The organism is Serratia nevei (genome assembly GCF_037948395.1).
Classification (GTDB): domain Bacteria; phylum Pseudomonadota; class Gammaproteobacteria; order Enterobacterales; family Enterobacteriaceae; genus Serratia; species Serratia nevei.
In genome coordinates this window covers 1540744-1597667 of the sequence record NZ_CP149940.1, presented here as the reverse complement: position 1 = coordinate 1597667, position 56924 = coordinate 1540744, and the positions used below count along the sequence as shown (strand labels likewise).

Here is a 56924-nt window from a genome sequence, read left to right as displayed (position 1 = left end):
GACGAGACGATAATGATCCCCTTGCCCTTCTTCGCCAGTTCGGTCATCAGCTGATAAATCTCGAACTTGGCGCCCACGTCGATGCCGCGCGTCGGTTCATCCAGCATCAGGATCTCCGGCTGCGTCAGTAACCAACGGCCGATGATCACCTTCTGCTGATTGCCGCCGGACAGCGAGCCGATATGGGTGTGATGCCCCGGCGTTTTCACCCGCATGGCGTCGATCACCCACTGGGTGTCGCTCTTCATCCGCGCGTTATCCAGCAGGCCGAGCTTGTTTTTATAATTGCGGATATTGGAGATCAGCGAGTTGAAGCCCACGTCGAGGTAGGCATAAATCCCGGTGGATCGGCGTTCTTCGGTCACCAGCGCAAAACCGTGGTTGATGGCTTCGTTGGCGCTGTGGTTGTCAATCGCCTTGCCGTGCAGCTTGATAGTGCCCGCCACCTTTTCGCGAATGCCGAACAGCGTCTCGACGATATCGGTTCGCTTGGCACCCACCAGCCCGGCGATGCCGAGGATCTCGCCTTGGTGCAGATCGAAGGACACATCGCGAATCGAGGGCTGGCGCAGCGACGTCAGGTTCTTCACCTCGAGGATCACCTCACCTGGCGTGTTCTGCCTGTCGGGGAAGCGCTGGCTGAGCGAACGGCCGACCATCATGGCGATGATCTTGTCCATATCCAGCCCTTCCAGCGGCTGGGTGGCGATCCACTGCCCGTCACGCAGCACCGTTATCTCGTCGCACAGCTGGAAGATCTCTTCCATCTTGTGCGAGATATAGACGATGCCGCAGCCGCGCTCTTTCAGCTTGCGGATGATGGTGAACAGGTGATTGACCTCTTTTTCCGTCAGCGAGGAGGTCGGTTCATCCATGATGACGATTTTGGCGTCGTAGGAGAACGCCTTGGCGATCTCGATCATCTGCATCTGCGATACTGACAGGTTGCCCACCTTTTCGCGCGGGTTGATGTCGATATCCAGCTCGTCGAAGATCGCCTGGGTGTCTTTGAGCATTTTTTCCTGATCGACGAACAGGCCTTTGGTCGGGTAGCGCCCCAGCCACATGTTGTCCATCACGGTGCGCTGCAGCACCAGGTTCAGCTCCTGGTGCACCATGGAAACGCCGTGCTCCAGCGCTTCTTTCGAACTCTTGAAATCGATCTCCCGGCCCTGAAACACAATGCTGCCGCTGTCTTTTTTGTAAATGCCGAACAGGCATTTCAGCAACGTCGATTTCCCCGCGCCGTTCTCCCCCATCAGGGCGTGAATCGAGTGCGGGCGGACGCGTAAATTGACATTGTCCAAGGCTTTGACGCCGGGAAATGACTTACAGATATCCGTCATTTCCAGCAGAAATTCGCGTGAGCTATCGGCCATAAATACACCTGGCTTAACGATCTTGCAGTCGTAAACATCCCCGCCGGCGGTATTCCTGGTGTTGGCGCCGCCGGCGGGGTCTTAGCGGGATCTCAATTCTTATTTAACAAACTGAGACAGGTTGTCTTTATCTACGCCGACGTAAGGAATACGCACGACTTTATTTTCGATTTTATATTGGGTGCCTTCAGTGGCCGGTTTGCCCGCCGCCAGGTTCTTCGCCAGCTCGAAGGTGGCTTTCGCCTGGTTGTCGGCGTCGTTCAGCACCGTGCCCGCCATCGCGCCGGATTTCACCAGCGCCAGCGCTTCAGGCAACGCATCGACGCCAAACACCGGGATACTGGTCTTGTTGTGCGCTTTCAGCGCTTCCACCGCGCCCATTGCCATGGCGTCGTTGTTGGCGATCACCACTTCGATCTTGTTGGCGTTCGGGCCGGAGAGCCAGGCGTCCATCTTGTCCTTCGCCTGCGCGGTATCCCACATCGCGGTATCCATCTGCAGCTGCTGGGTCTTGATGCCTTTTTCGTTCAGCGTTTTCACCACGTAGGTGGTGCGCGCTTCGGCATCCGGGTGGCCCGGTTCGCCCTTCAGCAGCACATACTGGATCTGGCCGTCTTTGTTCAGATCCCAGGCCGGATTGGCTTTCCAGTGTTTGGCGATCAGCTCGCCCTGGATCACGCCGGATTCTTTGGAATCGGTGCCGACGTAATACGCCTTGTCGTAGCTGTCCAACGCCTTGCGGGAAGGTTCTTTGTTGTAGAACACCACCGGGATATCGTTTGCGCGCGCCTTATCGATAACCACCGGCGCCGCGGCCGGGTCGACCAGGTTGATCGCCAGCGCTTTCACGCCCTTGGCCAGCAGCACGTCGATCTGATCGTTCTGCTTGGACTGGTCGTTCTGCGAGTCATTCATCAGCAGGGTGACGTCCGGTGAAGCCTTGGCGTCTTTCTCAATAGCCTTGCGCACCACCGACATGAAGTTGTCGTCGTACTTGTAAATCGTGACGCCAATACGGGTGTCAGCATGGGCTGCGGCGCCAAACATCATGGCTGCGGCCATGGCGGCCAGGGTGAAAACCTTCTTATTCATTGTCAGTCTCCGGTTCTGTGTAGGGTATTACTCGTCTTTGAGCCAATGGTCACCGGCAGTGCGCACACCCCAGGCCAGGCGATTTCCACTCAACACCTGTCGTCCGTGGATCTTGTTATTTCCGAGAAATGCTGTGTCAGCGCGAGGTAAAGGTTGCAGCGGCAAGGGCCTTTGCGCCGGAAAACGCCTAGAGCATAGACGGCGCGATGTTAATATTCTGTGAATTTTCTCACAGATTGAAAACGGTTACACAAGATTAAATCGTCAGAGAGTGACCGTCGCCTCACTTTGCCAGGGGGCGACAGAATGGCGCCGTACCAGCGTCGGCATGAACAGATGAGCGGCCTGCGGCTCCGCCAGGCCTGCTGCGCCCTGCAACGCCAGCTCGGTCGCCAGCGTGGCCATCGAGACGATCGGATAGCGCACCGTGGTGAGCTTGGGGCTGGTGTAACGTGCGATGGGGATGTCGTCGAAGCCGATCAGCGAGAAATGCTGCGGCACTGTGATACCGTTTTCTTTCAGCACCGCCATGGCGCCGGCGGCCATGGCGTCGTTGTAGGCGAACACCGCGCTCAGCTGCAAGTTACGCCCCAGCAGTTCCACCATCGCCGCCTCGCCGCCCTGCAGATCCGGCGAACCGTAGGCGCGCCAGTTGTCGGGCGTGGCCAGCCCGGCGGCGGCCATCGCCTGCGCATAGCCCTGCTGGCGCAGCGGCCCGTCTTCGATCGGGTGATTGGAGCCCAGATAACCGATGCGCCGATGGCCCTGCGACAGCAAAAGACGCATCGCCATTTCCGCGCCGCAGACGTTATCCAGCCCGACGCAGCGCGGCTCATAGCCGGGGATAATCCGGTTGATCAGCACCATGCCCGGCACCTGCTCCAGAAAGCCGATCAGCTCGGCGTCGCTCAGGGCTTTGGCATGGACAATCAGGGCATTACAGCGCTGGCGGATCAGCACTTCGATCGCGTGGCGCTCTTTGTCCGCCTGATGATAGCTGTTGCCGATCAGCAGGTATTTGTGGTGTTTCTGCGCCACCGTGTCTACCGCTTTCACCAGCGCGCCGAAGAACGGGTCGGAGACGTCCATCACCACCACGCCCAGGGTATCGCTGCTTTGGGTCGCCAGCGCCTGCGCGTTGGCGTTGGGGCGATAGCCCAGCTCCGCCACCGCCTGCAGCACCTGCTCACGCGTCTCCTTGCTGGTCAGCGCACTGTGGTTCAGCACGCGGGAGACGGTCGCCACGGAGACCCCGGCGCGTTTCGCCACGTCGCGAATGGTGATCGGATGAACTGGAGGCATGCGGGATCCTGAAATCGGGGTAGTGGCCGGTGGCGCTATCCTACCCCGATTGACCCGCTGCTCGCGTGAATTACGTCACAGGAAAGAAAACGTTTACATACATTTTTTTAACCTGCCGGCTGGCGCTCACTTCTGCGTTTTGGGTTCCGCTGCGCCGGCGGCCAGCTGCGTCAGCTTGCGCCACAGCCATTCCATCGGCCCCTGAGCGAAGTAACGCAGCCACAGTGCGGAAAACGCCAGGTTGGCCAGCCAGACCAGCGGCACGAACGCCAACAGCTGCAGCCGGTCGAACTGCGCATAGAGACCGAAGCGATAAAACAGCGTGGTGCAGATCAGCGTTTGCAGCAGGTAGTTGCTCAGCGCCATGCGCCCCACCAGACTCAGCCAGTGGGCGATGCGCATGCGCGACAGCGCGGGCCAGAAACCGTAGCACAGCGCCAGATAGCCCATGGCCTGCAGCGGGGCGCCCAGCTCACGCGGCACCTGCAGCAGGAAACCGCTCCAGCGATAGTCCCAGTGGACCTGCCATTGCAGCGCCACCGCCGGCAGCTGGATCAGCACCGAAAGCGGCAGCAGCCACGCCGCCTGCCGCAGGTAATAACCGGAGGAATAACTGCCGCGCAGCCAGCCGCTGCGCATCAGCCCGGCGCCGAACAGCATCAGCCCCGCCAGCTCCCAGCCATACTGCGCGCCGATGGCCAACAGGCTGGACGAGAGCAGATCGGCGCGGCTGCGCCAGGCTTCGAAACCGCCCTGCAGCTTCCAGAACTTCTCGTACTGCAGCTCCGCCACGCCCGGCTGCCAGAAGCTGCCCGGCTCACCGTGCGAAACGAAGCCGAGCAGCAGCAGCACCGCTACGCCGATCAGATAGAGCACCACGCCGGTTTTCAGCAGCTGGAAGGTTTCTTTGGCTTCGCGGATCATGCGCCAGCACACCAGGCCGATCAGCCCATAGGCCAGCAGAATATCGCCGTCCCACAGGAAGATGGCGTGCGCGAGGCCAAACAGCACCAGCCACGACAGCCGCGCGCGGATCCAGCTTTTGCCGCGCCGCAACAGCATTTGCAGCCCGGCACCGAACAGCAGCGCGAACATCGCCAGGAACTTCGCCTGGGCGAAGAGATCGAGCAGTGCCCAGGTCCAGGCGTCGCGCGACGACGGCATGCCCAGATAGGCCGGGTTGAGATAGGCGGCCTTCGGCAAGCCGAAGGCGCTGATGTTCAGCAATAAAATGCCGAGAATGGCGATGCCGCGCACGCAGTCCAGCGTGGCGATGCGCGGCAGAGGGTGACTGTTCATTTTTTATCGCTGTCTTCCGCTCATGAAAAAGGCGCCCGCAGGCGCCTGTTGTCGTCGTGCGGGTCGCCCCGCAACGCCATCACCCCTGGTGATGACGCACCGCGCGCAGGAACTCCTGGCGGGTATTCTGGCTGGACTTGAACAGCCCCCCCAGCGAGGTGGTGGTGGTGGCGCTGGTCGCGTCGCGGATGCCGCGCGCCTTGACACAATAATGGACCGCATCGATCGATACCGCCACGTTATTGGTGCCGAGCAGCGTCTGCAGCGCCACGAGGATCTGCTGGGTCAGGCGCTCTTGCACCTGCGGACGCTGGGAGAAGAACTGCACGATGCGGTTAATCTTCGACAGGCCGATCACCGAGTCTTTCGGGATATAGGCCACGGTGGCCTTGCCGTCGATGGTCACGAAGTGGTGCTCGCAGGTGCTGGTCAGCGTAATATCGCGCACCGTCACCATCTCATCCACCTTCATCTTGTTCTCGATGACGGTGATTTTCGGGAAGTTGGCGTAGTCCAGCCCGGAGAAGATCTCGTCGACATACATTTTGGCGATGCGATGCGGCGTCTCCGCCAGGCTGTCGTCGGACAGATCGAGATTCAGCAGTTGCATGATTTCGGTCATGTGCTCTTTGATGCGGCGCTTGCGCGTTTCGCGATCCAGCACTTCCCCGCGCAGCGGCGTTTCCAGACCACGCTCTTCCAGCGCCGCATGCACCAGCGCGGCTTCTTTACTTAATGATGTCATGTACTTGTTCTCCTGCGGACGGAACCCGCCGGCGGCCTGGTAGGGCGTGCGGCCGGCGAATTGCTTGCTCTCGTGACGGCAGAGTTTTCGTGATGGATAACGTGAACCCGGTCAAGATTTTGCCCCCACTGTAGATGAGAGCGCGGCGATTATCCAGTGATAGTGCTTCATCCGCAGGTGAAATATTCGCATTTAGCACAATCAGGCCGGCTGCGGGATTCCACGCTTTTTGTATGGATTTTAATCAGCGCATCGCCGTTTTTTGCGCCAGCCGCCGCGCCGGGGTATTCACCACCAGCGCACCGGCCACCAACAGCGCCGCCACCGCCACGTACAACGCCGGCTCCAGCCGATGGGTCATGGCGGTCGACAGCGCCGACAGCATCGGCCCAACCAGCTGGCCGATCGCATAACCGGTGGTCAGCAACCCGGCCATGTAACGCGCATGGCGCGGCGCCAGTTCACGGCCGTGCTGAAGGGCGAGCTGCACCACGCAGAGAAAACCGCCGCCGGTCAGCAACGCCCCGAGTGCCAGGCCGGCCACGCCTGGCACCACTTCGGCGCTCAGCACGCCCAGCGCCTGTATCCACAGCGTGATCGCCAGCCGGGTCTGGGTGGTCAGCCTGTGGCGAGTCAAAATGCCGATAACGATCCCCAACACCGCCGCGCCACCGAACACCGGCCAGACGAACTGCGCGAACAGGCTGCCGGGAAAACGTGCCGCCGCCATCTGCGACAAGAACGTCGCCGGCAGGATATAGCCGAACCCGGCCAGGCTGTAGCTCCACACCAGGCGTTTGAGCGCCGGCGTCAGCAGCAGCGGCTCCGGGGCCACGTCCGGGCGATGCAGCTCGCCGCTGCGCGGCAGAAAGGCGCTAATTCCTCCGACCAACACCAGCGCCAGCCCGCCATACACCAGCCAGGCCTGCGCTGCCGTCAGCCCCAGCGTGTTGATGCCCACCGCCAGCATGCCGCTGAGGAAGATACCGACGCCTGGCCCGGCGAACACCGCCGCGCTCAGCGCCGGCCGGCCGTAGTGCGCCAACCGCTCGTTGGTCCAGGCCGCCACCAGCACCATCGCCCAACCGCTGGCCCAGCCGATGACGAAGCGCAGCGCACCGTGCGTCCATTCATCCTGCGCCAGCGCCGACAGCAGCGTCAGCGCCATCGCGCCCCATACGCCCAACCACAGGCGCCGCTCGACGTGGCGCGTGGCGCGCATCGCGTCGTAGGCGCCGCACAGGTAGCCCAAATAGTTGATCGCCGCCACCAGCCCGGCGCCGGTGAGGCTGAACTGGTGCTCCGCGATCATCAGCGGCACCTGGGGAGTGAAAGCGAAGCGGCCAATGCCCATCGCGACGATCAGCGCGGCAAAACCGCTCAAGGCAATACGTAAAGCCATACCGGCATCCAAAAGGTTAAAAGAAAGTTGCCAGTATCATGCCGCAGTATTAAACTCACAAAAACTGAATAATAGTTATCAAGTTCATCACGAAACGAGAATATTATGGATCTGACCCAGCTTCGCATGTTCTGCTGCGTGGCGGAAACCGGCTCGGTCGCCCGCGCCGCCGAGCAGCTGCACCGCGTGCCGTCGAATTTGACCACCCGGCTGCGCCAGCTCGAGCAGGAGCTGGGCGCCGATCTGTTTATCCGCGAAAAACAGCGCCTGCGCCTGTCGCCGATGGGCCATAACTTTCTGTGCTACGCCAACCGCATCCTGGCGCTGAGCGATGAGGCGATGAGCATCACCCACGCCGGCGAACCGGCGGGCAACTTCGCCCTCGGCTCGATGGAGAGCACCGCCGCTACCCGCCTGCCCTCGCTGCTGGCGGCTTACCACCAGCGCTTCTCGCAGGTTTCGCTGTCGCTGACCACCGGCACCTCCGGCGAAATCGCCGATCGGGTGCGCGCCGGCACGCTGGCCGCGGCGCTGGTCGACGGCCCGGTACCCTATGACGAGCTGAACGGCTGCATCGCCTATCCTGAACATATGGTGGTGATCTCCTGTCTCGATCACGCGCCGATCCACAGCGCCAAAGACGCCAATGGCGAGACGCTGTTCGCCTTTCGCGCCAGCTGCTCCTACCGCCTGCGGCTGGAGGCCTGGTTCAAGCGCGAAGGCGCGCGGCCGGGGCAAATTATGGAGATCCAGTCCTATCACGCCATGCTGGCCTGCGTCGCCAGCGGCGCCGGGCTGGCGATGATCCCGCATTCGGTGCTGAGCCTGCTGCCGGGCCATGAGCGGGTTCGGGTTCATACCCTGCCGCCGGACGTGGCCGACACCGCCACCTGGTTGCTGTGGCGCCGCGACGCGTTCGGGCCGAACGTGCGCGCGCTGAAAGAGTTGATTATTGAACAGACGGAAACCGCCGCTGTTGATGAAAGCACCCCCAACGATTTATCAGACGTTGTCGATATCGCCTGATTTAAAAAGAAAACCACTGAGGAGACTATGATGGAGATGATCAAAACCCGCGCCGCCGTTGCCTGGGGCCCGAACCAGCCGCTGAAGATCGAAGAAGTCGAGCTGATGCCACCGCAAAAAGGCGAAGTGCTGGTGCGGATCGTCGCCACCGGCGTTTGTCACACCGATGCCTACACCCTGTCCGGCAAAGATCCGGAAGGCGTGTTCCCGGCGATCCTCGGCCACGAGGGCGGCGGCGTGGTGGAAGCGGTCGGTGAAGGCGTCACCAGCGTGGCGGTCGGCGATCACGTGATCCCGCTCTACACCCCGGAGTGCGGCGAGTGCAAATTCTGTAAATCCGGCAAGACCAACCTGTGCCAGGCAATCCGCGCCACCCAGGGCAAAGGGCTGATGCCGGACGGCACCACCCGCTTCTTCAAGGACGGCAAGCCGATCTTCCACTACATGGGCACGTCCACCTTCTCCGAGTACACCGTGGTGCCGGAAATCTCACTGGCGAAAATCAACAAGGAAGCGCCGCTGGAAGAAGTGTGCCTGCTGGGCTGCGGCGTGACCACCGGCATGGGCGCGGTGATGAACACCGCCAAAGTGCAACCGGGCGACACCGTGGCGATCTTTGGCCTGGGCGGCATCGGCCTGTCGGCGATCATCGGCGCGCAGATGGCCGGCGCGGGCCGCATCATCGGCATCGACATCAACACCAGCAAGTTCGATCTGGCCCGCAAGCTGGGCGCCACCGATCTGATCAACCCGAAAGACTATGACAAGTCGATTCAGGAAGTGATCGTCGAGCTGACCGACGGCGGCGTCGATTTCTCCTTCGAGTGCATCGGCAACGTGAACGTGATGCGTTCCGCGCTGGAGTGCTGCCACAAGGGCTGGGGCGAATCGGTGATCATCGGCGTCGCAGGCGCCGGCGAAGAGATCTCGACCCGTCCGTTCCAACTGGTCACCGGCCGCGTCTGGCGCGGTTCGGCGTTCGGCGGCGTCAAGGGCCGTTCGCAGCTGCCGGGCATCGTCGAGCGCTATCTGGACGGCGAATTCGCGCTGAACGACTTTATCACCCACACCATGGGGCTGGAGCAGATCAACGAAGCGTTCGATTTGATGCACGAAGGCAAATCGATCCGTTCCGTCATCCACTTCGACCAATAAGCCAGGAGGCAGAGATGACGTTGTCATTGGAACTTCTCGAAGAGCACCGCATGTTCGGCGGCTGGCAGCAGCGCTATCGCCACGCGGCGCAGAGCCTGAATTGCAACATGACATTCAGCATCTACCTGCCGCCGCCGCGCGATGACAACCCGCCGCCGGTGCTGTACTGGCTGTCGGGGCTGACCTGCAACGACGAGAACTTCACGTTGAAAGCCGGCGCGCAGCGCATCGCCGCCGAGCTGGGCCTGGTGCTGGTGATGCCGGACACCAGCCCACGCGGCGACGAGGTGCCGAACGACGAAGGCTACGATCTGGGCCAGGGCGCCGGGTTCTACCTGAACGCCACCCAGGCGCCGTGGGATCGCCACTTCCGCATGTACGACTACATCAGCGCCGAACTGCCGGCGCTGATCGAACAGCACTTCAGCGTCAGCGATCGTCAGTCGATCTTCGGCCACTCGATGGGCGGCCACGGCGCGCTGATGATGGCGTTTCGCAATCCGCAGCGCTTCCGCTCGGTATCGGCGTTCGCACCGATCGTTAACCCGTGCCAGGTGCCGTGGGGCCGCAAGGCGTTCACCGCCTATCTGGGCAGCGACGAAAGCCAGTGGCTGCAGTACGACAGCTGCCATCTGCTGGCCAGCGGCGCGGAGAAAATGCCGGTGCTGATCGATCAGGGCGACGACGACCAGTTCCTGGCCGACCAGCTGCAGCCGGCACGGTTGGCGGAGCTGGCGCGCCAGCGCGACTGGCCGCTGACGCTGCGCATTCAGCCGGGGTACGATCACAGCTACTTCACCATCGCCACCTTCGTGGAAGATCACCTGCGCTTCCACGCCGAGCACCTGTTCCGCTGATAAAAAAATCCGGGCGGTTAAACCGCCCGGATTTCTTCAAAAGCCATCATTGCCATATCCATACCTCATCCCTGTAATATACGCGGGTCAAATTTTCATCAATTATACTCGTAAACAGGGGTATGCCAATTCAGCGATACCCTCACCCCTTCAGTTTCGGATCCAACGCGTCGCGCAATCCGTCGCCCAACAGGTTGAAGGCCAGCACGGTGATGAATATCGCCAGGCTGGGGAAGATCGCCACGTGCGGCGCGATCACCATATCGGCGCGCGCCTCGTTGAGCATCGCTCCCCACTCCGGCGTCGGCGGCTGGGCGCCCAGGCCCAGAAACGACAGGCTGGCGGCGGTGATGATTGAGGTGCCGATGCGCAGGGTGAAATAGACCACGATCGAAGACAGGGTGCCCGGCAGGATGTGCCGCAGGATGATGGTCCAGTCCGAGGCGCCGATGCTGCGCGCCGATTCGATATAGGTCAGGTGCTTCAGCACCAGCGTATTGCCGCGCACCAGGCGGGCGAAGGCCGGAATGCTGAAGATCGCCACCGCGACGATCACATTGGCCATGCCGCTGCCCATGATCGCCACCACGCCGATCGCCAGCAGAATGCCGGGAAACGCAAACAGCACGTCGCAGACGCGCATGGTGAGGCGATCCCACCAGCCCTCATAGTAGCCGGCCAGCAACCCCAGCAGGGTGCCGATCGCCCCGCCCGCCAGCACCGAGAACACCCCGGCCGCCAGCGAAATGCGCGTGCCCATCAGGATGCGGCTGAAGATATCGCGCCCGAGGGAGTCGACGCCCAGCCAGTGCATCAGCGAAGGCCCTTCGTTCAGCCGGTCGTAATCGAAATAGTTTTCCGCATCGAACGGTGCCAGATAAGGCGCCAGCAGCGCCGCCGCAATCAGCAGCAGCACCAACAGGCCGGCGACCAGCGCCGCCCGCTGGCGACGAAAACGCCGCCAAAACTCGCGCCACGGCGTGCGTACCGCGTTGGAGTCGATAAGCGGCATCGCCTTCAGTGCGGCGTTGCGCCGCCAATGCTTAATCATGCCGCGTCCTCATTGATAACGAATCGCCGGGTTGATCGCCGCGTACAGCATATCCACCAGCAGGTTGATCAGGATGAACTCCAGCGAGAACAGCAGCACCTCAGCCTGGATCACCGGGTAATCGCGCATCTCCACCGAGTCCACCAGCAACCGCCCCAACCCCGGCCAGTTGAACACCTTCTCCACCACGATCGAACCGCCGAGCAGGAAGCCGAACTGCAACCCCATCATGGTCACCACCGGGATCATCGCGTTGCGCAGGCCGTGTTTCATCACCACCACGCTTTCCCGCACGCCCTTGGCGCGCGCGGTGCGCATGTAGTCCTCCTGCAGCACCTCGACGAACGAAGCGCGGGTGAAGCGCGCCATCACCGCCGCCACCGCCGCCCCCAGGGTGATCGAAGGCAGAATGTAGTGCCGCCAGCTGTCGGCGCCCACCGTCGGCAGCCACCCCAGCTCGACCGAGAACACCTGCATCAGCAGCATGCCGAGCGCAAAGGCCGGGAACGAGATCCCCGACACCGCCAGCGTCATGCCGAGGCGATCCGGCCAGCGGTTGCGCCACACCGCCGAAACCACGCCGATCGCCAGGCCGAACGCCACCGCCCACAGCATGCTGGTGACGGTCAGCCAGAAGGTCGGCATAAAGCGCGAGGCGATCTCTTCGCTCACCGGGCGTTTGGACACCATCGAGATGCCGAAGTCGCCCCGCAGCGCGTTAACGAAGAAGTGCGCGAACTGCTGCGGCAGCGGCTTATCCAGCCCCAAATCCTTGCGCACCAGCTGCACCACCGCCTCGTCGGCCTCCGGCCCCGCCGCCAGCCGCGCCGGATCGCCCGGCAACAGGTGAACGAACAGGAACACCAGCACCGCCACGATCAGCAGCGTCGGGATCAGGCCCAGCAGTCGTTTCAGAAAATAATTGAGCATCTCATTCCTTCCCCCGCCCGCCGCCGCTTGGCCACGGGCGGGGATGGGCGCCTTATTTCAGATCGGCGTTATCAAAGTTGAACGAGGTATCCGGCATCACGTAGAAGCCGCTCAGCTGTTTGCTGTTGGCCGACAACAGACGTTCGGTCGCCAGGAAGATCCAGGGCGCGTCGGCCCAGATGCGATCCTGCGCGTCCTGATACAGTTTCTGCTTCTCGGCGCGATCGGTGGTCGCCAGCGCGTCGGTCAGATCCTTGTCCACCTGCGGGTTGCTGTAGAACGCGGTGTTGAACTGCTTCGGCGGCGCCGCCTGGGTAGAGAACAGCGGCGACAGCGCCCAGTCCGCTTCCCCGGTCGAGGCCGACCAGCCGGTGTAGAACAGCCGCACCCCGGTGTCCTTCACCCCGACGCTCTCCACCTGCGCCGCACGCTGCCCGGCATCCATCGCCGTCACCGTCACTTTCACCCCCACCTGCGCCAGCTGCTGTTGGGTGAACTGCAGCACCTTCTGCGCGGTGCTGTGGTTGTGGGAAGACCACAGCGTGGTGGTGAAGCCGTTCGGGTAGCCGGCCTCTTTCAGCAGCTCGCGCGCCTTGGCCGGATCGTACGGCCACGGCTTATAGCGGGCGGCGAAGTCAATGGCCGGCGGCACCGGGCCTTCCGCCGGCACCGCGTAACCGGCGAACGCCACCTTGATCAGCGCGTCCTTGTTGATGGCGTAGTTCAGCGCCTGGCGCACCTTCGGGTTGTCGAACGGCTTTTGGGTGACGTTCATGCTGATGTAACGCTGCAGGATAGACGGGGCTGCCACCACGTCCAACTTGGCGTTGCCCTCCAGCACCTTGGCCTGCTCGTAGGGAATCGGGAAGGCGAAGGTCGCCTCGCCGGTCTGCAGCATCGCCGCGCGGGTGTTGTTATCCACCACCGGGCGCCAGGTGATGCTGTCGAGCTTCGGCAGCCCCGGCTGCCAGTAGCCGTCGAACTTCTTCACCTTGACGAAATCGGTCTGGTTCCAGGTCACGAACTGATACGGCCCGGTACCGACCGGGTGGAAACCGATCTCTTTGCCGTATTGCTTCAGCGCCGCCGGCGAGATGATCGCCGCCGCCGGGTGCGCCAGGTTGTTGACGAACGCCGAGAACGGCGCCTTCAGCACGATCTTCACCGTATTGGCGTCCACCGCCTCGGTTTTGTCGATCATCTTGAACAGGTTGTAGCGCTTGAGGTGGCTGTCCGGGTTGCTGGCGCGATCGAGGTTTACCTTCACCGCCTCGGCGTTGAACGCGGTGCCGTCGTGGAATTTAATCCCCTGGCGCAGTTTGACCGTGTAGGTCAGGCCGTCTTTGCTGACCTCGTAGCTGTCCGCCAGCACGTTCACCAGCTTCATGTCCTTGTCGAAGCCGAACAGCCCCTGATAGAACGACTTGGCCACCGCCTGCGACAGCGTGTCGTTGGCGTCGTAAGGATCGAGGGTGGTGAAATTGGAGGCCACGGCGATCACCGCGTCCTTCGCCGCCCAGACCGGGCCGGTTCCCGCCGCCAGCAGTACGGCGGTCAACAGCGCATTGCGTTTGAATGTGTGCTTCATGTCGCTTGTCTCTCCTGAGGTCTTTAAAAAGCACCGGCGATCGGGTGGCGGGCGACAAAGTGCCCGGCGCCAACCTGCACCAGCGGTGCGGTAACGGGTTCATCGCCCAGCGCGCGCACCGGGCTCGGGATCTCATCGGCCGGCAGCGGCTGCCGTTTGTGGGCATGAGCGGGATCGGCCACCGGCACCGCCGCCATCAGCTTGCGGGTGTAGGGGTGCTGCGGATTGTCGAACACCGCCTGCCGTGGGCCGATCTCGACGATCTGCCCGAGGTACATCACCGCCACCCGGTGGCTGATGCGCTCCACCACCGCCATGTCGTGTGAAATAAACAGAAAAGCGATGCCGAACTCGCGCTGCAGATCGAGCAACAGATTGACGATCTGCGCCTGAATCGACACGTCCAGCGCCGAGACCGCCTCGTCGGCGATCACCACTTTCGGGTTCAGCGCCAGCGCACGCGCGATGCAGATACGCTGGCGCTGGCCGCCGGAAAATTCGTGCGGGTAGCGGCGCGCATGCTCCGGCAGCAGGCCGACGCGCTCCAGCAGCCAGGCCACCCGTTGCTCCGCCTCCCGGCCGCGCATCACGTTGTGTACCAGCAGCGGCTCCATGATGGAAAAACCGACCGTCAGGCGCGGATCGAGCGAGGCGTAGGGATCTTGAAAGATGAACTGAATATCGCGCCGCAGGTGCTGCAGCGCCGGCCCCTTCAATTGGTCTATCCGCCGCCCGGCGAAGGTGATGGTGCCGCTCTGGCTGTCCACCAGCTTCAGCAGAGAGCGCCCGGTGGTGGACTTGCCGCAGCCGGACTCGCCCACCAGCCCCAGCGTCTCGCCGGGGTAAAGATCGAAACTGACGTTTTCCACCGCGTGCACCCGGCGAGTGACCCGATTGAACAATCCGCCGCGCAGATCAAAGCGCGTAACCAGATGCTCCACTAGCAGGATCGGCGCGGCGCCGGGCGGTACGGTATCCTGCGGCGCCGTATCCTCCTCGCCGCCCGGCAGCGGAAACTTCGCCGGCAGCGGCCGATCGGCCATCGCCCCCAGCTTCGGCACCGCCGCCAGCAGCGCCCGGGTATAGGCCTGTTGCGGCGCGGCAAACAGCTCGCGCACCCGATTCTGTTCTACCTGTTCGCCGCGGCGCATCACCAGCACCCGATCGGCGATCTCCGCCACCACGCCCATGTCGTGAGTGATGAAGATCACCCCCATCTGCATCTCCTGTTGCAGCACGCGGATCAGCTGCAGGATCTGCGCCTGAATGGTGACGTCGAGGGCGGTGGTGGGTTCATCGGCAATCAGCAGCGCCGGTTTGCAGGAGAGCGCCATGGCGATCATCACCCGCTGGCGCATGCCGCCGGAAAGCTGGTGCGGGTAGCGCCCCAGCACCTCTTTGGCCTCCGGAATACGCACCAGATCGAGCATACGCAGCGCCTCCTGGCGCGCGCTGCGGCGATCCATGCCCTGATGCAGGCGCAGCGATTCGGCGATCTGCTCGCCGACCGGAAATACCGGGTTAAGCGAAGTCATCGGCTCCTGGAAGATCATCGCCATGTCGGCGCCGCGCACCGTGCGCAGCGTACTCTGCGAGGCGCGCGCCAGATCGAGCAGCGCGCCGTCGCGCCGGCGCAGCGTCATGGCGCCGCCGACGATGCGCCCGCCGCCCTGCTCCACCAACCGCATCAGCCCCAGCGAAGTCACCGATTTGCCGGAGCCGGATTCACCGACGATCGCCAGCGTCTCGCCGCGATCGAGATCGAACGACAGGTTACGCACCGCTGCCACGGCGCCGTCCGGTTGAGGAAAGCTGATGCTCAGATCGCGCACCGTCAGCACTCGCTGCGGCGGCAATGACAACCCGTTGCCGGCGGGCCGGAGTGAAACGTCGGTCATGCACCCTCCCGGTGAACGCTTAGCGGTAAATCCCGACGGACGGCGCATCGCCGACATAGCCAAAACCGCGATACATCCCCTCGCAGTTGAACGGCAGCGCGAGATTGCCGTGGCAATCGACGGCGATCATGCCGCCGCTGCCACCGAGCGCCGGCAGCTTCTCCATCACCACCCGATCGCTGGCGGCCTGCAGGCTCAGATCGCCATACTCGATCAGGGCGGAGACGTCATAGGCCGCCACGCCGCGCATGAAGATTTCACCGGTGCCGGTGCTGGAGACCGCCACCGTGGCGTTGTTGGCATAGCAGCCGGCGCCGATGATCGGCGTGTCGCCTACCCGCCCGGCCTGCTTGTTGGTCATGCCGCCGGTGGAGGTGGCGGCGGCGAGGTTGCCCAACGCATCCAGCGCCACCGCGCCGACGGTGCCGAATTTGCGATCGGGATCGAGCGGCTCGCCGGCCTGCGCCGCACCGTCGTGATCGAGCAATACCCGGCCCTGCTCCGCCTGGGCCCGGTGCAGCTGATCGAAACGTTCCTGGGTAAAGAAGAAATCGGGGGTGACCAGTTCCAGGCCGTGGGCCGCGGCAAACTTCTCGGCGCCTTCGGCGGCAAACAGCACGTGTTCGCTGTTTTCCAGCACCGCGCGCGCCGCCAGCACCGGGTTGCGGATGCGGCTGACGCCGGCGACGGCGCCGGCATCGCAGGTGCGGCCGTCCATCACGCAGGCGTCCAGCTCATGGGTGCCCTGATGAGTGAACACCGATCCTTTACCGGCGTTGAACAGCGGGCACTCTTCGAGCAGCCGCACCGCTTCTGTCACCGCGTCCAGCGCGCTGCCGCCCTGCGCCAGTATCGCCTGCCCGGCGGCCACGATCTCGGACAGTGCCTGGATATACAGCCGTTCTTTTTCCACACTCAGCGCCGCCCGGGTAATTGCGCCCGCGCCGCCATGAATGGCAATCACTGGTTTGCTCATTTGCCTGACACCCTGTGTTAATCCCGCCGTTGCGCAGCGAATAAGCTGAGCGCGGTATCATTATTATTCAGTCTTTTTCGACTCTATTTAGTCCTGCAGTGGAAGTACAGCATAACGTCCACGCCCCGCTTTTAGCGTAGCGCGCTTAGACCGTTTCGCACCTTGAAATAGCTTATTGGAATAAAAACAGCAGGTTATAAAAAACGGCAAACCGCCGATCCTGCGGCTGAGATTATTGGTAATTTCGCGTGCGGAAATAGCGGCATGGCGTAAGGAAATAAACGTTCGCGCTGAATAACACTTATTGCGGCGCCCGGCCTGCTGTTTTTTCCCCGGCCGGGCGCAGATGATCCAACGATTAAAAGCCTGATCCAGGTTGCTGCAAAAAGGCCTCTTCTTCCGGCGTGCTGGTGCGCCCCAATATCGCATTGCGATGCGGGTAGCGGCCGAAACGATCGATGATCGCCTTATGCCGCAGCTCGAACTCCAGCTGGTCGTCGTTGTTGAGCTCGGTATACAGCACCAGCGCCTGCTGGTGGATCAGCGGCGATTCCGAATGCATGAACGGCAGATAGAGGAAGCCACGCTGCTCGCGGCTCAGCCGTTCGCACTCGCCGCTGCGGATCGCCTCCTGCGCCAGGATCAGCGCCATGCCGTCGCAGGCGAACGACTGTGGCGTGCCGCGGAACAGGTTGCGGCTGAACTGATCGAGCACGATCACCTCCGCCAGGCGCCCTTCGATGGTGTCGCGCCAGTGCGCCAGCTCCCCCGCCGCCGCTGCCCGCCAGATTTCGCCGAAACGGCTGTGCAGCAGACGATCGAAATCGTCGTCCTTTTTAAACCACATGATCGGTTCGATCTCGTCGAACCAGAACTCGATAACCTGTTTATGCATCATGATTCTCCTCTGTTTTGCGCAGTTTATACCCGTTCGCCCCGGCGCCGCAGTACGAAAGATGGCAAGCATAACCCGTTCTCCCCCCCGGCGTTCTCTGCCATAATACCCGCACTTTGTCGCTATTTTAGCGCACCCTGATTACGGAGTTCCCTTTATGGATCATTGCCATACTTCCGATCTCATCTCCCTGGAGCAAGCGCTGGAAAAAATGCTCGGGCAGATCGCCCCGCTGCAGCAGACCGAATCCGTTGCCCTGACCGCCGCCGCCGGCCGCATCACCGCCGCGCCGGTGGTCTCGCCGCTCGACGTGCCGCCGTTCGCCAACTCGGCGATGGACGGCTATGCGCTGCGCCTCGCCGACCTGGCGGCCAATGCGCCGCTGCCGGTCGCCGGTAAGGCCTTCGCCGGTGCGCCGTTCGACGGCCAATGGCCGGCCAACAGCTGCGTGCGCATCATGACCGGCGCGCCGATCCCGGCCGGGGCGGACGCGGTGGTCATGCAGGAACAGGCCGAGGTGAGCGACCAGGGCGTGCGTTTTACCGTGCCGGTTGAAGCCGGCCAGAATATCCGTCTGGCGGGTGAAGACATTCGCCGGGGCGCGAGCGTGTTGCCGGCGGGCGTGAAGCTGGGCGCCGCGCAGCTGCCGCTGCTGGCTTCGCTTGGCGTCGCCGAGGTGCAGGTAATGCGTAAGCTGAAAGTGGCGGTGTTCTCTACCGGCGACGAACTGCAGCCGGTCGGCCAGCCGCTGCAGGCGGGCCAAATCTACGACACCAACCGTTTCGCGGTGCGCCTGATGCTGGAACAGCTGGGCTGCGAGGTGCTCGATCTCGGCATTATCCGCGACGATCGCGATGCGCTGCGCGCCGCTTTCGAACGGGCGGACAGCCAGGCCGACGTGGTCATCAGCAGCGGCGGCGTCTCGGTCGGCGAGGCCGACTACACCAAACAGATGCTCGACGAGCTGGGCCAGGTTAGCTTCTGGAAGCTGGCGATCAAACCCGGCAAACCCTTCGCCTTCGGCAAGCTGGGCCACGCCTGGTTCTGCGGCCTGCCGGGCAACCCGGTTTCCGCCGCCCTGACCTTCTACCAGCTGGTGCAACCGCTGCTGGCGAAGCTGGCCGGCCACAGCGACTGGCGCCTGCCGCCGCGCCTGCGGGCGCGCGCATTGACGCCGCTGAAGAAATCGCCGGGCCGCCTCGATTTCCAGCGCGGCGTGTTCAGCAGCAACGCCGCGGGCGAACTGGAGGTCAGCACCACCGGCCACCAGGGCTCGCACGTCTTCAGCTCCTACAGCCAGGGCAACTGTTTCATCGTGCTGGAGCGCGAACGCGGTTCGGTGGCGGTAGGCGAAACGGTGGAGATCGAGCCGTTCAACGCCCTGCTGAGGAGCTGAGCATGCTGCCGGAATTGACCGACGCCGAAGCGCTGCGCTACAACCGCCAGATCGTGCTGCGCGGCTTTGACTTCGACGGCCAGGAGAAGCTGAAGGCCGCCCGCGTGCTGATCGCCGGGCTGGGTGGGCTGGGCTGCGCCGCCGCGCCTTACCTGGCGGCGGCCGGCGTCGGCCACCTGGTACTGGTGGATTTCGACACCGTCTCGCTCTCCAACCTGCAGCGCCAAATCCTGCACCGCGACGATCGCATCGGCCAGAGCAAAGTCGCCTCCGCCAGGCAGGAACTGAGCGCCATTAATCCGCATATCCGCATCGACGCGATCAACGGCCGTTTGGAAGATGAGGCGATTGCGGCAGAAATCGCTGCCTGCGATCTGGTGCTGGACTGCACCGACAACGTGGCGGCGCGCGACGCCCTGAATCGCCTGTGCCACGCGCAGCAGAGGCCGCTGGTTTCCGGCGCGGCGATCCGTATGGAAGGCCAGCTCAGCGTGTTCACCTATCAGCCGGGCGAGCCCTGCTACCGCTGCCTGAGCCGGCTATTCGGCGACAGCGCCCTCACCTGCGTCGAAGCGGGCGTGATGGCCCCGCTGGTCGGCACCATCGGCACCCTGCAGGCGATGGAAGCCATCAAGCTGCTGGCCGACTATGGTCAGCCGCTGCGCGGCAAGCTGTTGATGTTCGATGCGATGAGCATGCAATTCCGCGAGATGAAACTGCCGAAGGATCCGCACTGCGAGGTGTGCGGCGGGGAATGACGGATAAAAAAAGGGCGGGATAATTCCCGCCCTGATGCGTTGCCGCGAGGGTTACACGATGCCCTGGCTGCGCAGATAGTCTTCGTAGTTGCCGGTAAAGTCGATCACCTTGTTCGGGGTGATTTCCAGAATGCGCGTCGCCAGCGAGCTGACGAACTCACGGTCGTGGGAGACGAAGATCAGCGTGCCTTCGTACATCTCCAGCGCCATGTTCAGCGATTCGATGGATTCCATATCCAGGTGGTTGGTCGGTTCGTCCATCACCAGAATATTCGGGCGCTGCATCATCAGCTTGCCGAACAGCATGCGGCCCTTCTCGCCGCCGGACAGCACCTTCACTTTCTTCTTGATGTCGTCCTGGCTGAACAGCAAACGGCCCAGCACGCTGCGCACCGCCTGCTCGTCGTCTTTTTCCTGCTTCCACTGGCTCATCCAGTCGAACACGGTCAGGGTATCGTCGAACTCGTATTCGTGATCCTGCGCGTAGTAACCGATGCGGGCGTTTTCCGACCACTTCACGGTGCCGCTGTCCGGCTGCGCGTCGCCCACCAGCGTTTTCAGCAGGGTGGTTTTACCGATGCCGTTGGCGCCCAGCACCGCAACCTTCTCACCCACTTCCACCATCAGGTTCAGCTTGCTGAACAGCGGGCCGTTGTCGAAGCCCTTGGTGAGCGCTTCCACTTCCAGCGCGTTACGGAACAGCTTCTTGTCCTGATCGAAACGGATGAACGGGTTCTGGCGGCTGGAGGCCTTCACTTCTTCCAGTTGGATCTTGTCGATCTGGCGGGCGCGCGAGGTGGCCTGCTTGGATTTGGAGGCGTTGGCGCTGAAGCGGCTGACGAACGATTGCAGCTCGTTGATCTGCGCCTTCTTCTTGGCGTTGTCGGCCAGCAGACGCTCACGCGCCTGGGTGGCGGCGGTCATGTATTCGTCGTAGTTGCCCGGATAAACGCGCAGTTCGCCGTAGTCCAGATCCGCCATGTGGGTGCAGACCATGTTCAGGAAGTGACGGTCGTGCGAGATGATGATCATGGTGCTGTTACGTTCGTTCAGCACCTGCTCCAGCCAGCGAATGGTATCGATGTCCAGGTTGTTCGTCGGTTCGTCGAGCAGCAGGATTTCCGGATCGGAGAACAGCGCCTGCGCCAGCAATACGCGCAGCTTCCAGCCCGGCGCGATTTCGCTCATCGGGCCGTAGTGCTGTTCCACCGGAATGCCGACGCCAAGCAGCAGTTCGCCGGCGCGCGCTTCGGCGGTGTAACCGTCCATCTCGCCGTAGGCGACTTCCAGATCGGCCACTTTATAGCCGTCTTCTTCGCTCATCTCCGCCATGGCGTAGATGCGGTCGCGCTCTTCCTTCACCGCCCACAGCTCGGTGTGGCCCATGATCACGGTGTCCAGCACGCTGTATTGTTCGAAGGCAAACTGATCCTGACGCAGTTTACCCAGGCGCTCGTTCGGATCGAGGAACACGTTGCCGCCGGTCGGCGCCAAATCGCCGCCGAGGATTTTCATAAAGGTGGACTTGCCGCAGCCGTTGGCGCCGATCAGGCCGTAACGGTTGCCGCCGCCGAATTTGACAGAGATGTTTTCAAACAACGGCTTGCTGCCGAACTGCATGGTGATGTTGTTGGTGCTTAACACAGCGCTCGCTCTTTATACATAGGGAATGTGATTTGGCGCGCATTATGCCACAACGGGGTGCAGAGATCGCGGGAAGTTTTGGTGACATTTTGAGCGGCGCCGACGGATGAATCATACCTGCGTTGGATAATACCGATGAAAGTCACGGGGAGGCTTCGCTCAGCAAACCGTACAATAGCTCGAACAAATTCACAAAACATATTAATTATCGGTATTAATTAAAATAAAAAATGAAATACATTCTCGCCAGATACCGCACCAGGTAAGAATAAATCGCACCTGAATACCTCTTGAGAATCATTGATACAGTCAACACACTTCTATTTAATTCTATTTCTTGCCGACTATCGCCACATATTCTGCTATACGCGACATTTTGTGACCCCCTTCTTAAATGCCAGGATTTTTTCGATGATTAATGCGCTACAGCTCACTAAATCGGCACTAAATCACCTCACTGCCACACGTTATAAATTCAAAAAAAACATATAAATACAAAATCTTAAAAAAATCAAACCCGCGTTATCCCGTTAACCGCCCTCATATTGCACAGGGTTGTACATACAAGTATATGTAAAGGAGACGTTGCCATTCTGTTGCCGCTTCGGGCGGCGGTTATCGCCGTCCCGGATAATGCCACCACGGCCAGAAAATAATAACAACACACCGTCCACCTATCGCGAGAGATAACGATGAACACTGCTGAAAAAACCTTGCCCAAAAGCCAAACGGCAGAGAAAGGCGCGGTAAATTACAAAGTCATTGTCGGCGCCAGCCTGGGCAACGGCCTGGAGATTTTCGACTTCACCGTATACAGCTTCTTTGCCGCCATCATCGGCAAACTCTATTTTCCCAGCGACAGCGCCTACGGCTCTTTGTTGATGTCGGTGGCGGTGTTCGGCGTCGGCTTTATCATGCGCCCGCTGGGCAGCATGGTGCTGGGCGCCTATGCCGACCGGGTCGGCCGCAAGGCCGCCATGCTGATGACCATCGTGCTGATGGGCGTCGGCACCGCCCTGATTGCCTTCGCGCCAACCCATGCGCAAATCGGCGTTCTGGCGCCGGTGCTGATCGTAGTCGGTCGCCTGATTCAGGGCTTCGCCGCCGGCGGTGAAGTGGGCTCAGCGACCACGCTACTGCTGGAGTCCGCCGGGGCCAATCAGCGCGGCTTTTTCGTCAGTTGGCAGGCGATCAGCCAGGGCGTCAGCGCCCTGCTCGGCGCCTCTTGCGGGCTGGCGCTCACCTATTTTCTGTCGGAAGAGGCGCTGTATGCCTGGGGCTGGCGCGTGCCGTTCATCATCGGCCTGCTGATCATTCCGGTCGGCGTCTATATCCGTAAGCACCTGGAAGAGACCTACAGCGGCGAACAGCCGGATCGTGCGCGGGTACCGCTGAATCCGGTATGGGATCTGGTGAGCAACCATGCTAAAGACCTATTGCTGGGTGTGCTGGTCATCATGTCCGGCACCGTGATGGTTTATGTGGTGCTGCTTTACATGCCGACCTACATGATGCAGACCTACCGCATCGCCGGCCCGACCGCCTATCTGTTCAGCTGCATCGCCTCCGTGGTGCAAATCGTGGCAGTCTATTACGCCGGGCGCTATGTCGATCGGATCCAGAATTACAAAAGGCCGCTGCTGTTCTCGATCTTTGCGGCACTGATCCTGATTTACCCAACCTTCTGGTTCCTCAGCGCCACGCAAACCCTGTGGCTGGCGATCGTCTTCCGCATCCTGCTGATCGGCGCGCTGGGCATCAACATGCTGTCCAGCACCATGCTGATCGTCTCGGCACTGCCGCGCCACGTGCGCGCCACCGGCACCTCGATGATCTACGCCTTCGGCGTGACGCTGTTCGGCGGCTCGGCGCAGCTGATCGTTACCTGGTTGCTGGATGTCAGCGACAACCCGCTGGCGCCGGCGTGGTACGTGACCGGCATGCTGACCGTCAGCCTGATAGCCACTCTGCTGTTCCGGGAGCGCCACACCGAGTAAGGCCCATGGGTGGCCGGTCAGCGCAGCTGCTTCTCCAGCCACGCGCGCATGTCCGCCACCACCCGCGCCATCTCGCTGGCGCCATTTTCACGCCGCATCACATGGTCCAATCCAGCGTAATTGACATAGGTAATGTTCGTTTTGCCGGCGGCCCGTAATTCGTCGATCATATTGTCGACCGCCCCCGGCGAAACGGCGCGATCCTGGTCGCCCTGCACGATCAGCACCGGCGTCTTGATGCTGCGCAGCGTGGCGAGCTGATCGATGTTCAGCATGCCATGCCACCAGGCATAGCCATGATCGCTGGCGTTCAGGGGGAACGGCGGCGCCGTCATCACCTGCTGCAAAAATGCGTTCAGCCTGGCCATCTCTTCCTTCGGCGCGCCGGCAGCGCTGTGGCGCACGTCGTCGATAAACCAGCGCCCGCCACCGCTGAACGCGAGGGTGGCATCAATCCGGCCCGAGGAGGCCGTCACCAGATTGGCGATCACCGCCCCTTCGCTGCCTCCCAGCACCGCGACCTTTTGATAGCCGTTGCGCGCAATCACCGCCTGCAGCACCTGGGTGACATCGCTCACCCGCCGCTGCGGCGTGTCATGCTGCACAAAAGCGTCCGGGCAATCCTGCCGCGGGACTTCTTCGCGGTACGGCAACCGGTCGTCGATGCCGTATTTCTCCACCGTCAGCAGGTCTGCGGCGGGTAACCCCTGCCGCAACGGCGCCAGCAGGCGGATATGCCGCACACTGTTGCAATCCGATCCTTGCAGGATCACCAACAGCGCCGCCGACGATTGCCCGGGCACCGCGGCGTCCAGATAGTAATGAATACTCGAACCGTCTTCCCTGGGCAGCGTCAGCGCCGCAGGTTGTGCCATCGCCAGCCCGCTCCACAGCGCCAATGCGCTCAGCATACCCGTCGCCAGTCTCATTACTTGCTCCTCTTCCCTGTTACGTTCGGTTAATTCGCCTTTTCTGGTCTACGCTTCATGCCAACCACTTTTCTGACAGGGAAGCGCTACCATGCCGCACCTCTATAACACCGCGCTGCTGATCGGCGCCGCGCTGAGCGCCATCGCCGCGCTGCTGCATATCTGGGTGATCGCCGCCGGGCCGCGCGGCTACCGGCTATGCGGCGCCGGCGATCGCTTCATTAAGGCGGCGGAAGCGGGTAAAAAGTTCCCGGCCGTCGTCACCGCCGGTATCGCGCTGGTGCTGTTTATTTGGTCGCTGTATGCGCTTTCCGGCGCGGGCCTGATCGCGCCGCTGCCGCTGCTGCGGCCCGCGCTGTTTATCATTACCTTCATCTACCTGCTGCGCGGCGTCGCCGGCCCCTTCGCCCTGCGCGATACCGGCCGCAGCCAGCGCTTTATCGTCGTCAGCTCGCTGATTTGCCTCGGCTTCGGGCTGGTGCATCTGCTGGGGATGACGCAGCGCTGGGGGGCGTTGGCGTAACGCCCTGTTCCTGCAAGACGGCAATAAACGCCTGCGCGGCGGCGCTGCGGTAAGCGCCTTTGCGCTGCAGCCACACCGCCTGCCGCACCGGCATGGCGTTGACCAATGCCACTTTTTTCAACTGCCGATTCTCGCGCGCAATGGCGGCCGGCAGCAGCGTGGCGAGCTGCCCGCGCCGCACGATCTCGACGATGGCGCCCAGCGCGTTGGCCTCCACCGCCACCTGCGGCCGAAATCCCAGCTGCGTGCAGTAGCGATCGATAAACTGCCGCGTGGCGAAGTCGCCGCTCAGCAAGGCCAGCGGCAGATGTTGCCACTCCGCCAGCGTCAGCGGCCGGCGATGAGACGCCAGGGGATGGTCGGCGCCGACCATCAGCTCCAGCGTCTCGCTGAACAACGCCGCCGCTTCCACCTCCGCCGACTGCGCCATCTCGAAGGCGATGCCCAGATCCAGCCTATCCTGCGCCAGCAGCGCCTCAATTCGCTCTTGCGCCATCTCCTCGATGCTCAGGGTAATCCCCGGGTAGCGGCGGTAGAACGCATCGATCGTCGGCCCCACCAGATAGGCGGTGAAGGTCGGCGTCATCGCCAGCCGCAAATGGCCGCGCGCCAGCGTCGCCACGTCATGGATCGCCCGCGCGCCGGCGTCCAGATCCTGCAGCGCCAGCCGCGCATAGCGCATCCACGCCTCACCGGCGTCGGTCAGGCGCACGGCTCTGCCGCTGCGATCGAACAGCGGCGCCCCCAGTGTGTCTTCCAGCTGCTTGATCTGTTGAGACAGCGTCGGTTGCGAGACGTGCAGCGCTTCGGCGGCGCGGGTGAAGTTGCCCTGTTCGGCAACGGCCAGAAAATAACGGATGTGTCGCAGCAGCATAGCGCCCCAGCTATTAGTAAAACCTATAGCTGGCATTATAAATGGGTCTTAGACCCTATAGCCAGAAGCGTTCATCATGCCGCCATCGCATAACGACACCCAATGGAGAAACGGATGAAAGAGGTCATTGAAGGCTTCCTGAAGTTCCAGCGCGAAGCCTTTGTTGAACGCACGGCGCTGTTTCAGCAGTTGGCGACCCGCCAAAACCCGCGCACCCTGTTTATCTCATGTTCCGACAGCCGCCTGGTACCGGAGCTGGTCACCCAGCGCGAGCCGGGGGATCTGTTCGTGATCCGCAACGCCGGTAACATCGTGCCTTCTTTCGGCCCCGAACCCGGCGGGGTTACCGCCTCGGTCGAGTACGCCGTCGCCGCGCTGGGCGTGGAGGATATCGTGATCTGCGGCCATTCCGACTGCGGCGCGATGACCGCCATCGCCACCTGCCAGTGTCTGGAGCACCTGCCGACGGTCGCCGGCTGGCTGCGTTACGCCGATTCCGCGAAGGCGGTCAATCAGGCTTATCCGCACGCCTCCGACGAGGCCCGGGTCGCGTCGATGGTGCGCGAAAACGTCATCGCCCAGCTCAACAACATCAAAACGCACCCTTCCGTCGCCCTGGCGCTGGATCAGGGCCGCCTGACGCTGCACGGCTGGGTCTATGACATCGCCAGCGGCGCTATCGAGGCGCTGGACGGCGAAACCCGCCGCTTCGTGCCGCTCGCCACCCATCCCGACGTGACCGCCACCCCGGCGATCGCCCGTTTTTAAGCCAACAAAAGGAGCTAACATGACACACTCTCTGCATAACGCCGCCCCGCGCGAAGCGCTCACTGACACCATTATGGCCGCCAAGATCCGCCATAACCTGACTTTCGACGCGCTGGCCGAGGGCACCGGTCTCAGCCTGGCGTTCGTCACCGCCGCGCTGCTGGGGCAGCATGCGCTGCCGGAACCGGCGGCGCGCACGGTAGCGGCCAAGCTGGGGCTGGACGAAGAGGCGGTGCTGCTGCTGCAAACCATCCCGCTGCGCGGCAGCATTCCCGGCGGCGTGCCGACCGATCCGACCATTTATCGCTTCTATGAAATGCTGCAGGTTTACGGCTCCACGCTGAAAGCGCTGGTGCACGAGCAGTTCGGCGACGGCATCATCAGCGCCATCAACTTCAAGCTGGATATCAAAAAGGTCGCCGATCCGGACGGTGGCGAACGCGCGGTGATCACCCTGGACGGCAAATACCTGCCGACCAAGCCTTTCTGATTGGCCTTGCGCCGGCGGCCCGCGCCGCCGGCAAATTGACAGCCAACCGGCCATTGGCTACATTAACTGCGCTGAAACGCCGTCCTGGCGTTTTTCACTGCCCGAGGCCTGTATGTTGGAGATTGTAACCACCCGATAGTCGCTTCCTTGCCGTATGGCGAGGGACTCTGACGTATCCGACGCGCGTTTGCGCGGGGATGCGCGTATCTGGGGTTATTACAGGATCTCCCAACATGAACATTTCCAAAGCGGAACAACGCGTGCTGCACGTGTTGGCCAAAGGCGGCTATATCGCCTTCACCCGCAACGACGCCGGTCGCGTCACCCACGTCGAATGCTACACCCGCGAAGGGCTCGGCCTGGCCGACTGCTCGCTGGCCGTCTTCACCAAACTCAAAACCAAACGCCTGATCCTCTCTCGCCAGGGGCGCCCTTATCGCGTCACCTTCGCCGGGCTCAAGGCCGTGCGTGCGCAGCTGGATAACCGTTAATCATCGATACCGGCCGGGCAGGTAGCCCGGTCGGCTCAGCCTTATTTAATCAGGATACAACCATGAACATCACTTTACGCCACGAAACGCCGGCCGACATCGCCGCCATCACCACCCTGACCGCCGCCGCGTTCCTGCATGCCGAACACAGCAGCCACACCGAGCAGTTTATCGTCAACGCGCTGCGTGCGGCAGGCGCTCTCACCCTGTCGCTGGTCGCTGAGCACAATGGCACACCGATCGGGCACGCGTCCGTCTCGCCGGTCATACTCAGCAACGGCACCGCCGGTTGGTACGGGCTGGCGCCGGTGTCGGTGCTGCCGGCCAGTCAGAACCGGGGGATCGGCAGCCGGCTGATCCGCCAGCTATTGGCCGAGCTGCAGGAACGGCACGCCGCAGGCTGCGTGGTGCTGGGCGATCCGAACTATTACGGCCGTTTCGGCTTCCAGGCGCAGACCGCGCTGACCCTGCCGGGCGTGCCGCAAGACTACTTCCGCGCCATCGCCTTCCAGGGCGCGCTGCCGTGTGCGGAAGTCGCCTTCCACAACGCGTTTAACGCCGAATCCTAACCCTGTTGCCGGCGCCGTCATGGCGCCGGTTTTCAGTTCTGTTCGCCATAACGCAAAACGGTCATCCCTTCCTCTTCCGCCGGGGGAACAAAGTACTGTGCCAGGCGCTCAAACTCCGCTTCGTTCAGTGTAAACGGGTGCTCGCCGCGCGCGTTTCTCAGCGTTATCCGGCTCAGGCACTGCGCATGGCTGACGTCGAGAAAATGCAGGCAGTGCGCGACGCCGGCCTCCTCCGCCAACGCTTTGGCCCAGCGCCGCCTGTCCGGCGTATTCATCGGGAAATCGAGCGCCACGGACCAGCCGCCGCGCAGCAGCTGAACGAGGTGCCCGCCCAGCGCCCGCCGTAACCGTTCGGAACAGCGCGCATAGTCTTGCAAGCTGGCCATCTCGTGTTCATACAGCGTCGCCAGCCACGCATCTTCGACCAGCAACAGCGTTTGCGGTTGCTGCGCCAAACGCTGCGCCAACGTCGATTTGCCTGCGCCGGCCTTGCCGCACATCAGGTGTAAAACTGCAGGGTAGGTTTTCATGCCGTTCTCCGGTCGTTGCCGGAAGGGGATAAAAAAACCCGCCTTGCCGGCGGGTTTTTTATTGGCGACACACGCGCTATCCCACCACACGAAGCATGGTGATAATAATTTGCGCGAATGGGCGATAGGATCTTTTCATAACTAAGGAATATGACAACCGTGCGCCGTTGTCAATTCGCCGTCATCAATCCCTGTTCTCGCACAAACTCGGTGAATAAACTCACTTTCTGCTGCACATGCCGGCGCGTCGGGTAAACCGCGAAGACCTGATGCGCTTCGGCAATCTGTTCAGGGAACAGCCGCACCAGCCTACCGGCGGCGATTTCGGGATCCGCCACGAACGACGGCAGCGAACCGATGCCCAGTCCCGCCACCAGCATGTCCCGCAGCATCAGGCTGTTGTTGGCGATCAATCGGGGAGTGAACGTCACGCTCAGGCTCTCCTCGCCGGCGGTGAACTGCCACTGCCCCGGCCTTTCCGCCAGGGAATAGGCCAGACAGCTGTGACGCGGCAAGTCATTCGGCGTTTGCGGCACGCCGTGCTGCGCCAAATAGCCGGGTGCGGCGCAAATTCGCTGGTGCACTTCACCCAGTGCCCGGGCGCTGAGGGAAGAATCCGGCAGCCGTCGGCGAATGCGCAAGGAAATATCGAAACCGGCCGCCACCACGTCCAATACCCTGTCGTCCAGCGTCAGTTCCACCTGCAGCTGCGGGTAGCGTTGCATAAACGACGGCAACAGCGGCGACAGCACCGTGAGGCCGAACGAAAGCGGCGCATTGACTCGCAGCGTGCCGGAGACCTGCTGCGCGCTGGCGGCAACCGTCTGCTCCAGCGCGTCGAACTCGCCGAGCAACCGACAGGCTTCCTGGTAATAGAGCTGCCCGGCTTCGGTCAGGCTCATGCTGCGGGTGGTGCGCACCAGCAACAACGTACCCAACCGGCTCTCCAACTGCTTAATCTGCTTGCTCAACGCCGCCGGCGTGATCGCCAGATCCTCCGCCGCCTTATAAAAACTGTTGCGCTCAACCACGCGGCGAAAGGCGCGCATCGTCAGTAGCACGTCCACATTATGTCCTATTGGTTAATTATAAATTCAATAAAACACAGATTATTAACCTCAACAACCTCAGTAGACTTTATTCAACCGCTTCCCTGAGTGGGAAGTGAATTTAATCTACTGATAATCATGGAGTTAATAATGAAAAAGACCCTGTTCGCTCTGATGCTCGGCCTGAGCGCCGCCGCCGCCCCCGTCGCCGCGTTGGCGCAATCCCCCGCCGCCGACAGCCGCCAGGCGGGTTATGTGCAGCCGCTGACGGCCGAGAACAGTCTGCTGCTGCTGGTCGATCTGCAGGACATGTTCGGCATGACCATTTCCTCTATCGACCAAACCAACCTGGTCAATAACGCCGCCGGCATCGCCAAGGCCGCCAAGGTGTTTAACGTGCCGACCATTCTGGCCTCGGCCAACGCCAAAAGCTTCGCCGGGCCGGTATTCCAGCAGGTGACGCAGGCACGCCCGGACCTGCAGGTGTACGATCGCACCGCCATCAACGTCTGGCAGGATCGGCGCGTGGTGGATCTGATCAAACAATCCGGCCGCAAGAAAATCATCATCGGCGGGCTGTGGACCGCCAGCTGCGTGATGCTGCCGGCGCTGTCCGCCCTGGGCGAGGGATATGAGGTTTATATTCTGTCGGACGTCACCGGCGACATTACGCCAGACAGCCAAAACAACGCCATGCAGCGCCTGATACAGGCGGGCGCCACGCCCATCAACTGGGTGGCGTTGATGCTGGAATGGCAACAGGACTGGAGCCGCAAAGCCACGGCGGGAGGCGTATTGCAGATCGCCCGCGACCACGGCGCTGCCTGGGGGATGGGCGCCAGCTACGCCGGGGCGATGAAGGTGGGCAGCGAAGCGAAATAACGGGCGAAGAAAGCCCGCCGGCGGCGGGCTTTCTTCAGGTGCGGTGATAGCCACGGCTATCCTGCGGCGCCTGGTCGCGTCTCTCCAGCCCGTAGTCCCGCACCACCTCCGCCACCCGCAGCCGATACTGCGCCAGCACCTTGCCACGGCCGCGCGCCTGCGCCGCCCGGTGCTGCTCGAGATTGCGCCACTGCTGCACCGCCGCCTCGTCGCGCCAGAAGGAGAGCGACAGCAGGCGCGCAGGATCGGCCAGGCTTTGAAAACGCTCGATGGAAATGAATCCATCGATCTGCGCCAGCAGCGGCTTCAGCTCCGCCGCCAGCGCCAGATAGGTATCACGCTGCCCGTCGGCGGCCTGCAGTTCAAAAATCACGGCGATCATTATCGTTTCCTCTCAACGGTAAAACTCAGGTACGCGCGCATTGTAGGAATGGCGCCACCGCACCGATTCCAACGCCCGCTCATCAATATTCAGCGAACACAGATGCGCCACGCCGCAGCGCGCGATAATCCTCGCCCAGCGTTCGCCCGGGCAGCGGTGTGCCCCTGCGCCGAAGGCCAGTTCGCCGTCGGTGCCGAGCAACAGCAAGACGGTCTGCCCCACGCGCAGCGTACAACCGGCAAGCTGCGTCTCGCGTAAGACGAAACGGCGCGTGTTTTGGATAGGTGGCGTCAGCGCCCGCACCCGATCCAGCGCGGTGTCCACTTCGCCGTTCTGCCGTGCCAGCAAATACGCCTGCCCGAGCCAGCCCGCCGTCGCCTCACAGGCCTGAAACAGCAGGCCGAGCGCATTGGCCGACACAAGCCGGGCGTCGCCGATCTCCCGCACCAGGGCCTGGCGCAGCACGCCATTCCCCGTCGCCAGCCGGGCACAGAGCCGCTGCGCCGCCGCAATGCCGCGTGCCAGCTGCTGCGGCGTGCCGCCGGGCGCGATACAGCGGACAAAGTCCAGGCTGTCGTCGATAAGATGTTGCCACTGCGCTTCGGGCACGCCCAACAATGCGCCGAGGGTGCAGACCGGCAACCCGTAGTTAAAGCGGGTGATCGCCGCCGCCTCGGGGGCCTTTGGCGCTAACCGCGCCGCACAGTGTGCCGCAGTTTGCTGAATCAGAGTATCGTCGCAGGAAGCTAACGCCCGCTGCAGCGCCGCCTTAAGCGTGCGATGCTCCTCGCCGTCGCGCATTCGCGCCAGCCCGGCGAACAGCGGCGCCATCGGCGTCTCCAGCAAGGCCGTCGGCACCGGCTCATCGGCCGGCCGCACGCCGAGATCGGCATTGAGCAGCGCTTCCCTCACCCACTGCGGCGTAGCGGCCACCCAACATTGCCCTGCGCTATCCCAGCTCAGGGGCGGCAAGGCGCGATAGTGCATCTGCGGCTCGGCGGCGAGCGCGGCGGCATAAGGACATACGGACATGGTTTTCTCCCTCGGTACCAGATGGCGATAACCACAGGCTAGCGCTGGACGCGCAGTCATACTTCGCCTAACCTCGAAGTATGCATAACATCGACATAGAAGATCGTTTAGCGGCGCTGAGCGCCGCCATCGCCGACCGCACCCGGGCACGCATGCTGTGCCTGTTGATGGATGGGCGCGCCTACACCGCCACCGAGCTCAGCGCGGCGGTCGAGGTCGCCCCGTCCACCGCCAGCGCGCATCTGGCGAAACTGCTGGAGCAGCGGCTGATCGCCTGCGTCAAACAGGGGCGCTATCGCTATTTCCGGCTGGCCGGTCAGCCGGTGGCCGAAGCGCTGGAAGGCCTGATGGCGCTGGCGGGCGTACCGCGCCCGTCGGTGAAAAGCAGCACGCCCACCACGCTGCAATATGCCCGCACCTGCTACGACCACATGGCGGGCGAGGTGGCGGTGAAGCTGCACGATCGGCTGCATGCGCTGAACTGGCTGAGCGGTGAGGAAGACTACCGGTTAAGCGACGTCGGTCAGGCCGCGCTGGCGCGGCTGGGCGTCGATTGCTCCCCCGCCCCCACCCGCCGCCGCTTCGCCTGCGGCTGCCTGGACTGGAGCGAACGCCGCTCTCACCTCGGTGGCGCACTGGGCGCCGCGCTGCTGGCCGCCTTTATTCAACGCGGCTGGATCGTCCGCCGGCTCGACAGCCGCGAGCTGCAGCTGACTCCCGCCGGTAAAAAAGCGCTGGCCGCACATTTTGAGCTCACGGTGTAACCCGGCGGCGGGGTAGTTTTACTGCAATACTCAAGGGGTACGCTTAAGCGACCCCGCCAACCCGAGGAGTTTCCATGCTCGATTCCACCCAATTCCCGATCGTCAAACGCTGGCCGGCTCAGCACCCGGAACGGCTGCAGCTCTATTCCCTGCCGACGCCGAACGGCGTCAAAGTGTCCATCATGCTGGAAGAGATCGGCCTGCCTTATGAAGCGCACCTGATCGACATCGGCAACAACGAAACCTGGACGCCGGAATTTCTGGCGCTGAACCCGAACGGCAAGATCCCGGCGATCATCGATCCCGATGGCCCCGGCGGCCGACCGCTGCCGCTGTTCGAATCCGGCGCCATTCTGCTCTACCTGGCGGAAAAGAGCGGCCGTTTCCTGCCGCAGGATCCGGCGCAGCGTTATGAAACCATTCAGTGGGTGTTCTTCCAGATGGCCGCCGTCGGCCCGATGTTCGGCCAGCTCGGTTTCTTCCACAAGTTTGCCGGACGCGAGTATGAAGACAAACGGCCGCTGGAGCGCTACAAGAACGAATCGAAACGCCTGCTCGGCGTGCTGGAAACGCGCCTTGAAGGCCGCGACTGGATCATGGGCGCGGACTACACCATCGCCGATATCTCGCTGCTGGGCTGGGTGCGTAACCTGATCGGCTTTTATGAGGCGCGCGAGCTGGTGGAGTTCGACAGTTTCCCGCGCGTCGCGCAGTGGCTGGAGCGAGGTCTGGCGCGGCCGGCGGTGCAGCGCGGGCTGTCTATCCCGGCGCGCGCGGCCTGACGCCAAACGGGGTGGCCGCCGGGCCATCCCGTCTTTCGCTGTCATAAAATTGTCATCCCTCTGCTCTACTCTCCTTACGTAACAATTTGATGTTATTTACATTGTTGTATTACGACAAGGAGCTTACCCCATGCAACCTGCTGTATCCCTGATCGCCGGCGCCGTGCTGTCCGCCCTGCTCTGTTCTTCCGCCATCGCGGCGGAAACCTCGGCCAATGCCGATGGCCTGACCGAGCGCGCCGCGCGCGGCACCCTCACCGAGCCGGGCGGTGCCCGTCGTCTGGCCGGCGATCAGACCGCCGCGCTGAAGGCGTCGCTGTCGGACAAAACGGTGAAAAACGTGATCCTGCTGATTGGCGATGGCATGGGGGATTCCGAGATCACCGCCGCGCGTAACTACGCCGAAGGCGCAGGCGGTTACTTCAAGGGTATCGACGCTCTGCCGCTGACCGGGCAATACACCCACTACTCGCTGGACAAGAAAACCCACAAACCGGATTACGTAACCGACTCCGCCGCCTCCGCCACCGCCTGGGCCACCGGGGTGAAAACCTATAACGGCGCGCTCGGCGTGGACGTGAACGGCAAAGACCAGCCAACGCTGCTGGAGATCGCCAAAGCGGCCGGTAAGGCCACCGGCAACGTCTCCACCGCCGAACTGCAGGACGCCACGCCGGCGGCGCTGGTGTCACACGTCACCTCGCGCAAATGCTACGGCCCGGAGGAAACCAGCGAGAAATGCGCTGCTAACGCGCTGGAAAACGGCGGCCGCGGCTCCATCACCGAGCAGTTGCTGAAAACCCGCGCCGACGTCACGCTGGGCGGCGGCGCGAAATCCTTCAACCAACTGGCGAAAAGCGGCGAATGGCAAGGAAAATCTCTGAAGGACCAGGCGGCAGCGCAGGGTTACCAGTGGGTGAGCAATGCGGATGAACTGCAGGCCGTTACCCTGGCCAATCAGCAAAAACCGCTGCTGGGCCTGTTCGCCGACGGCAACATGCCGGTGCGCTGGCTGGGGCCGAAAGCCAGCTATCACGGCAACCTCGACAAGCCGGCGGTAACCTGCGAAAACAACCCGGCGCGCACCGCGGCCACGCCAACGCTGGCGGCGATGACCGAAAAAGCGATCGCGCTGCTGAAAGACAACCCGAACGGTTTCTTCCTGCAGGTAGAGGGCGCGTCGATCGATAAGCAGGATCACGCCGCCAACCCGTGCGGGCAGATTGGTGAAACCGTCGATCTGGACGAAGCGGTGCAAAAAGCGCTGGCCTTCGCCCGCGCCGACGGCAACACGCTGGTGATCGTCACCGCCGACCACGCGCACTCCAGCCAGATCGTCGCCGCCGACGCCAAAGCGCCGGGCCTGACCCAGACACTGACCACCAAAGACGGCGCGCCGATGACCCTCAGCTACGGCAACTCGGAAGAAGAATCGCAGGGGCACACCGGCACCCAGCTGCGCGTCGCGGCCTATGGCCCGCACGCCGCCAATGTGGTGGGGTTGACCGATCAGACCGATCTGTTCTTCACCATGCGCGATGCGATGGGCATCAAGTAACCGCCTTGTGAATCCTGGCCGCCCGCAACGGCGGCCATTTATTATTGGTTAGCGATGCGTATTTGCAATTTAACCGCAATTATTGTGTGATAACGAAATAACGTTTAATTGCGCGACAATTAACCCCTGGAAATAACGCGGTTATACGGCCTTTCTCCCCTCTCTGTTTATTCCTGCGACAGCAACCGGCCGTTTTTTGCTTATATTCATTTTTTTTAGTTACAAAAGTAGTTTTTAACATTCTCGCAAACAATAATACCCCGCCAGTAACGTGAACCGATCAATTTGCATCCGGACGGCCTGCAATAGTTCACTTTTCGTTAAAAACCCTATTAACAAAAAGGCATTATCGCTGCCTATCGGCTCACGCCGGGCGGTCGGCTTCATTATTTTCCAGGGTAACTCCCGCTAAATTCTTTCACCTGCAATGAGTAGAATTTACACACAAGAGATTTAATTCAATGAGAAAATTACTCGTCCTGATTTTCAGTCTCAGCCTGTTTAGCGTTACGCAGCAGGCAGCGGCTGAAGAGAAGAATAAAACCGTCGACGTGGTGTTGATCGGCGGCGGCATCATGAGCGCGACCTTGGGTACCTATCTGCATGAGCTGGAGCCAACCTGGACCATCGACATGTACGAGCGCATGAACGGCGTGGCGGAAGAGAGCTCCAACGGCTGGAACAACGCCGGTACCGGCCACTCCGCCTTCAGCGAAATGAACTACACGCCGGAAAAAGCCGATGGCACCATCGACATCAGCAAGGCGGTGAAGGTCAACGAGTCTTTCGAAATCTCCCGCCAGTTCTGGTCTTATCAGGTGAAGAACGCTGTCCTGAAAGATCCGAAATCCTTCATTAACAGCGTGCCGCACATGAGCTTCGTGTGGGGTGACGACAACGTCAACTTCCTGCGTAAACGCTACGCGGCGCTGCAGCACAGCACCCTGTTCCGCGGCATGGAATACTCCGAAGATCCTGCGCAAATCAAACAGTGGGCGCCGCTGGTGATGAACGGCCGCGATCCGGCGCAGAAAATCGCCGCGACCCGCATGCCGCTGGGTACCGACGTTAACTTCGGCGTGATCACCCACCAGCTGGTTGACGCGCTGAGCACCAGCGACAAGTTCAAGCTGAACCTGAGCCACGAAGTGCGCGACATCAAGCGCAACGCCGACCAGACCTGGAGCGTGACCGTTGCCGATCTGAACCGCGACGGTAAAGAAACCACCGTTAACGCCAAGTTCGTGTTCATCGGCGCCGGCGGCGCGTCCCTGACCCTGCTGCAGAAATCCGGCATCCCAGAAGCCGACGGCTACGGCGGCTTCCCGGTCGGCGGCCAGTTCCTGGTCACCACCAACCCGGCGATCGCCAACCAGCACCTGGCCAAAGTGTATGGCCTGGCCAGCGTAGGTTCGCCGCCGATGTCCGTGCCGCACTTGGATACCCGCATGCTGGACGGCAAGCGCGTGCTGCTGTTCGGGCCGTTCGCCACCTTCTCCAGCAAGTTCCTGAAGAACGGTTCGCTGTTCGATCTGATGCACTCGCTGAGCACCTCGAACCTGATGCCGATGACCCACGTTGGTCTGGATAACTTCGATCTGGTGAAATACCTGGTCGGCCAGCTGATGATGAACGACGACGATCGCTTCGCCGCACTGAAAGAGTACTTCCCGGACGCCAAGCAGGAAGACTGGAAGCTGTGGACCGCAGGCCAGCGCGTACAGATCATCAAGAAAGACGCAGATAAAGGCGGCGTGCTGCAGTTCGGCACCGAAGTCGTCAGCTCTGAAGACGGCAGCATCGCCGCTCTGCTGGGCGCTTCGCCGGGCGCTTCCACCGCTGCGCCAATCATGCTGCACCTGATGGAAACCGTGTTCAAAGACAAAGTGGCGACGCCGGAATGGCAGAGCAAGCTGAAAGAGATCATCCCGTCCTACGGCCACAAGCTGAACGGCGATATCGAGATGACCAACAAGATCCGCGGCTACACCAGCAGCGTACTGGGTCTGAACTACATTGAAGTGAAGCCGGAAACTAACTGATTTTCCACTCATTTCCTGCTGAAAAGGCCGCTTTATGCGGCCTTTCTTTTATCCCCCTGCCGTTCAAAGAGCATTTTTGGCTACCTTTTTACCCCCGGTTTACCCTTGCGTAACGGCGCACTCACGCCTATTATCAAAGCATATTCTTGGATAATTAAGCTAAGTCACTGTGACCTGAATGTCGTTTTTGCGGGAGAACTAAAACCATGGATCGCGTCAATATCATTCACGATTTACTAGACTGGATTGAAACTCATCTGGACCAGCCGCTGCTGCTGGATAACGTCGCCGCCAAATCGGGCTACTCCAAATGGCACCTGCAGCGCATGTTCCGCAGCACCACCGGCCACGCGCTCGGCAGCTATATCCGCGAGCGGCGTCTTTCGCAGGCGGCGCAGGCGCTGCGTTCCAGCCCACGCCCGATCCTGGATATCGCCCTGCAATACCATTTCGACTCTCAGCCTTCGTTCTCACGCGCCTTCAAGAAACAGTTTGGCAAAACCCCGGCAGTCTATCGCCGCACCACCCGCTGGGACGTCGCGGAATGGCCGGCGCAGCCGGTAGAGGCGGAGGCCGAACCGCGCCACGATGCCCCTACGCTGCCTCGTTGGTATGCGGGCAAGCCGCCGGAAGGCGTCTGCACCAGCTGGATGGGGCTGCGTTAAGCGGCACGGCATAAGGCACAAAAAAGGGGTCAGTTCGCGAGAACTGCCCCCTTTTTTATTGAAGCGACACCGGATTATTTGAAGGTGACGTCGACGTTGGCGGTTGCGTTGAACACCCCGGTCTTCGGCGTATTGGTCAACCACTTCAGGTTCGCGATAAAGGTCTCTTTCACTTCGTTCTGCTTATCCTGCAGCACGCCGCCGAAATCCACGTTGGTTTGCAGTGGGATCGGTTTTTTATTGGTATCACGCTGCTGAGTCAGGAAGATCGCTACGCCCGGCTTGGTGGTCGGCAGGATCTGCGTGTTGTCTGACGGATCGGCGTTGGTGCTGCTGAAACTGGCCTGCAAAGACTGACCGGCACATTCGCCGCCGCTCAAGGTAGCCTTGATATCGAACGGCACCTGCTTGGCGATGGTGCCGGTTTTGGCACTGGAGCTGGTTAGCACGCCGAAATCGACGCTGGCGCCGTTGTTGGCCAACACGGTGATCTGCGGGTTGCACTGGATCACGCGGATCTTGTCCAGCCCCTTGATATAGGCGTTAAAGTTGCTGTCTTTGGTGGCGTTCAGGCCACCCACGCCGTCAATCTGGAACAGCGACGCGCGCGCCAGCGGCTGGAAGTTGCCCGCCGGCGGTTTCACCCCGGTAGCCTTGATATACACCGAATAGGTGGCCGTCACCGCCTGCGGCGCAGCCGGGCTTCTGCCGTTAGTGCGGATCGTACCCGGCCCCAGATTTGGACCGGTCGGCGTCTTGCCGCTTTGCAGCAGGTTGACCGAATCATAGTCGATGCCATTAATAGACACCCCAATAGACAACGATTTATCCAGCGCCCCGAACGAGTTTTGCGGGTTCCAGTAAATGTAGGCGTTTTCCCCCTGTGGGAATCTATCTGTATCCCAGCAGGTAAAGGTGGAGGTAAAGTTCTGCGAACGCCAAATCAGGTTGCCCGCCACAAAGTCGCTGGCGGCCAGCACGATCGGACGGCCGACGTCAATATCCTGCGTCACGCTGCCGGTTGGCTTGCTATTGCCGGTCGAGTTGCCGAAGCGGCACTGCATCGCCGACGCCTGTTGCGCCATCGCCAACCCGGCCAGCCCCACCACCGACAGAAGTGTGTTACGTGCTAATTTGCTCAAGTTCATGGTGTACCTTACAGTTTTTGGCATTGCAGGGTCAGTTCCTGATATCCCATGGCCACTTGTTTGTCGCCCACGTTCGCCGGGATCGGCAGTACGCATTGCTGGTCGGCTTTCGGGCCCCATTTGATCGTCAGTTTTTCACCCGCTTTCACCCCGGAGACATAGGTCGCGCCGTTCAGGCCCACGGTACCGCTGTTGCGGCCGGACTCGTTGAACACGCCGGCACCGATGGCCGGATAGCCGTTATCACCCAGACGAGCGTGAATCAGCAGGCTGACGCCCTTGAAGGTATCGAAGCTCACCTTCACCACCGATTTCTCGGTCGGGACCACTTGTTTACTGGCCACCGGCACATCCAGGCCCGGGCCGAAGTCTTCGGTACGCAGCGCAACATAGTTGTAGCGGTAAGCGGTAGCCGACGGCACCACTGCATAACCGAAGCGGTCGATGGTCACGCCCGGCTGGTTTTCCAGACGCACGCCTTTGGCATCTTTCGCTTCCACCAGCAAGATGGTGTTCTGCAACGGCTGCGTCAGGGTCGCGCCGCCGGAGTGCACCAGCAGGCCACCGGAGAGGCCCAGCCCTTCCTGACGGTATTTCGAGCTATAGGCATAGCTACCGTCGATGTTACCGATGCTGCTGCTGTAGCCCAGGTTCAGGTTGCTGCTCTGACCGGAGGACTGCGTATGCCCGGTGGAGACCGAGTAGTTCATGCGACGGTCGTCCAGCATGGTGCCGCTGATACCGGTCGAGTAGCTGTCGCCGCTCTGCTTGCTGTGCGCCGCACTGAAGTTGGCAGTGGTTGAGTTGTTGTTCTGTCCCCAATCCAGCGGGATCGACATCGTGAAGTTCACGCTGCGATCGGAATAACCGTACTGGCCGCGCGTATCCTGCAGATAAACGCCGTAGGAAATGCGCTTGAAGCCATCGTTGTAGCCCAGCTGAATCGTGCGATCGTTGCCGGACACGCCCCAGTAGTTCTGGTGGCTCACGTTGGCGTACAGGCTGGCGCCCGCCCACAGCTGCTGGCTGAGCGACAGCTCGACGCGTTCGCGTTTGTTGCCGTAGCGCGCAGTGTATCGGGTACGTTTCTGGTTGTTGCTCCAGGAAGGCTGGCCCGGTTGCAGATCGTTCGGATCCCAATAATCGTTGGCATAAAAGCCGTTGCGCCAGCGGTTGCGCTCCTGGACCGCATCACTGAGATCATAATAACCGGAAGTCGCATAGCGATAGCCCGCCAACTGGAAGTTGGTACCCATCTGGTTAAGCGACTTGGAGTACAGGAAACGGAAGCTCTGCCCCTGTTTGCGATCGCCGTTCGCCAGCTCGGTATCGGAGATCGAACCGTCCACGGAGATGGCACCCCACGATCCCAGGCTCTTACCGATACCCACGGCGGCGGAACGGTAGTGTTCGGCGATGATGGCGCCGCCGAACGGCGTCAGGCCATAGTTCATGCCGTATGCCGCGGTGCCCTGGATCAGCTTCGGCTGATAACCGCCATCGCCGGTGTGGTATTTACCGGCAGTCAGCTGGAAGTTCCAAATGCCTTCTCGCAGCATGTTGGCCACGGAAGAGTAGGCGACGCTGAACGTTTTATGCGAACCGTCGGCCTCGTTCACGGTGACCTGCAGGTCACCGTTGTTGGTATGCGGATAGACGTCGTGGATCTCGAAAGGACCCGGCGCGACGTTGGTGCTGTAGATGACGTAACCGTTCTGGCGAATTTCGACGCGGGCGTTGGTTGCCGCCACGCCGCGCACCACCGGCGCATAACCGCGCAGGCTGTCCGGCAGCATGTCGTCAACGCTGGAGAGTTGCACCCCGCGGAACTGGAAGCTGTTGAACACGCTGTTGTTGGTGCTCGCCTGCCCCATCACCAAACGGCTGCGCCATGGCACGATGTCGGTCTCGGCCCAGGAAGAGACGTTAGTCCAGTTGCTGCTGCTGCCGCTCTGTTTGTCCCAGGTGGAGTTGTTGCGCAGGCGCCATCTGCCCAGGTTAAGGCCGCTGTTCAACGCGAGGAACATGTACTCGCTGTCGTCGGCGTCATCTCGGCGATAGCTGTTCTTGTTGTAGTTGAAGTTATAGTTGGCGAACAGCGCGTTGATGCCTTCATCGTACATGCTTGGCGGGATCGCGCCGATAGCGCTCAGATCCATCATGGTCTGAGGCACGGAAATGTTGATCTGCTGCACCGCCGCGTCATAGCTGACGGTGGCGTCTTTAATCAACGCAGGCAGATCAACGCAGCTGCCGGCCTGCAGCGTTTCCGGCAGTTTGATGCCGTAGTTGCGCAGGTCTTCAACTTTCAAGCAGGGTTGAGACGCGGCCTGGCCTTTAGCCTGACGAAAAGTAACATCCTTATGATCGACCTGAGTCAGGTTGACGTAGATGTCGAATGGGTAAACGCCCGGTTGCAAAGCATCGCCCTGGGCGACCGCTTCCGCGTTGCTCAGGTTTTCATCGCCGTGAATAAACGACATGTTAAACTCTGCCAGCGCCGCTTCACTCCATAACATCGGCGCACTGGCGGCAATGATTGCAATTCGGATCAGCTGTGTCAGCCGCGTCGTTCCGCCTGCTACTTTTCGTTGATTTGCCATTCCCTGTCTCTCTTATTGTACTGGAACGTCCTTGACTTCCGTTCTACCGCCAAAATCGTTGATATAACTGAAAGCAATCTTGTTGCCGACGCTGACGCCCGCCGGGATGTTGATCGATAAGCGATCTTTCGGGTTCACCATATTGGCGTCCACATCCACGGTCTTGCCCGCGCTGTTTTTCAAATGCAGCGCCCCAAAGGTGATATGCAGCGGGCCATCGTTAATCACTTGCAGACGTGAACCTTCACGCTGCCAACGCAAGTTTTGTACTTGCTCGTCCAGCGTCGTTTTCAACGCCACCGGCCGGTAAAAAAGTTTGATTCGGGTACGCACCGCAACCTGAAGCACGTTTTCCTGCTTCGGTGCCGGTGGAATTTCCTGCACGTTAATCCACAGCAGAGTTTCTTTATCCTGAGGTAAACCCGTACCGGAATAGATAAAGCGCAGAACTGCAGTTTTAGCGGCGTCCAATTTCAGAATCGGTGGAACGACAACGACAGGCAGATTTTTCGGCACTTGGTTTCTGTCACCGGTGTCCAGCCAGGTCTGCACCATATAAGCTTCTGAAGCATCGTTATGGATTGGCAGCGAGGCGGATTTGTCATCGCCTTTATAAATCACGCGAGTGGCATCTACCTGGATACCGGCGTAGCTGTTAAAGGCGCCCAGCATCAGCAGAGCAGCAAAGAACTTTTTCATCGGTTTCCTCTACGGGCCATCCTTGGCCGTGTGTGTCCTGAAAGACGATTATTTGTATTCGATGGTGAACGGGCTGGTGGCGTTAGCCAGACCCGCGGTCACTGCAGCGAATGAACGGTAACGAGCCTGCAGGTTGAAGGTCGCTTTACCGTCAGCAGCGATGGTGACTTTCGCTACGTCGTCTTTGATGTTGGAACCGTCGCCGATAGCGAATGGCTTGCCGTTGTTGTCAGTGATTTCGATACCCACGCCGGTAGCTGCAGTGCCAGTGCCACCCACGTTGCTTACGGACAGCAGGTCTGGGTTGCCGGCAACGGTGTTACCGTCGAAGCGCAGGCTGTAATCGCCGGCATCACATTTTTCCAGAGAGATCTGGAAAGCTTTAGATGCAGATTTGTCACCCACGTTTTGGAAAGCAGAAGTTGGGTAAGTACCCAGGTAAACTTCTTTATTCTGAGTATCGCTAGTTACCTGGCAGGTAGACTGTTTGATTTCACCGGTGAATTTAACAGTGCCGCTTGCTGCCATTGCGTTGGAAGCAGTTGCAGACAATACCAGGGCAGCCAAAGGCAATAATACTTTTTTCATTTCCAGCTCCATAGAACAATAAAATAATCGATTCAGTGGCGGGCTTATATATATATTGCCGCCACTGAGCATACACTCAGCGATAGCACTCCCTTGCTGAAAAGGAGCGTTGCCTCGATGAACTCATTGCCGGACGAAATATAGACTAAGCATATTCTTAATGTTAAATCGTTTAAAACATTCATAAGGCCCCTCTTGATAGGAATAAACTATCGGCGGATACCTATCGATCGATGTTGACGATTCATATGAATAGGAATAATCTGTGTTTGGGAAAGCTGCAGAGTTCAAGATTTTGCATTAAGGCCTGAAAATCAGAATATTATCCCGAATATTTACATTTAGTAACAGATTGCGACGTTTGGACTTTGGCACGAATTACGCGTTAAATGGTCTGTCGACACGCTTCGGCCATCCTGACGTTTTAAATAAGAAATTTACCAATAAACCCGGAGTAACTTTCTTTTTAATCATTTAAAATCAACAAGTTAAATATCAATCCAAGGATTGGGAAATGAGCGGTTCTTTCAGAGAGAAAAATAACGGCATTAATTATGTTTTTCAGCCAATGTTCGCGAAATCGGGACAATTGCTGGCCGTTGAATGTCTGTCTCGCTTTACGTTTAATAGCGAATATGCCCATTTTTCTCCTGAACAGTTCTTTCGCCACGCCGACAGTGCCACTCGGATTGAGATTTTGATGGATCAGATCAATCTGATCGATAAATACAAACACTGGTTTCATGAAAACCAAGTGATAGCCACTTTGAATGTTGACGATTATTCCCTGCAATCGCTGGCGAATACTCACTTTGCCGAAAGAATTAACGCTATGCGCTGTATTCATTTCGAGATCAGCGAGAATTCAACCCGGCTGGTGAAAGATCGCGTGCACGGCGATCCGTCATTGAATAGTTATTCATTTTGGCTTGATGATTTTGGTTCTGGCTATGCGGGTTTTTCCGCGTTGTACAACAGCCATTTCCGCTTCGTTAAGCTCGACCGTTTTCTGCTTTGGGACTTCATGAAAAAGTCCGGCGGCGAGGGCTTGATGCGCGCGTTACTGCGCTTCTTTTACCTTAATCATTACAAGGTAATTATCGAAGGAGTTGAAACTCCCGAACACAAGAAATGGCTGGATGAAATGCCATATTACGCACTGCAGGGAAAGCTGTGGAAGGAATCCAGCATCAAGGATTTGAACTCGCTTCTTACAGCTGAATACTTTTAACTCGGTATTGGTGTTTGCCCTATGTCTAAAAACAACGTTCTTGTGATTAGTGAGTGTAAGTACAGCTATGTTGGCCTGTCGGTGCTGCTGAAGAAACACTACGGCGCGTACGATATCCGCCTGTTTTCCGATTTCATGCACGGCGGCGCCAAAGCAGAGAAGATCACCAAGCACGATATCGCGCTGATTTTCACCTCGCAAAACCTCGAACAGAGCGTCAACGTGATCGAAAGCCTGGTGTCCCTGCACCAGCAGTACAACAGCAAAACGCGCCTGTTGGTGTTCTATGACGACGAGCGAGTGGTGAAACTGTTGTCGATCCTGGGGATTTCCGTCGAGTTGGTCTCCACCCGCATTCCGCTTTATTCGCTGCAGGAAAAAATCCAGCGGCTGCTGGAAAGCAAAGAACCGGGCGGCATCAGAGTGCAGAAAACCCGCGAGCTCAGCCCGGCGGAAAGCGACGTGATCTTCAATCTGCTGCGCGGCGACAGCCTGCTGCACATTGCGGAAAAGCGCGGTACGCACCCAAAAACCATCTTCTCGCAGAAATACAGCGCGATGAAAAAGCTGCGGCTGCGCAGCATGAGCACCATCTTCGTCGCCGGCAAATAACCGGCCCTGGCTTGTTGCGCGGTACGCCGCGCGGCAACCGGCCCTCCCCCGCCAAGTTAAATTAATGTAACAACCGGCGACAAAGCAGCAACAGACACACAACATCCTTTCCTGTTGGCTACGATTTGCACACGGATTATCCGTGAGTCATGTCGTGTGGATTAAAATAAACATCAGGAGATGTTATGAAGTCGTCCTTATTCAGCCGCTACACCTGCTTTGTGCTGAGCATCTTGCTCACCCTGGTTTTCTTAATCATGATGCGCAACCATCCGTGGTTCTGGCTGCCGGCCCTGGCCTGCGGTGGCTTGATGGTGCTGGGTATCTACGATCTCACGCAACAGCGCCACGCCATCTGCCGCAACTACCCGATCATCGGCCGCCTGCGCTTCTTCTTCGAATTCATCCGTCCGGAACTGCGCCAGTATTTCCTCGAGCAGGATAATGAAGAGATCCCGTTTTCGCGCACCCAGCGCACGCTGGTGTATCGCCGGGCGAAAAACGAGATGGGCGACAAGCCGTTTGGCACCCTGCTGGACGTCTATCAAACCGGCTATGAGTGCATCGGCCACTCCATGCGGCCGGTGGAAGCCGCCGACCCGACCAGTTTCCGCATCACCATCGGCGGCGCCGACTGCCGCCAGCCCTACTCCGCGTCGATCTTCAACATTTCGGCCATGAGCTTCGGCGCGCTCTCCGCCAATGCCATCCGCGCGCTCAACCTCGGCGCGGCCAAGGGCAATTTCTACCACGACACCGGCGAGGGCAGCATCAGCCGCTATCACCGGGAAAACAACGGCGATCTGGTGTGGGAGCTGGGCAGCGGCTATTTCGGCTGCCGCACCGCCGACGGCCATTTCGATCCGCAGCGCTTTGCCGAACAGGCGCAAAGCCCGCAGGTGAAAATGATTGAAATCAAGCTCAGCCAGGGCGCCAAACCCGGCCACGGCGGCATTCTGCCGGCGAAGAAGGTGGATGCGGAAATCGCCGCCACCCGCGGCGTGCCGGAAGGGGTCGATTGCATCTCGCCGGCGTCGCACAGCGCCTTCACCACCCCGCTGGAAATGATGCATTTCATCCAGCAGCTGCGCGAGCTGTCAGGTGGCAAGCCGGTCGGTTTCAAGTTGTGCATCGGCCATCCGTGGGAGTTTGTCGCCATCGTCAAGGCGATGCTGCACACCCGCATCCTGCCGGATTTCATCGTGGTAGACGGCAAGGAAGGCGGCACCGGCGCCGCGCCGCTCGAGCTTTCCAACTATATGGGCATGCCGCTGCGCGAAGGGCTGCTGTTCGTGCATAACACGCTGGTAGGCTGCGGCCTGCGTGACCAGATCAAGGTAGGCGCCAGCGGCAAGATCATCAGCGCCTTCGACATCGCCAGCGTGCTGGTGCTCGGCGCCGACTGGGTGAACTCGGCGCGCGGCTTTATGTTCGCCGTCGGCTGCATCCAGTCGCAAAGCTGCCACACCAACCACTGCCCGACCGGCGTGGCGACGCAAGATCCGCTGCGGCAAAAGGCGCTGGTGGTGCCGAACAAGGCGGAACGCGTCTACCACTTCCATCAAAATACGGTGAAAGCGCTGGCGGACATGCTGGCGGCGGCCGGCGTCAGCCGCCCGGAGCAGCTGACCTCGCACCATATGCTGCGCCGCATCACGCCGACCGAGATCAAGGTGTACGCCGATATCTATTACTACCTGGAGCCGGGCGCGCTGCTGCAGCCGGAGATCAAAAGCGAGTTCTATGCCCGCATGTGGCGTATGGCGACGCCCACCAGTTTCGATCAGGCGATCTCGCTGCCGGCGGCATGATGGGATAAGGTATAAAAGGGAGTTGCCCCCTCGCCTTGGGGAAGAGCATATGGAGAGGGGTTGCTTGCTACGGCGGCCCTCCCCCTCAACGGCGAGAGGGCGTGTCGGTTACTGCTTGCGCACCGGCGCATCGCCGGCGACGTAATAGTCGGCGGTGCTGCGCGGCAGCGGCGCGCGCTGGCGAATGCGATCGGCTAACTTCTCGGCGATCATGATGGTGGTGGCGTTCAGGTTACCGGTGATGATCAGCGGCATGATCGACGCATCCACCACCCGCAATCCTTCCATGCCGTGCACCCGGCCCTGCCCATCGACCACCGCCATCTCATCCTCACCCATCTTGCACGAGCAGGACGGGTGGAAGGCGGTTTCGGCGTGCTCGCGCACGAAAGCGTCCAGCTGCTCGTCGGTCTGCACCTCCGGCCCCGGGCTTATCTCGCGGCCGCGGTATTCGTCCAGCGCCGGCTGCGCCATGATCTCGCGCGTGATGCGAATAGCGTCGCGGAACTCCTGCCAGTCCTGCTCTGTCGCCATGTAGTTGAACAGAATGCTCGGGTGCTGGCGCGGATCTTTTGATTTCACCTGCACCCGGCCGCGGCTCGGCGAACGCATCGAGCCGACGTGCGCCTGGAAGCCGTGCTCTTTCACCGCGTTGCTGCCGTTGTAGTTAATCGCCACCGGCAGGAAGTGATACTGAATATTCGGCCAGGCGAACTCTGCGCGGCTGCGGATGAAACCGCCGGCCTCGAACTGGTTGCTGGCGCCGATGCCGGTGCCGTTGAACAGCCATTCCGCGCCGATCTTCGGCTGGTTGAACCATTGCAGCGCCGGGTACAGCGACACCGGTTTCTTACAGGCGTACTGCAGGTACATCTCCAGGTGATCCTGCAGGTTTTCCCCGACGCCCGGCAGATCGTGCACCACGTTGATATCCAGACTTTTCAGCAGCGCCGCCGGGCCGACGCCCGAACGCTGCAGGATCTGCGGCGAGGCGATGGCGCCGGCGCACAGCAACACTTCGCGCCGCGCTTTGGCGTGGGTCAGCTGATTGCTGTCGCCCTGCAAATAGTTGACGCCCACCGCACGCTTGCCGTCGAACACGATGTGGTCGGTCAGCGCATGGGTGACGATTTTCAGGTTCGGCCGCGAACGCGCCTGATCCAGATAACCGCGGGCGGTGCTGGCGCGGCGCCCTTTCGGCGTCACGGTGCGATCCATCGGGCCGAAGCCTTCTTGTTGGTAACCGTTCAGATCGTCGGTGCGCGGGTAGCCCGCCTGCACGCCGGCTTCCACCATGGCGTGAAACAGTTCGTTGTTGCCGGCTTTCGGCGTGGTGACACTCACCGGGCCCTCGCCGCCGTGGTAATCGTTCGGGCCGATATCGCGGGTTTCCGCCTTGCGGAAATACGGCAGGCAGTCCAGATAGGTCCAGTCTTCCAGACCCGGCGCCTTGGCCCAGTTATCGAAGTCCATCGCGTTGCCGCGAATGTAACACATGCCGTTGATCAGGGACGAACCGCCCAGCCCTTTGCCGCGGCCGCATTCCATCCGGCGATTGTTCATGTGCGGCTCAGGATCGGTCTCATACGCCCAGTTATAGCGGCGGCCCTGCAGCGGAAACGCCAGCGCGGCCGGCATCTGGGTACGGAAATCCATCCGGTAATCCGGGCCGCCGGCTTCCAGCAGCAGGACGCTGACGTCGGCGTCCTCGGTCAATCGGGTGGCTAACACGTTGCCGGCGGAACCGGCACCGATAATGATGTAGTCAAATTCCATTCATTATCTCCTAAATATTCGTATGCCTGAATGATGCGAATGGCTTGAATTCCGCATGCTGAATATAACAAGGCAGTTTTGGATGCGAAAAAGATATATCCCCTATGGATTTCGAGTTACAGCTAGGCGGCAAGGGCGCAGAGCCCCAGGAGCTTACTCAAGTAAGTGACTGGGGTCTGCGCTCGCAGCCAACAACGCTGTAGCTTGAAAGACGACGGGGATAGTTAAAATACCGAGGCGTATTCGCCCAGCTCAACCTGCACCGATTTGATCTGGGTGTAGTGTTCCAGCGTCGTCAGGCCGTTCTCGCGGCCAACGCCGGACTGCTTGTAGCCGCCGACCGGCATTTCCGCCGCCGACTCGCCCCAGGTGTTGATCCAGCAAATACCGGCTTCCAGCTGGTGGATCACGCGGTGTGCGCGAGCCAGATCGTTGGTCACCACGCCCGCAGCCAGGCCGAAGGTGGTGTCATTGGCGCGGCGCACCACTTCCTCTTCGCTCTGGTAGCTGAGAATGCTCATCACCGGCCCGAAGATCTCCTCGCGCACGATTTCCATGTCGTCGCGGCAGTCGCTGAATACCGTCGGCGCCACGTAAGCGCCCTTGCCGAATTCGCCGTGGGTGACGCGTTCGCCGCCGCACAGCAGGCGCGCGCCGCTGTTCTTGCCGCTCTCGATAAAGCGCAGCACCGACTCCATATGCGCGAAGCTGACCAGCGGCCCGAAGTTGGTCTGCGGGTCGGTCGGATCGCCGAGGCGAATGCGCTTCACGCGCTCGAGGATTTTCGCCTCAAACTGCGCCTGCAGCGCCGCCGGCACGAAGACGCGGGTGCCGTTGGTGCACACCTGGCCGGAGCTGTAGAAGTTGGCCATCATGGCGATATCGGCGGCGCGATCCAGATCGGCGTCGTCGAAAATAATCAGCGGCGACTTGCCGCCCAGTTCCATGGTGACTTCCTTCAGCGTCGACCCCGACGCGTTGGCCATCACCTTCTTGCCGGTTTTCACCCCGCCGGTGAAAGAGACTTTGGCTATGCCCGGATGGTCGGTCAGGTACTGCCCCACCTCCGCGCCGCTGCCGGTCACCACGTTGAACACGCCGTCCGGCAAGCCGGCTTCGGTGTAAATTTCCGCCAGCTTCAGCGCCGTCAGCGACGTGACTTCGCTCGGTTTGAAGATCATCGCGTTGCCCGCCGCCAGCGCCGGCGCGGACTTCCACAGCGCGATTTGAATCGGGTAGTTCCAGGCGCCGATGCCGGCCACCACGCCCAGCGGTTCGCGGCGGGTGTAAACGAATGAGGTTTCGCGCAGCGGGATCTGTTCGCCTTCAATGGCCGGGATCAGGCCGGCGTAATACTCCAGCACGTCGGCGCCGGTGACGATGTCCACCGCGGTGGTTTCCGACATCGCTTTGCCGGTATCCAGCGTTTCCAGCGCCGCCAGCTCATCGTTACGCTCGCGCAGAATATCCACCGCGCGACGCAGGATGCGCGAACGCGCCATCGCCGTCATCGCCGCCCACACCTTCTGCCCGCTGGCCGCGCTGGCCACCGCACGATCGACGTCTTCAGCGCCGGCGGCCTGGACTTCAGCCAGAACTTCGCCGTTCGCCGGGTTAATGGCGTTGAAGGTTTTTCCAGCGGTGCTGTCTACATAGGCGCCATGAATATAGAGCTTCTGCAAGCCAAAACGGGACATAGGATCTCCTTGGGTTATCCTCCGGGCGGCGTCTGCCCCCGGAGTTGGAACGTGATGTATTCGGTCGTGAGCGCCAGCGCCTGCGACTGATTGAACGCCGAGCCGCGCAGCGCGCTGCGCAGCCACAGTCCGTCGATCAGCGCCGCCAGCCCCTTGGCCGCCAACCGCGCCTGCGGCTGCGGCATGACGCGGCGAAACTCGGCGCACAGGTTGGAATAGAGCCGGCGGCCGTTCACCTGCTGCAGCCGGTTGAGCTGCGGTTGGTGCAGACTGCTGGCCCAAAAGGCCAGCCAGGTCTTCATCGCCGCGCTGTTGATCTGGCTGTCGTCGAAGTTGCCGGCGACGATCGCCTGCAGCCGCGCCGCCGGGCTGTTATCGGTCAGCGCCTGCAAGCGCAGCTTCACCGCCTCGCCCAGATGGCTGATCAGATAGCGCATCGTGGCTTCCAGCAGGCCGTTCTTGTCCTTGAAATAATGGCTGATGATGCCGTTGGAAACGCCGGCCCGCCGCGCGATCTGCGCGATGGTGGCGTCATGCATTCCCACTTCGTTTACCGCGGCGAGCGTGGCATCAATCAACTGCTGCCTTCTGATTGGCTGCATTCCTACCTTTGGCATATTTCGACTCTCACAAAACCGACTTCGGCCTTATCTCAGCGGGCAAATTTCACTGCCGTTTCGCCCGTGATTCAGGTCATCATGAGGACTATTAAACTTTTTTTTGATTGAACGTTCAATAAAAATTGCATATATTTTATTGCCGCCTGGTTAAAAATTTGTACTATCTGGTTGTGGAACTGGCTGATTTTTGTGAGGTAATTAACGAATCTGACCAAAATCAGTGGCTGTAAGCGGTTCCCGCCGCGAAGCGCGCCGGCGCTTCATTAACAGGCGAAAGCGGCATCATTCAGGCCCTCCTCTACGGAGACGGCCGCCGCCTTCATTCGCCCGTTTTCCAGAGGCCAACGCGCCCCGGAATGCGGAGCGGCACGATTTTCTCAGTTCAGAGGATGACGATGACAACCCACGAAACCGCCTCCAAACCGCAGCAGGACCGCCTCAACCCTGTGGTTTTCTTCACCTCGGCGGGGCTGATCCTGGCCTTCTCGCTGATGACCATCTTTTTCACCGACTTCTCCGGGCAGTGGATCACCCGCACGCTGAATTGGGTGTCAGCCACCTTCGGTTGGTACTACCTGCTGGCGGCGACGCTGTACATCGTGTTCGTGGTGTTTATCGCCGCTTCGCGCTTCGGTTCGATCAAGCTCGGGCCGGAGCAGTCCAAGCCGGAATTCAGCCTGATGAGCTGGGCGGCGATGCTGTTCGCCGCCGGCATCGGCATCGACCTGATGTTCTTCTCGGTCGCCGAGCCGGTAACCCAGTACATGATGCCGCCGGAAGGTGACGCGCAAACGCTGGAAGCCGCGCGCCAGGCGATGGTCTGGACGCTGTTCCACTACGGCCTGACCGGCTGGTCGATGTATGCGCTGATGGGCATCGCCCTCGGCTACTTCAGCTATCGCTACAATCTGCCGTTGACCATCCGCTCGGCGCTGTACCCGATCTTCGGTAAGCGCATCAACGGCCCGATCGGCCACAGCGTGGACATCGCCGCGGTGCTCGGCACCATCTTCGGCATCGCCACCACGCTGGGCATCGGCGTGGTGCAGCTCAACTACGGCCTCAAGGTGCTGTTCGAGATCCCGGAAAACCTGACGGTGCAGGGCTCGCTGATCCTGCTGTCGGTGATCATGGCCACCATCTCGGTCACCTCGGGCGTCAACAAGGGCATCCGCATCCTGTCCGAGCTGAACGTGCTGCTGGCGCTGGGCCTGATCCTGTTCGTGCTGTTCTTCGGTGACACCGAGTTCCTGCTCAACGCGCTGGTGCTCAACGTCGGCGATTACGTCAATCGCTTTATGGGCATGACGCTCAACAGCTTCGCCTTCGATCGGCCGGTGGAATGGATGAACAACTGGACGCTGTTCTTCTGGGCCTGGTGGGTGGCGTGGTCGCCGTTCGTCGGTCTGTTCCTGGCGCGAATCTCGCGCGGGCGCACCATTCGCCAGTTCGTGGTCGGCACGCTGATCATACCGTTCGTGTTCACCCTGCTGTGGCTGTCTATCTTCGGCAACAGCGCGCTGTACCAGATCATTCACGGTAACGCCGAGTTTGCGCAGGAAGTGATGCAGTTCCCGGAGCGCGGCTTCTACAGTCTGCTGGCGCAATACCCCGGCTTCACCTTCAGCGCCTCGGTGGCCACCATCACCGGCCTGCTGTTCTACGTCACCTCGGCGGACTCCGGCTCGCTGGTGCTGGGCAACTTCACCTCGCGCCTGGCCGACATCAATAATGATGCGCCGAACTGGCTGCGGATTTTCTGGTCGGTGGCCATCGGCCTGCTGACCATCGGCATGCTGATGACCGACGGCGTGCCGGCGCTGCAGAAAACCACGGTGATCATGGGCCTGCCGTTCAGCTTCGTGATCTTCTTCGTGATGGCCGGGCTGTACAAATCGCTGCGGGTGGAAGACTACCGCAAGGCCAGCGCGCTCAGCACCCTGGCGCCGGTGCCGGTCTCCAGCCACGACGTGCTCAACTGGAAACAGCGCCTGTCGCGGGTGATGAACTATCCGGGCACCCAGTACACGCAGAAAATGTTGGATAAAGTCTGCCGTCCGGCGATGCAGGACGTGGCGCGCGAGCTGGAGTTGCGCGGCGCGAAAGTGGAGTTCAGCGAAGTGCCGCCGACCGAAGACGAGCGTCTGAACCACCTGGAGCTGCTGGTGCGCCTGGGCGAGGAACAGAACTTTATCTATCAGATCTGGCCGATGCGCTACTCGGTGCCGGGCTTCACCTACCGCGCCCGCTCCGGCAAGTCGCACTACTACCGGCTGGAAACCTTCCTGATGGAAGGCACCCAGGGCAACGACCTGATGGACTACAGCAAGGAACAGGTGATTGGCGATATCCTCGACCAGTACGAGAAGCACCTGAACTTCCTGCACATTCATCGCGAAGCGCCGGGGGGCACCCTGACCTTCCCGGATATGTGACGATCGATAAATCACGAGAGGGCGTAGCCAGGCTACGCCCTTTTTTATGCCTGCTCGGCCGGCAAGTCGGCTTTCAGCAGCACCAGGGAACCGGCCAGCAACACCAGATCCTTGATTAAAAAGCTGGTGGCGCCGGCCATGGCCGGAAAACCGCCGGCGGAAGGCTCCCAGGCCCCCGGCGTGGAAAAGATCAGCGTCAGCGTAGTTAGGTAGGTTACCGTCGAACCGATCGCCCCCAGCAACCCCAGCCGCCGCGACCAGAATCCCGCCAGCAGCAGCAAGCCGAAGCTCCACTCGGCGACGCCCAGCGCATAGCTGGCGCCGCGGATGCCGAACGCCTGATGCATCCAGCTCAGCAGCGGGCTGTTGCCGATCAGCGGTACCAGCCCCTGCGCCTCGTAATCAAACCACTTGGCGTAACCGAAGGCGGCGAAGATCACCACCAGCGCCGCGCGCATAAAGATAACGTCCCCGTTCGAGCGCTGAAAGCGCCGCAGCCATGTCGCCAGCATCATCCTCTCTCCTTATGTTGCCCACGGCCGCCGCGGATCGCCCGCTTGCGGCCGCGGGGTGCGGCGGCTTAGTGCCCCATCGCGTCCTTCTTCATTTCGTCTTTCTTCATGCCGTCTTTGGCCATACCGTCTTTCGCCATGCCATCCTTTTTCATCGCGTCTTTGCCCATCTTGTCTTTCTTCATGCAGTCCTTGCCCATGCACGCTTTCTTCATGCCGTCGTGCGACATCTGGCTCATGCCGTCCTTTTTCATCGCGTCTTTGCTCATGCCATCGGCGGCGTTGGCACCGGCCACGCCCAGCATCAGCGCGCTGCACATCATCATTGCGAATAACTTTTTCATGGTATTTCCTTCCGTCATGTCAAAGGCACCGGGGTGCCGGAGAATGGCAGGCGGCCGCCTCAGCTGCCGCCAAACCAGTTGTAACCCTGGTCTTCCCAGTAACCGCCCGGGAAGCGGTTGGTGACCTCGATCACCTGAATGTGTTTCGGGTTCTTGTAACCCAGCTTGGTCGGCATGCGCAGTTTCATCGGGTAGCCGTACTTGCGCGGCAAGATCTGGCCGTCATAGGTCAGCGCAATAATCGTCTGCGGGTGCAGCGCGGTGGCCATGTCGATGCTGGTGTAGTAATCGTCGGCGCATTTGAAGCTGACGTAGCGGGCGCTCAGATCCGCGCCGATCGCCTTGAGAAAGGTCGCGAACGGCACGCCGCCCCACTTGCCGATGGCGCTCCAGCCCTCGACGCAAATATGGCGCGTCACCTGGCTGACCTGCGCCATGCGGTGCAGCTGCGGCAGGCTCCAGGCGCGTTTGTCCTGCACCAGTCCCGCCACCTCCAGCCGGTAATCGTCGCCGTTGATGTCCGGCGCGTCCTCCTCGGCGTAGAAAGCGTTGAACGGGAACGGCCGGGTGATCATCGATTCCGGGTAGACCGGCGCCAGGCGATCGCCATTGAACAGCCAGCCCTGTACCCGATCGTTGAAGCGCGAGATGCGGTTCAGCGCCTGTTCGACGTTGGCGTTATCGCTGAGATCGCAGCCGGTGAGCATGGCGATGCCGCCCAGCGTCAGGCCGTTGCGCAGAAAGCGGCGGCGCGAAGGCGCGCTCAACAGCCGCTGCGCTTCTTTGACGATCGCCTGCCCTTCAATGATCGTCATGATCTGTTTATCCTTTTCCATCATTCACTCCTTAGCGTCCGCGCAGCATGGCCAGCAGCGTCCGGGGCACCAGCGCCACCATCACCAGGTGAATCGCGACGAAGACCACCAGCGCCGACATGGCAAAAAAGTGGATATAGCGCGCCGCCTCATAACCGCCGAGCAGCGTGCGCAGCAGCGGAAACTGCACCGATTTCCACAGCACCAGCCCGGACAGCGCGCTCATCACGCCGAGGATCATCACCGACAGATAGGCCACGCGTTGCACCATGTTGTAGTGGCGCAGGTCGGCGTGTTGCAGCCTGCCGCGCAGCGCGGCACCTATATCGGCGAGAAACTGCCGTGGGCTGAGCGGCCAATACTTGCGTTTGAAACGCCCGCTGGCCAGGTTGATCAGCAGGTAGCACAGCCCGTTGACGCCGAACAGCCACATGCCGGCGAAGTGCCACTGCAGCGCGCCGCCCAGCCAACCGCCGAGCGTCAGCTCATTGAGAAAGCTGAAGTTGAACAGCGGCGAGGCGTTGTAGATGCGCCAGCCGCTGGTCACCATGATCAGCATCGCCAGCGCATTCAGCCAGTGCGTCAACCGCAGCCACAGCGGATGCACCGTCTGGCGTTGTTCCGGGGTGAGAGTGAGGCTCATGCGAACTCCTGGCGACCAATGAGGCGATGAGCCGAGTATTCCCCGGATTTGTTCCCCAAGACCTCACGCAAAGTTAAATAAAATGTGATAACTCCGCCGGTGGGGGTTGTGTAGACTTCAGAGAGAAACGGGCAATCAGCGGTAATGAGAATGGACAAGCCAAAACGAATTTTGATCGTCGAGGACGACGGCGACATCGCCGAACTGCTGCAGCTGCATCTGCGCGACGAGGGTTACGCCATCAGCCACGCCGCCGACGGCAACCGGGGCATGGCGATGCTGGAACAGGGCGGCTGGGACGCCCTCATCCTCGATCTGATGCTGCCGGGCGTGGACGGATTGGAGATTTGCCGCCGGGCGCGCACCATGACGCGCTACACGCCGATCATCATCACCAGCGCGCGCTCCAGCGAGGTGCACCGCGTGCTGGGGCTGGAGCTGGGCGCCGACGACTATCTGGCCAAGCCCTTCTCCATGCTGGAGCTGGTGGCGCGGGTCAAGGCGCTGTTTCGCCGCCAGGAAGCGATGAGCCGCAACCTGCGCATGGACGCCGGCGTACTCAGCTTCAACGATCTGACCATCGACCCCATCGCCCGCGAAGTGCACCTGCACCAGCAGCCGGTCGAGCTGACGCCGCGCGAATTCGACCTGCTGTACTTTTTCGCCCGCCACCCGGGCCAGGTATTCTCGCGCCTGAGCCTGTTGAATCAGGTTTGGGGCTATCAGCACGAGGGGTATGAGCACACCGTCAACACCCATATCAACCGGCTGCGCATCAAGATCGAGCGCAACCCGGCGGAACCCGAGCGCATCCTCACGGTGTGGGGCATGGGCTATAAATTCGCGGCCGCGCCGCAAGAGTGAGCCATGAAAAACCTTACGTTAGCGCAGCGCCTCACGCTGATCTTCGCGCTGCTGATCGTCATCGGCTGCGCCTTTTCCGGCTGGATGCAGGTGCGCAGCAGCACCCAGTACAGCCAGGCGGTGATCCAGCGCCTGTCCGGCAACCTGGCGCAGCATATCGCCGACAGCAACCCGCTGCTGGGGGTGAACGGGCCGGATCCGCAGGCGGTGCATACCCTGTTCGATCAACTGATGGCGGTGAACCCCAGCGTTGAGGTTTACCTGCTCGACAAGCAGGGCGCGATTATCGGCAACGCCGCGCCGGCCGGGCATCTGAAGCGGCAGCGGGTCGCGTTGCCGCCGCTGCAGGCGCTGCTCGGCGGCGCGCCGATGCCGGTGTATGGCGACGATCCGCGCAGCGTGGACGGGCGTAAGGTGTTCAGCGTCGCGCCGCTTAAGGTCGATGGCCGGATCGAAGGCTATCTGTACGTGGTGCTGCTCGGCGAAGAGTACACGGCGCTGGCCAGCAACGCCCAGTTCAACTCGGCGGTCAGGATGGCGCTGTGGACCTCCGGGCTGATGGTGCTGTTCAGCCTGCTGGCCGGCGGCTTCGCGTTTTATTGGGTAACGCGCCCTATCCGTCGCCTGACCCGGCAGGTCAGCGCGCTGGACAGCGGCGGCATCGAGGCGGTGCAGGCCTACGCGGCGCTGCCGGCGGTACGGGCCGGGCGCGACGAAGTCAGCCAGCTGCAGCAGGCCTTCCACCGCATGGCGCAGCGCCTTGCCGAACAGTGGCAAACGCTGGCGCAGCAGGATCGGCTGCGGCG

53 protein-coding genes (2 of these 53 only partly in view) are annotated in these 56924 nt (G+C 61.1%); 23 read left to right on the top strand and 30 right to left on the bottom strand.

What is annotated here, in order from left to right:
- The 6 genes from mglA to V8N38_RS07585 form a co-directional block, all read right to left on the bottom strand.
- On the bottom strand, window positions 1–1379 hold the 5' portion of the coding sequence (gene mglA, locus V8N38_RS07610) for a galactose/methyl galactoside ABC transporter ATP-binding protein MglA (protein WP_033637724.1). It extends 130 nt beyond the left edge of the window; only the first 1379 of its 1509 coding nucleotides appear in the window; it begins with the start codon at window positions 1377–1379; the stop codon falls past the left edge of the window.
- 99 nt (window positions 1380–1478) lie between these two features.
- Window positions 1479–2471, bottom strand: coding sequence for a galactose/glucose ABC transporter substrate-binding protein MglB (gene mglB / locus V8N38_RS07605; RefSeq protein WP_038880978.1), 993 nt, complete (start codon window positions 2469–2471; stop codon window positions 1479–1481).
- Between the two features lie 264 nt (window positions 2472–2735).
- Window positions 2736–3773, bottom strand: a complete 1038-nt coding sequence (gene galS, locus V8N38_RS07600; protein ID WP_038880975.1) for an HTH-type transcriptional regulator GalS — start codon at window positions 3771–3773, stop codon at window positions 2736–2738.
- Window positions 3774–3899: 126 nt separating this feature from the next.
- Window positions 3900–5072 carry a DUF418 domain-containing protein YeiB gene (gene yeiB, locus V8N38_RS07595; protein WP_147839539.1) on the bottom strand — a complete coding sequence of 391 codons (1173 nt, stop codon included), beginning with the start codon at window positions 5070–5072 and terminating at the stop codon, window positions 3900–3902.
- A 79-nt stretch (window positions 5073–5151) separates the two neighbouring features.
- Window positions 5152–5817 carry a GTP cyclohydrolase I FolE gene (gene folE, locus V8N38_RS07590; RefSeq protein ID WP_004938969.1) on the bottom strand — a complete coding sequence of 222 codons (666 nt, stop codon included), beginning with the start codon at window positions 5815–5817 and terminating at the stop codon, window positions 5152–5154.
- Between the two features lie 244 nt (window positions 5818–6061).
- Window positions 6062–7219, bottom strand: coding sequence for a YbfB/YjiJ family MFS transporter (locus tag V8N38_RS07585; protein WP_147839540.1), 1158 nt, complete (start codon window positions 7217–7219; stop codon window positions 6062–6064).
- 105 nt (window positions 7220–7324) lie between these two features.
- On the opposite strand from V8N38_RS07585, the gene ptrR reads away from it, so the two are divergent.
- Genes ptrR through fghA form a run of 3 tightly spaced genes read left to right on the top strand, consistent with a single transcriptional unit; the run spans window position 7325 to window position 10257 of the window.
- Entirely contained in the window at window positions 7325–8245 is a 921-nt protein-coding gene (gene ptrR, locus V8N38_RS07580; RefSeq protein ID WP_016928453.1) for a putrescine utilization regulator PtrR, read from the top strand.
- 30 nt (window positions 8246–8275) lie between these two features.
- Window positions 8276–9400, top strand: coding sequence for an S-(hydroxymethyl)glutathione dehydrogenase/class III alcohol dehydrogenase (locus tag V8N38_RS07575; protein WP_187181540.1), 1125 nt, complete (start codon window positions 8276–8278; stop codon window positions 9398–9400).
- 14 nt (window positions 9401–9414) lie between these two features.
- Window positions 9415–10257 (top strand): S-formylglutathione hydrolase, encoded by an 843-nt coding sequence (fghA, locus tag V8N38_RS07570; protein ID WP_015377214.1) that lies wholly within the window; start codon window positions 9415–9417, stop codon window positions 10255–10257.
- A gap of 142 nt (window positions 10258–10399) precedes the next feature.
- Here fghA and gsiD read toward each other — a convergent pair whose 3' ends face one another.
- The 6 genes from gsiD to V8N38_RS07540 form a co-directional block, all read right to left on the bottom strand.
- Window positions 10400–11308 carry a glutathione ABC transporter permease GsiD gene (gene gsiD / locus V8N38_RS07565; RefSeq protein WP_187181536.1) on the bottom strand — a complete coding sequence of 303 codons (909 nt, stop codon included), beginning with the start codon at window positions 11306–11308 and terminating at the stop codon, window positions 10400–10402.
- 9 nt (window positions 11309–11317) lie between these two features.
- Window positions 11318–12238, bottom strand: a complete 921-nt coding sequence (gsiC, locus tag V8N38_RS07560) for a glutathione ABC transporter permease GsiC (RefSeq protein ID WP_038880960.1) — start codon at window positions 12236–12238, stop codon at window positions 11318–11320.
- 52 nt (window positions 12239–12290) lie between these two features.
- Window positions 12291–13826 carry a glutathione ABC transporter substrate-binding protein GsiB gene (gene gsiB / locus V8N38_RS07555; RefSeq protein WP_147839541.1) on the bottom strand — a complete coding sequence of 512 codons (1536 nt, stop codon included), beginning with the start codon at window positions 13824–13826 and terminating at the stop codon, window positions 12291–12293.
- Between the two features lie 23 nt (window positions 13827–13849).
- On the bottom strand, window positions 13850–15724 hold the full coding sequence (locus V8N38_RS07550; RefSeq protein WP_147839542.1) for a dipeptide ABC transporter ATP-binding protein: 1875 nt from the start codon (window positions 15722–15724) through the stop codon (window positions 13850–13852).
- 19 nt (window positions 15725–15743) lie between these two features.
- Complete coding sequence (locus V8N38_RS07545; protein WP_147839543.1) at window positions 15744–16700, bottom strand: isoaspartyl peptidase/L-asparaginase family protein; 957 nt, start codon at window positions 16698–16700, stop codon at window positions 15744–15746.
- 358 nt (window positions 16701–17058) lie between these two features.
- A complete protein-coding gene (locus V8N38_RS07540) occupies window positions 17059–17595 on the bottom strand; it encodes a DUF924 family protein (protein ID WP_147839636.1) in 537 nt (178 codons plus the stop codon).
- A gap of 157 nt (window positions 17596–17752) precedes the next feature.
- On the opposite strand from V8N38_RS07540, the gene moeA reads away from it, so the two are divergent.
- Window positions 17753–18991 (top strand): molybdopterin molybdotransferase MoeA, encoded by a 1239-nt coding sequence (gene moeA / locus V8N38_RS07535; RefSeq protein ID WP_147839544.1) that lies wholly within the window; start codon window positions 17753–17755, stop codon window positions 18989–18991.
- A 2-nt stretch (window positions 18992–18993) separates the two neighbouring features.
- Window positions 18994–19749, top strand: coding sequence for a molybdopterin-synthase adenylyltransferase MoeB (moeB, locus tag V8N38_RS07530; protein ID WP_060421377.1), 756 nt, complete (start codon window positions 18994–18996; stop codon window positions 19747–19749).
- A gap of 51 nt (window positions 19750–19800) precedes the next feature.
- Here moeB and V8N38_RS07525 read toward each other — a convergent pair whose 3' ends face one another.
- The gene (locus V8N38_RS07525) at window positions 19801–21393 is read right to left on the bottom strand and encodes an ABC-F family ATPase (RefSeq protein WP_033637709.1); all 1593 of its coding nucleotides are present in this window, start codon (window positions 21391–21393) and stop codon (window positions 19801–19803) included.
- A gap of 692 nt (window positions 21394–22085) precedes the next feature.
- Here V8N38_RS07525 and V8N38_RS07520 point away from each other — a divergent pair.
- Window positions 22086–23390: an MFS transporter gene (locus V8N38_RS07520; protein WP_060421373.1), complete on the top strand. Its 1305-nt coding sequence runs from the start codon at window positions 22086–22088 to the stop codon at window positions 23388–23390.
- 17 nt (window positions 23391–23407) lie between these two features.
- Here the strand turns inward: V8N38_RS07520 and V8N38_RS07515 are convergent, their stop codons facing one another.
- Window positions 23408–24319 carry an alpha/beta hydrolase family protein gene (locus V8N38_RS07515; RefSeq protein ID WP_147839545.1) on the bottom strand — a complete coding sequence of 304 codons (912 nt, stop codon included), beginning with the start codon at window positions 24317–24319 and terminating at the stop codon, window positions 23408–23410.
- Window positions 24320–24410: 91 nt separating this feature from the next.
- Between V8N38_RS07515 and V8N38_RS07510 the strand changes: the two genes are divergently transcribed.
- On the top strand, window positions 24411–24842 hold the full coding sequence (locus V8N38_RS07510) for a hypothetical protein (protein ID WP_033637706.1): 432 nt from the start codon (window positions 24411–24413) through the stop codon (window positions 24840–24842).
- Here V8N38_RS07510 and cynR read toward each other — a convergent pair.
- Window positions 24766–25716: a transcriptional regulator CynR gene (gene cynR / locus V8N38_RS07505; protein WP_147839546.1), complete on the bottom strand. Its 951-nt coding sequence runs from the start codon at window positions 25714–25716 to the stop codon at window positions 24766–24768. The two genes, V8N38_RS07510 and cynR, sit on opposite strands and share 77 nt — an antisense overlap.
- 114 nt (window positions 25717–25830) lie before the next feature.
- Here cynR and V8N38_RS07500 point away from each other — a divergent pair, with 114 nt between their 5' ends.
- From V8N38_RS07500 to V8N38_RS07485, 4 genes are all read left to right on the top strand, one after another.
- Window positions 25831–26484 carry a carbonic anhydrase gene (locus tag V8N38_RS07500; RefSeq protein ID WP_048233124.1) on the top strand — a complete coding sequence of 218 codons (654 nt, stop codon included), beginning with the start codon at window positions 25831–25833 and terminating at the stop codon, window positions 26482–26484.
- Between the two features lie 19 nt (window positions 26485–26503).
- Window positions 26504–26974, top strand: coding sequence for a cyanase (gene cynS, locus V8N38_RS07495; RefSeq protein ID WP_038880935.1), 471 nt, complete (start codon window positions 26504–26506; stop codon window positions 26972–26974).
- A 233-nt stretch (window positions 26975–27207) separates the two neighbouring features.
- Window positions 27208–27465 (top strand): YjhX family toxin, encoded by a 258-nt coding sequence (locus V8N38_RS07490; protein ID WP_004939031.1) that lies wholly within the window; start codon window positions 27208–27210, stop codon window positions 27463–27465.
- Window positions 27466–27527: 62 nt separating this feature from the next.
- Window positions 27528–28034 carry a GNAT family N-acetyltransferase gene (locus V8N38_RS07485; protein ID WP_070914001.1) on the top strand — a complete coding sequence of 169 codons (507 nt, stop codon included), beginning with the start codon at window positions 27528–27530 and terminating at the stop codon, window positions 28032–28034.
- A gap of 32 nt (window positions 28035–28066) precedes the next feature.
- Here the strand turns inward: V8N38_RS07485 and V8N38_RS07480 are convergent, their stop codons facing one another.
- Together V8N38_RS07480 and V8N38_RS07475 are read right to left on the bottom strand one after the other, a co-directional pair.
- The gene (locus V8N38_RS07480; RefSeq protein ID WP_147839547.1) at window positions 28067–28564 is read right to left on the bottom strand and encodes an AAA family ATPase; all 498 of its coding nucleotides are present in this window, start codon (window positions 28562–28564) and stop codon (window positions 28067–28069) included.
- Between the two features lie 170 nt (window positions 28565–28734).
- Window positions 28735–29631 carry a LysR family transcriptional regulator gene (locus tag V8N38_RS07475; protein WP_147839548.1) on the bottom strand — a complete coding sequence of 299 codons (897 nt, stop codon included), beginning with the start codon at window positions 29629–29631 and terminating at the stop codon, window positions 28735–28737.
- 132 nt (window positions 29632–29763) lie between these two features.
- Here V8N38_RS07475 and V8N38_RS07470 point away from each other — a divergent pair, with 132 nt between their 5' ends.
- On the top strand, window positions 29764–30495 hold the full coding sequence (locus V8N38_RS07470; protein WP_079656354.1) for an isochorismatase family protein: 732 nt from the start codon (window positions 29764–29766) through the stop codon (window positions 30493–30495).
- Between the two features lie 34 nt (window positions 30496–30529).
- On the opposite strand, the gene V8N38_RS07465 is transcribed toward V8N38_RS07470, so the two are convergent.
- Both V8N38_RS07465 and V8N38_RS07460 read right to left on the bottom strand, forming a co-directional pair.
- Window positions 30530–30877, bottom strand: a complete 348-nt coding sequence (locus V8N38_RS07465; protein ID WP_087762192.1) for an antibiotic biosynthesis monooxygenase family protein — start codon at window positions 30875–30877, stop codon at window positions 30530–30532.
- A gap of 12 nt (window positions 30878–30889) precedes the next feature.
- Window positions 30890–31909, bottom strand: a complete 1020-nt coding sequence (locus tag V8N38_RS07460) for a cytochrome P450 (protein ID WP_102984053.1) — start codon at window positions 31907–31909, stop codon at window positions 30890–30892.
- An 80-nt stretch (window positions 31910–31989) separates the two neighbouring features.
- Here V8N38_RS07460 and V8N38_RS07455 point away from each other — a divergent pair, with 80 nt between their 5' ends.
- The 5 genes from V8N38_RS07455 (at window position 31990) to V8N38_RS07435 (ending at window position 37720) form a co-directional block, all read left to right on the top strand.
- Window positions 31990–32673: an ArsR/SmtB family transcription factor gene (locus V8N38_RS07455; RefSeq protein ID WP_060421342.1), complete on the top strand. Its 684-nt coding sequence runs from the start codon at window positions 31990–31992 to the stop codon at window positions 32671–32673.
- Window positions 32674–32747: 74 nt separating this feature from the next.
- A complete protein-coding gene (locus tag V8N38_RS07450; protein WP_087762189.1) occupies window positions 32748–33455 on the top strand; it encodes a glutathione S-transferase N-terminal domain-containing protein in 708 nt (235 codons plus the stop codon).
- Between the two features lie 130 nt (window positions 33456–33585).
- On the top strand, window positions 33586–35013 hold the full coding sequence (gene phoA, locus V8N38_RS07445; RefSeq protein ID WP_033646822.1) for an alkaline phosphatase: 1428 nt from the start codon (window positions 33586–33588) through the stop codon (window positions 35011–35013).
- Between the two features lie 461 nt (window positions 35014–35474).
- The gene (locus V8N38_RS07440) at window positions 35475–37055 is read left to right on the top strand and encodes a malate:quinone oxidoreductase (RefSeq protein WP_047728189.1); all 1581 of its coding nucleotides are present in this window, start codon (window positions 35475–35477) and stop codon (window positions 37053–37055) included.
- Between the two features lie 206 nt (window positions 37056–37261).
- The gene (locus tag V8N38_RS07435; protein ID WP_019454454.1) at window positions 37262–37720 is read left to right on the top strand and encodes a helix-turn-helix domain-containing protein; all 459 of its coding nucleotides are present in this window, start codon (window positions 37262–37264) and stop codon (window positions 37718–37720) included.
- A 74-nt stretch (window positions 37721–37794) separates the two neighbouring features.
- On the opposite strand, the gene V8N38_RS07430 is transcribed toward V8N38_RS07435, so the two are convergent.
- The 4 genes from V8N38_RS07430 to V8N38_RS07415 are packed head-to-tail and all read right to left on the bottom strand — an operon-like array spanning window position 37795 to window position 42758.
- Window positions 37795–38862, bottom strand: a complete 1068-nt coding sequence (locus V8N38_RS07430) for a fimbrial protein (protein ID WP_371935053.1) — start codon at window positions 38860–38862, stop codon at window positions 37795–37797.
- Between the two features lie 14 nt (window positions 38863–38876).
- Complete coding sequence (locus V8N38_RS07425; protein ID WP_070914006.1) at window positions 38877–41471, bottom strand: fimbria/pilus outer membrane usher protein; 2595 nt, start codon at window positions 41469–41471, stop codon at window positions 38877–38879.
- 12 nt (window positions 41472–41483) lie between these two features.
- Window positions 41484–42170 (bottom strand): molecular chaperone, encoded by a 687-nt coding sequence (locus V8N38_RS07420; protein ID WP_038880905.1) that lies wholly within the window; start codon window positions 42168–42170, stop codon window positions 41484–41486.
- A gap of 48 nt (window positions 42171–42218) precedes the next feature.
- Window positions 42219–42758: a fimbrial protein gene (locus V8N38_RS07415; RefSeq protein WP_060421329.1), complete on the bottom strand. Its 540-nt coding sequence runs from the start codon at window positions 42756–42758 to the stop codon at window positions 42219–42221.
- 514 nt (window positions 42759–43272) lie between these two features.
- Here V8N38_RS07415 and V8N38_RS07410 point away from each other — a divergent pair.
- From V8N38_RS07410 to V8N38_RS07400, 3 genes are all read left to right on the top strand, one after another.
- The gene (locus tag V8N38_RS07410) at window positions 43273–43989 is read left to right on the top strand and encodes an EAL domain-containing protein (protein WP_147839550.1); all 717 of its coding nucleotides are present in this window, start codon (window positions 43273–43275) and stop codon (window positions 43987–43989) included.
- A 21-nt stretch (window positions 43990–44010) separates the two neighbouring features.
- Entirely contained in the window at window positions 44011–44601 is a 591-nt protein-coding gene (locus tag V8N38_RS07405; RefSeq protein WP_004939094.1) for a LuxR family transcriptional regulator, read from the top strand.
- Window positions 44602–44786: 185 nt separating this feature from the next.
- On the top strand, window positions 44787–46412 hold the full coding sequence (locus V8N38_RS07400) for an FMN-binding glutamate synthase family protein (RefSeq protein WP_147839551.1): 1626 nt from the start codon (window positions 44787–44789) through the stop codon (window positions 46410–46412).
- A 108-nt stretch (window positions 46413–46520) separates the two neighbouring features.
- Here the strand turns inward: V8N38_RS07400 and betA are convergent, their stop codons facing one another.
- The 3 genes from betA to betI form a co-directional block, all read right to left on the bottom strand.
- Window positions 46521–48188 (bottom strand): choline dehydrogenase, encoded by a 1668-nt coding sequence (gene betA, locus V8N38_RS07395; protein WP_060421324.1) that lies wholly within the window; start codon window positions 48186–48188, stop codon window positions 46521–46523.
- Window positions 48189–48412: 224 nt separating this feature from the next.
- Window positions 48413–49885, bottom strand: a complete 1473-nt coding sequence (gene betB / locus V8N38_RS07390; RefSeq protein WP_033653381.1) for a betaine-aldehyde dehydrogenase — start codon at window positions 49883–49885, stop codon at window positions 48413–48415.
- A 14-nt stretch (window positions 49886–49899) separates the two neighbouring features.
- Entirely contained in the window at window positions 49900–50502 is a 603-nt protein-coding gene (gene betI / locus V8N38_RS07385; protein WP_038880897.1) for a transcriptional regulator BetI, read from the bottom strand.
- A 398-nt stretch (window positions 50503–50900) separates the two neighbouring features.
- Here betI and V8N38_RS07380 point away from each other — a divergent pair, with 398 nt between their 5' ends.
- Entirely contained in the window at window positions 50901–52940 is a 2040-nt protein-coding gene (locus tag V8N38_RS07380) for a choline transporter (RefSeq protein ID WP_089186853.1), read from the top strand.
- Window positions 52941–52984: 44 nt separating this feature from the next.
- Here V8N38_RS07380 and V8N38_RS07375 read toward each other — a convergent pair whose 3' ends face one another.
- The 4 genes from V8N38_RS07375 to V8N38_RS07360 all read right to left on the bottom strand — a co-directional run bounded on the left by V8N38_RS07375 (window position 52985) and on the right by V8N38_RS07360 (window position 55254).
- Window positions 52985–53455, bottom strand: coding sequence for a YkgB family protein (locus tag V8N38_RS07375; protein WP_033637683.1), 471 nt, complete (start codon window positions 53453–53455; stop codon window positions 52985–52987).
- A gap of 65 nt (window positions 53456–53520) precedes the next feature.
- The gene (locus V8N38_RS07370) at window positions 53521–53796 is read right to left on the bottom strand and encodes a pentapeptide MXKDX repeat protein (RefSeq protein ID WP_147839552.1); all 276 of its coding nucleotides are present in this window, start codon (window positions 53794–53796) and stop codon (window positions 53521–53523) included.
- 59 nt (window positions 53797–53855) lie between these two features.
- Complete coding sequence (locus V8N38_RS07365) at window positions 53856–54632, bottom strand: molybdopterin-dependent oxidoreductase (protein WP_060432139.1); 777 nt, start codon at window positions 54630–54632, stop codon at window positions 53856–53858.
- Between the two features lie 10 nt (window positions 54633–54642).
- The gene (locus V8N38_RS07360; RefSeq protein WP_060421314.1) at window positions 54643–55254 is read right to left on the bottom strand and encodes a cytochrome b/b6 domain-containing protein; all 612 of its coding nucleotides are present in this window, start codon (window positions 55252–55254) and stop codon (window positions 54643–54645) included.
- 150 nt (window positions 55255–55404) lie between these two features.
- Between V8N38_RS07360 and V8N38_RS07355 the strand changes: the two genes are divergently transcribed.
- Both V8N38_RS07355 and V8N38_RS07350 read left to right on the top strand, forming a co-directional pair.
- Window positions 55405–56118 (top strand): response regulator transcription factor, encoded by a 714-nt coding sequence (locus V8N38_RS07355; RefSeq protein WP_047728196.1) that lies wholly within the window; start codon window positions 55405–55407, stop codon window positions 56116–56118.
- A gap of 3 nt (window positions 56119–56121) precedes the next feature.
- A protein-coding gene (locus tag V8N38_RS07350) for an ATP-binding protein (protein WP_147839553.1) crosses the window boundary here: on the top strand, window positions 56122–56924 show its 5' portion. Its footprint extends 664 nt past the window's final position; the window shows 803 of its 1467 coding nt (coding positions 1–803); the start codon lies at window positions 56122–56124; the stop codon falls past the right edge of the window.

Bases quoted from the DNA above. Each gene is read 5' to 3' on its own strand.
- mglB (WP_038880978.1), bottom strand. From the start codon at position 2,471: ATGAATAAGAAGGTTTTCACCCTGGCCGCCATGGCCGCAGCCATGATG.
- galS (WP_038880975.1), bottom strand. From the start codon at position 3,773: ATGCCTCCAGTTCATCCGATCACCATTCGCGACGTGGCGAAACGCGCC.
- yeiB (WP_147839539.1), bottom strand. From the start codon at position 5,072: ATGAACAGTCACCCTCTGCCGCGCATCGCCACGCTGGACTGCGTGCGC.
- folE (WP_004938969.1), bottom strand. From the start codon at position 5,817: ATGACATCATTAAGTAAAGAAGCCGCGCTGGTGCATGCGGCGCTGGAA.
- V8N38_RS07585 (WP_147839540.1), bottom strand. From the start codon at position 7,219: ATGGCTTTACGTATTGCCTTGAGCGGTTTTGCCGCGCTGATCGTCGCG.
- ptrR (WP_016928453.1), top strand. From the start codon at position 7,325: ATGGATCTGACCCAGCTTCGCATGTTCTGCTGCGTGGCGGAAACCGGC.
- V8N38_RS07575 (WP_187181540.1), top strand. From the start codon at position 8,276: ATGGAGATGATCAAAACCCGCGCCGCCGTTGCCTGGGGCCCGAACCAG.
- fghA (WP_015377214.1), top strand. From the start codon at position 9,415: ATGACGTTGTCATTGGAACTTCTCGAAGAGCACCGCATGTTCGGCGGC.
- gsiD (WP_187181536.1), bottom strand. From the start codon at position 11,308: ATGATTAAGCATTGGCGGCGCAACGCCGCACTGAAGGCGATGCCGCTT.
- gsiC (WP_038880960.1), bottom strand. From the start codon at position 12,238: ATGCTCAATTATTTTCTGAAACGACTGCTGGGCCTGATCCCGACGCTG.
- gsiB (WP_147839541.1), bottom strand. From the start codon at position 13,826: ATGAAGCACACATTCAAACGCAATGCGCTGTTGACCGCCGTACTGCTG.
- V8N38_RS07550 (WP_147839542.1), bottom strand. From the start codon at position 15,724: ATGACCGACGTTTCACTCCGGCCCGCCGGCAACGGGTTGTCATTGCCG.
- V8N38_RS07545 (WP_147839543.1), bottom strand. From the start codon at position 16,700: ATGAGCAAACCAGTGATTGCCATTCATGGCGGCGCGGGCGCAATTACC.
- V8N38_RS07540 (WP_147839636.1), bottom strand. From the start codon at position 17,595: ATGCATAAACAGGTTATCGAGTTCTGGTTCGACGAGATCGAACCGATC.
- moeA (WP_147839544.1), top strand. From the start codon at position 17,753: ATGGATCATTGCCATACTTCCGATCTCATCTCCCTGGAGCAAGCGCTG.
- moeB (WP_060421377.1), top strand. From the start codon at position 18,994: ATGCTGCCGGAATTGACCGACGCCGAAGCGCTGCGCTACAACCGCCAG.
- V8N38_RS07520 (WP_060421373.1), top strand. From the start codon at position 22,086: ATGAACACTGCTGAAAAAACCTTGCCCAAAAGCCAAACGGCAGAGAAA.
- V8N38_RS07515 (WP_147839545.1), bottom strand. From the start codon at position 24,319: ATGAGACTGGCGACGGGTATGCTGAGCGCATTGGCGCTGTGGAGCGGG.
- V8N38_RS07510 (WP_033637706.1), top strand. From the start codon at position 24,411: ATGCCGCACCTCTATAACACCGCGCTGCTGATCGGCGCCGCGCTGAGC.
- cynR (WP_147839546.1), bottom strand. From the start codon at position 25,716: ATGCTGCTGCGACACATCCGTTATTTTCTGGCCGTTGCCGAACAGGGC.
- V8N38_RS07500 (WP_048233124.1), top strand. From the start codon at position 25,831: ATGAAAGAGGTCATTGAAGGCTTCCTGAAGTTCCAGCGCGAAGCCTTT.
- cynS (WP_038880935.1), top strand. From the start codon at position 26,504: ATGACACACTCTCTGCATAACGCCGCCCCGCGCGAAGCGCTCACTGAC.
- V8N38_RS07490 (WP_004939031.1), top strand. From the start codon at position 27,208: ATGAACATTTCCAAAGCGGAACAACGCGTGCTGCACGTGTTGGCCAAA.
- V8N38_RS07485 (WP_070914001.1), top strand. From the start codon at position 27,528: ATGAACATCACTTTACGCCACGAAACGCCGGCCGACATCGCCGCCATC.
- V8N38_RS07480 (WP_147839547.1), bottom strand. From the start codon at position 28,564: ATGAAAACCTACCCTGCAGTTTTACACCTGATGTGCGGCAAGGCCGGC.
- V8N38_RS07470 (WP_079656354.1), top strand. From the start codon at position 29,764: ATGAAAAAGACCCTGTTCGCTCTGATGCTCGGCCTGAGCGCCGCCGCC.
- V8N38_RS07465 (WP_087762192.1), bottom strand. From the start codon at position 30,877: ATGATCGCCGTGATTTTTGAACTGCAGGCCGCCGACGGGCAGCGTGAT.
- V8N38_RS07460 (WP_102984053.1), bottom strand. From the start codon at position 31,909: ATGTCCGTATGTCCTTATGCCGCCGCGCTCGCCGCCGAGCCGCAGATG.
- V8N38_RS07455 (WP_060421342.1), top strand. From the start codon at position 31,990: ATGCATAACATCGACATAGAAGATCGTTTAGCGGCGCTGAGCGCCGCC.
- V8N38_RS07450 (WP_087762189.1), top strand. From the start codon at position 32,748: ATGCTCGATTCCACCCAATTCCCGATCGTCAAACGCTGGCCGGCTCAG.
- phoA (WP_033646822.1), top strand. From the start codon at position 33,586: ATGCAACCTGCTGTATCCCTGATCGCCGGCGCCGTGCTGTCCGCCCTG.
- V8N38_RS07440 (WP_047728189.1), top strand. From the start codon at position 35,475: ATGAGAAAATTACTCGTCCTGATTTTCAGTCTCAGCCTGTTTAGCGTT.
- V8N38_RS07435 (WP_019454454.1), top strand. From the start codon at position 37,262: ATGGATCGCGTCAATATCATTCACGATTTACTAGACTGGATTGAAACT.
- V8N38_RS07425 (WP_070914006.1), bottom strand. From the start codon at position 41,471: ATGGCAAATCAACGAAAAGTAGCAGGCGGAACGACGCGGCTGACACAG.
- V8N38_RS07420 (WP_038880905.1), bottom strand. From the start codon at position 42,170: ATGAAAAAGTTCTTTGCTGCTCTGCTGATGCTGGGCGCCTTTAACAGC.
- V8N38_RS07415 (WP_060421329.1), bottom strand. From the start codon at position 42,758: ATGAAAAAAGTATTATTGCCTTTGGCTGCCCTGGTATTGTCTGCAACT.
- V8N38_RS07410 (WP_147839550.1), top strand. From the start codon at position 43,273: ATGAGCGGTTCTTTCAGAGAGAAAAATAACGGCATTAATTATGTTTTT.
- V8N38_RS07405 (WP_004939094.1), top strand. From the start codon at position 44,011: ATGTCTAAAAACAACGTTCTTGTGATTAGTGAGTGTAAGTACAGCTAT.
- V8N38_RS07400 (WP_147839551.1), top strand. From the start codon at position 44,787: ATGAAGTCGTCCTTATTCAGCCGCTACACCTGCTTTGTGCTGAGCATC.
- betA (WP_060421324.1), bottom strand. From the start codon at position 48,188: ATGGAATTTGACTACATCATTATCGGTGCCGGTTCCGCCGGCAACGTG.
- betB (WP_033653381.1), bottom strand. From the start codon at position 49,885: ATGTCCCGTTTTGGCTTGCAGAAGCTCTATATTCATGGCGCCTATGTA.
- betI (WP_038880897.1), bottom strand. From the start codon at position 50,502: ATGCCAAAGGTAGGAATGCAGCCAATCAGAAGGCAGCAGTTGATTGAT.
- V8N38_RS07380 (WP_089186853.1), top strand. From the start codon at position 50,901: ATGACAACCCACGAAACCGCCTCCAAACCGCAGCAGGACCGCCTCAAC.
- V8N38_RS07375 (WP_033637683.1), bottom strand. From the start codon at position 53,455: ATGATGCTGGCGACATGGCTGCGGCGCTTTCAGCGCTCGAACGGGGAC.
- V8N38_RS07370 (WP_147839552.1), bottom strand. From the start codon at position 53,796: ATGAAAAAGTTATTCGCAATGATGATGTGCAGCGCGCTGATGCTGGGC.
- V8N38_RS07365 (WP_060432139.1), bottom strand. From the start codon at position 54,632: ATGGAAAAGGATAAACAGATCATGACGATCATTGAAGGGCAGGCGATC.
- V8N38_RS07360 (WP_060421314.1), bottom strand. From the start codon at position 55,254: ATGAGCCTCACTCTCACCCCGGAACAACGCCAGACGGTGCATCCGCTG.
- V8N38_RS07355 (WP_047728196.1), top strand. From the start codon at position 55,405: ATGGACAAGCCAAAACGAATTTTGATCGTCGAGGACGACGGCGACATC.